Raw genomic sequence first — 47,099 nt, 5'->3', positions numbered from 1 at the left:
GGCTCGGCTCGGCTCGGCTCGGCTCGGCTCGGCTCGGCTCGGCTCGGCTCGGCTCGGCTCGGCTCGGCTCGGCTCGGACCAACCCCTACCCCCTCCAGCACCTTCCACAGACGCGGAACGGGTGAATGGGACTCGGCCTTTCCGCCGTTGTGGAAGTCGCCGCGCTGACCTCTCCGCGAACGCGGTTCGCCCATGCCGCCGTTGTGGGAAGGGCTCGGTTTGGGGGTCGCGAATTCGATTCGCCCTTTCCGCCGTTGTGGAAAGGGCTCGATTTTTGTTTTTGGGGGGCGCGAGTTCGGTTCGGTCGTTCCGCGGTTGTGGAATGGGGCGCGGGAGATGAATGGCGAATTCGGTTCGGGCGTTCCGCGTCTGTGGAAGGCGCTGGAGGGGGCATGGGTATGCCGCGGAGGGGGCGGTCACAAGTTGTGGGCGCGACCGGTGCGGTGGGCGCGACCGGTTCGCGCAACCGGTGCGGCGGGCGTATCCGGTTGTCGCGACGGGTGCGGTGGGCGCGACCGGTTCGCGCGACCGGTGCGGCGGGCGCGACCGGTTCGCGCGACGGGTGCGGCTTCGCGAGGGGGTGCGGCGTGCGGGGTCGCACCCGCTCGGCTCCTCCACGGCCCGCTACCGACGCCTTTTGTCCCACTCGAGTCCGGCTCGACGCGGTCACCCACGAATTTGGGCGCACGATAAGCGCATGACGGGGCTCCCCAAAGATTCGCACGGCTGGAATCCGCGGATGGCCGGCGGGTTCGATGGATTCGATGAGTTCATGAGATCGCGCGGAGGGATCGTGCGGCGCTCCGACTTCCTCCGGGCAGGGTGGACCGCCGACGAGCTCAGAATCGCCTACGGCTTCTACGGTCGGCCGGAACGACTGCGCCGCGGGTGGTACTGCGTTCCCGAACTGCCCGCCGACATCCGACACGGATGGCAAGCGGGCGGACCGCTCGCCTGTGTCAGCGCCATCCAATGGCACACCACGCGTCGACTCGACGGCCGTCTTCACCTTTCGATGCGCCGACAGACACATCGACGGGCCGACGAACGGCATCCCCGCGGCGAGCGCCAGCCCGTCATCCACTGGGACGACCTCCCGCCCGATAGCGACAATGCGTGGGCCGTGCCACTCGACCTCGCCCGCGAACAGGCGCGGCACTGCCTGTACCTCAGTCGCGGCTAATGCGCACCATCTCGTCGCGCGGCACGACCTTGATGCGCTCGCGACCGCGGGCCTCACCCAGCTCGCGCTCGTGCGCGTCCAGGCGGTGCCAACCCTCCAGGTCGGTGAAGAGCACGCCACGCGACTGCAGCAGGTCGAGCACCGCCTGCTCGTCCGGCTCGGCCGGCTGCCACCACGAGCCCTGGTCCTTGACCAGATGCTTGATCGTCTCCATCGCGTCCGACTTCGTGTGACCGATGAGCCCGACCGGTCCGCGCTTGATCCAGCCGGTGGCGTAGACGCCGGGCATGAGCGCGTTGTCGTCGGCCAGCACCTGGCCCTCGTGGTTCGGAATCACGCCGTGACGCTCGTCGTACGGAATACCGTCGAGCGGCGAACCGAAGTAGCCCACCGCGCGGTACACCGCCTGCACGGGAACCTCGCGGAACTCCCCCGTGCCGACCACGCCGCCCGCACCGTCCGGACGGGTGCGCTCATACCGGAACGCCGACACGCGACCGTCCGAGCCGAGCACCTCCACCGGCTTCGCGTAGAAGTGCAGGTGCAGTCGACGCGACGCCGAGCCGGTCTCGCGCGCCCGCCACTGCGAAAAGACCTTGTCGATCACGAACAGCTGCTTGTTCGACTGGATCGCGGCCTTGGAGGCATCGTCGTAGTCGAAGTCCTCGTCGTACACGATCATGTCGACGTCGTTCAGCTCGCCGAGCTCGCGCAGCTCGAGCGGCGTGAACTTCACCTGCATGGGGCCGCGGCGACCGAAGACGTGCACATCGGTCACGGGCGAGGCCTCAAGCCCCGCGTGCACGTTGTCGGGAATCTCGGTCGGCACCAGGTCCTGCGGATGCTTGGCGAGGATCCGCGCCACGTCCAACGCCACGTTCCCGTTACCGATGACGGCCACCGACTGGGCGTCAAGCGGCCACTCGCGCGGAACATCCGGGTGCCCGTCGTACCAGCTGACGAAGTCGGCGGCGCCGTACGAGCCATCCAGGTCGATCCCCGGAATGGTGAGATCAGCATCCTTGATGGCGCCCGTCGCGAAGATCACCGCGTTGTAGTGGCGCTTCAGGTCGTCGAGCGTGATGTCGGTGCCGTAGTTGACGTTGCCGAACACGCGAATGTCGCCCGAGTCGAGCACCTCGCGCAGCGCGTTGATGATGCCCTTGATGCGGGGGTGGTCGGGGGCGACGCCGTAGCGCACGAGGCCGTACGGCGCAGGCAGACGGTCGAACAGATCGATCGAGACGTCGAACGAGCGCTCGTGCTTCAGCAGGATGTCGGCGGCGTAGATGCCGGCGGGCCCGGCTCCGACGATGGCGAGGCGCAGCTTGCTCATGCTCGTGGGGGTTCCTTCAACTGATCGGTGGGCAAATCACGAAAACGGCGGGCGGGATGCTCGGGGCCGGTCACCGACGCACGCGCCGGTCCGGCTGCGGTCACGCTACCGGCTACGGTCGACGACGGCCTCGGCGAACTTCGTCAGGGCCTTCTTGACCGGGCCAGCGGGCAAGGTCTCGAGCGCCGCCACGGCGTCGGCGGCCCAACGGCGGGCCTCGTCGTAGGTGCGCTCGGTGACGGGGTGTGCACGCAACTCGGCGACGGCGGCGGCGAACTCGGCCTCGTCTCCGGTGGTCTCGTCGACACTGCGCTCGATGCGGGCGAGCAGGGCCTCGGCATCGCGGTCGTGCAGGGCCTCGCGGCGCAGGTACAGCAACGGCAGGGTGGCGACGCCCGAGCGCAGGTCGGTGCCCTGCGGCTTACCGGTGTCGGCGTCGGGCTCGGAGAGGTCGATGACGTCGTCAACGAGCTGGAAGGCGACACCGATCTTCTCGCCGAACGCGACCACCGGGTCGGCGTACTCATCGCACGCGTTCGAGAAGATGATGCCCATTTGCGCGGCAGCCGCGATCAGGGAGCCGGTCTTGTCAGCAAGCACCTGCAGGTAGTGCTCGACGGCGTCGTCGTCGGGCCGCGGGCCGAGGGTCTCGTGCAGCTGGCCGAGGCACAGCCGCTCGAAGGTGTCGGCCTGCAGCTTGATGGCGCGCTCGCCGAGGCTCGCGACGAGCTTGGACGCGCGGGCAAACAGCAGGTCTCCGGTGAGGATTGCGACCGAGTTGCCCCACACGCTCTGCGCGCTCGGCACCCCCCGACGCATCTCGGCCTCGTCCATGACGTCGTCGTGATACAGCGAGGCAAGGTGGGTGATCTCGATGGCCTGGGCGGCGGTGATGACGTCGTCAGTCGCGCCGTCGCCGAGCTGCGCGGTGAGCAGGGTCAGCACGGGGCGGATGCGCTTGCCGCCGGCCTCCAGCAGGTAGCGCGACGTGACGTCGGCCATGTCGTCGGCGAAGCTGACCTCGCGCAGGAGGGCCGCCTCAACCTTTTCAAGGCCCTGCTCGATCGCGTCGGCGAACCGGCGCTCCTCGCTGGAGGCGAACAGCTTTTCGCCGAGGCCCAGCGACGCCGAAAGGGTCTTGCTGCGGCGTGCGAGCGGAGTACTCGGGGTCACGGTGGGCCGATCGTCGAAAGTGGTCGTGGTCACTCGGCCGCAGCCGAGGAGGTGGAGGCGGAGCGCGCGCGACGACGCTTCGCAACGGATGCACGGATCGCCGCGTCGAGCGGCTTCCGGCCCCGATGCATGGCGACGACGCCGGCCGTGAGATTGCGGTAGGCGACGCGCGTGAAGCCCGCGGCACGCAGCCACTGGCACAGCGTCGCCTGGTCGGGCCACTCGGCGATCGACTCGAACAGGTACTCGTACGCGTCGGCGTTCGAGCTCGCCACCTTGGCGATGTGCGGCATGACGTGCTTCAGGTAGGCGTGGTAGCCGGCGCGGAGCACGCCGACCGGCGGCCGCGAGAACTCGGTGATGACAACCCGGCCGCCGGGCTTCAGCACTCGATACATCTCGGCGAGCGCCTTCTGCGGCTGCTGCACGTTACGCAGGCCGAAGCTGATCGTGACGGCGTCGAACTCGTCGTCACCGAACGGCAGCTGCTCGGCGTCGCCGACGACGAACTCCAGTTGGGGGTGACGTCGGCGGCCCTCGGCGACCATCCCCTCCGAGAAGTCGACGCCCACGACGGTAGCCCCGGTCTTCGCGAAGGCGGCCGAGCTGGTGCCGGTTCCGGCGGCGATGTCGAGGATGCGCTCGCCGGGCTGCGGGTCAACGGCGCGCACGGTGGCGATGCGCCACAGGGCCGAGTTACCCACCGAGAGCACGGCGTTCGTGCGGTCGTACCGCGGCGCCACATCGTCGAACATGGCGGCGACGGCGCTCGGCTGCTTGCTCAGATCGGCCTTCGTCACAGCCCGAGTCTAGTGAGTGCTCACCCGAGGTTCGCCGTGAGCGGCCTGGGGAGGCCCGGTAAGCCGAGTAGCCTCGGAGTGTGACGTCGAGCCCCCCTTCCGCGGTGCGCCTGCGGGCCGTGACGACGGTGGTCACCCTCGACGGGCCGCTGATCGGCTTCGCCGACTCCGCGCATCCGCTGGTTGCGCTGCGACGCGGCGACGGAATCGTCGGAGTCGGCGAGGTGTGGCGCGGCGAGTTTCGCGGTGCGAGCCGATTCGCGGATGCTGCGCGCACCTGGCGCGCAATCGCTGACGTTGCCGAGGTGGCTGATCCGGTGCACCGCGCAGGGTCCGGTCTTGTGGCGTTCGGCAGCTTCGCCTTCGCCGACGAGTCGGCAGCAACGAGTGTGCTCGTGGTGCCCGAGACGATCGTCGGACGGCGTGACGGGGTGGCGTGGGTGACACGCATCTCGGTGGCCGGCACGGGCGAGCAATCGGCCGACGCCGAGCGCGAGCCCGGCGCCGACCACGTTCCGGCCGACCACCTTCCGGCCGAGACGCCGATCGGCGAGCGCCCGCGGGCGACCCTCGCCGCGGCGACCCTCAGCCGCGACGACTTCGTGGCGACGGTCGGCCGCGCGGTCGAGCGCATTCGGGCGGGCGACGTCGAGAAGGTAGTGATCGCGCGGGACGCGACCGCGAGCATCCCGGCGAACGCCGACCGCCGCGCCATCGTGCGCGAGCTGGCCGACGCCTACCCCGACACGCTCGCCTTCGCCGTCGACGGGCTGATCGGCGCGAGCCCCGAGACGCTCGTGAGCGTGCACGCCCGGGAGGCGAGCGCGCGCGTGCTGGCGGGTTCGACGGCGCGCGGCGCCGACGCCGCCGAGGACGCGGCGGCCGCCACCCAGCTCGCGACGAGTCAGAAAGACCTCGATGAGCACGAGTTCGCCGTGCAGAGCGTGCTGAAGGCGCTGCGCCCGCACGTGACGGCGGTGACCGCGAGCGAGGCTCCCTTCACGCTGAAGCTGCCGAACCTGTGGCACCTCGCGACCGACGTCGAGCTGGAGCTCGCCGAAGACTCGAGCGGGCTCGACCTCGTCGCGGCCCTGCACCCGACGGCCGCCGTCGCGGGCTCCCCTACCGATGCGGCTCTCGCCCTGATCGCCGAACTCGAGCCGTTCGACCGCGGCCGCTACGCCGGCCCCGTCGGCTGGATCGACCAGGACGGCGACGGCGAGTGGGTCATCGCGCTGCGCTGCGCGCGCATCGATGACGACGGGATGCTCGTGGCGCACGCCGGCGCCGGCATCGTCATCGACTCCGACCCGGTCGCCGAACTCGCCGAGACGCGGATGAAGTTCCGGCCGATCGCCGACGCGCTGCGGTAGCGCGGGACTCAGGTGGCGGCGAGCCGCTTCTTCTCAGCCTCGACGTCGTACCCAGCGGCCGGCCACTGCGGGTCGATGCGTTCAAGCGCATCGGTGAGCAGCGCCTGCACGGCGAGGCGGGCGTACCACTTGCGGTTGCCGGGAACCACGTACCAGGGCGCCTCATCCGTCGACGTGCGCTGGATCGCGAGCTCGTAGGCGCGCTGGTAGTCGTCCCACAGCATCCGTTCGGCGATGTCGTTGGTCGTGTACTTCCAGTGCTTGTCGGGGCGCTCGAGGCGCTCGGTGAGCCGCGCCTTCTGCTCGTCGGGCGAGATGTGCAGCATGACCTTCACGACGCTGATGCCGGTGCGCGCGACGCGACGCTCGAACTCGACGATGTCGTCGTAACGCTGCTCGATCTCGGCGGCCGGGGCGAGCTCGCGCACCCGGCCGATGAGCACGTCTTCGTAGTGCGAGCGATCGAAGACGCCGATGCGCCCCACCGGAGGCAGTTGGCGCTCGATGCGCCAGAGGAAGTGGTGGCTGAGCTCCTTCTCTGTCGGCTTCTTGAAGGTGGCGAGGTGCACGCCCTGCGGGTCAACCGAGCCGACGACGTGCCGCACGATGCCGCCCTTGCCGGCGGAGTCCATGCCCTGGAGCACGAGAAGTACCCGGCGACGCTCGCCCGCGGTGCTCGCGGCGAACAGCCGCTCCTGCAGGTTGCTGAGGTGGTCGACGCCGGCCGCGAGCGCCGCTTGACCGGCCGCTTTGTCGCCGTCGAAGCCCGGGGTCGCGTTCGGGTCGCGGTCGGCAAGGCGGGTGGTGGCGTCGGCGCGCAGCAGCTCGATCATGCGTGCGACGCTACGCGGCCTCGCCGGCCGAGTCGAGTGTGTCGAGGGGCACCTCGACGACGAGCAGGGGCTCGGGGGCGGTCAGGGCGTCGTCGAGGTCGGCGCGGGTGGCGGCCTTGCGGTAGGCCCAACCACCGGCTCGTGCGAGGGCCCCGATGTCGACCGCGTGCGGGGTGCGCATGACGCGCTCGTAGTCCCCGGCGTGGGCTGTGGCCGCGACCTCGAGCTGGTCGAAGATCGTGCCGCCGCGGTCGTTGCCAACGAACAGGTGCACGCGTACGCCCTCGGGGAGGGGCGCGAGCAGGGCGCCCGCGTCGTGGATCAGCGCGAGGTCGCCCAGCAGCACACGGGTCGTGCCGGTCTGGGGCGCGGCGTCGCGAGCGGCGAGGGCGATGCCCGTCGCCGTCGCGATCGTGCCGTCGATGCCGGCAAGGCCGCGATTCGCGTGCACGCGAATGTTTTTGCCCGGCACCAGCCGGTCGGCCTCGCGAATCAGCCGCGACGCCGCGATGACGAGGCGGTCATGCGGCCAGGTGGATGCCCACACGGCTTTCACGAGCATCCGCCGGTCGACGGGTTGGCGCAGAATCGCGGCCTCCGCCTTGGCGAAGGCGAGGCGCACGCTCATGTCGGTGGAGGCGGACTGCTCGAGATCGGGCGCCGGATCGTCGGGCGCCGTCGACTCGAGCACGGCGCGACTCATCGACACCCACCCCCCGACCCAGCGGCGCACTGCCTGCGGGTCAGGCTTTCCGATCACCCGCACGTCGTCGACGACGCGGGCGCGGTGGCCGGGGTTGTAAGCGTCGGCTCCGGGCGCACGCACGACGACCACCTCGACGTCGTCGCGTTCGAGCAACTGCGGAACCTCGCGGCTCAGCGTCGGGTGTCCGAGCACGACGGCGCGTCCGACCGCCTCGCCGCGCGGGCCGCGCAGCACCTCGCGATAGGCGACGACGGCGTGCCGGCCGAAGCGGGCGCCGCTCGACACCTCGGCGATGAGCGGGGCGCCGAGCGCGACGGCGAGCTCCTCGGCGCGGGCGCCGGCGCCGTGGCCGGCGACGACGACGGTGGCGTCGTCCGGTTCGAGGTCGACCACCTCGGGCCCGAGGGTGCGCTGCCAGAGCGGGCGAGCATCCCCGTCAACGTCGACGTCGTCATCACCGGCCGATGTGGCGTTCGGGATGCTCGGCTCGCCTCCGCTCAGCGGCTCGCGGTACGCGAGGTTCAGGTGCACGGGGCCGTCGGCGGCCGCCCGCAGGGCCAGCTCGGCGAGGTCGCGCACCTCGTCGAGCTCGCCGGGGGCGCCGGTCGGGGCGGGAACATCCCAGTCGGCGGCGACCATGTCGCCGAAGATGCCGACCTGATCGGTCGTCTGGTTGGCGCCGATGCCGCGCAGCTCGGCCGGCCGGTCGGCCGTCAGCAGGATGAGGGGCACGCCCGAATGGTGCGCCTCCAGGACGGCGGGGTGCAGGTTCGCGACCGCCGTGCCCGAGGTGCAGATCACGGCGACCGGCCGTCCGGTCTCGACGGCGAGGCCGAGCGCGGTGAAGCCTGCCACGCGCTCGTCGATGCGCACGTGCAACGTGATGAGCCCGGCGCGATCCAGCGCCGCCGCGGCGAGCGCGAGCGCCTGCGAACGCGACCCGGGGCTCACGACCACGTGCTCGAGGCCGAGGGCGTGCATCCCGTGAAGGAGCGCCATGGCCGCCTCGGCGGCCGGGCTGGCGGGGGCGTTAACCGGCGGTTCCGGCGCGGGGGGTGTCGTCGTCATCGTCGTCCTCCGCCTCCAGGTCGGCCAGCTCTTGCTCGAGTCGGCGCAGACGCTCTTCCTGCTCGGCGCGGCGACGCAGTTCCTCCTGGCTGAGCGAGCTGAGGAAGTTCGGGTCGTCGTCGGGCGCGATCGGCGGGCTCATGCGGCGTGGGCCGCGCTTCGCCTTGCCGATCGTGAGCCACAGCACGCCGCCGATCACCGGAAGCAACACGGTGATCAGGGCCCAGGCCGGCTTCGCCACTCCGCGCACGCGCGACCGCTCCGTCATCAGCACATCGACGAGCGCGTAGATGGTGAACGCGACCGCGACCACACCGCCGATGATGATGAACCTGACCATGCTCTGAAGTGTACGCATGAGCGCTGGACGCGCCGTGAGTGCCTCCTCGGCGCCCGGTGGATGCTCGGATGCGCTTCCGTAGACTGGTCGCGTGCGCCCCTGGATCGTCTACAGCCTGCTCCGTTTCGGCATCTTCGCGGCCCTGTTCGCGCTGCTGGCGGTCTTCCTGCGCCTGCCCCTGCAGTCGATGGGCATCGCCGGGTTCGCGCACTACATGATCGCGGCCCTCGCGGCGGCCATCATCTCGCTCGCCATCTCGTACATCTTCTTCGCGAAGCTGCGCGCGGCGGTCGCCACCGACCTGGCCGAGCGCCGCGCACGCGCCGCCCGCGGGGAGGTCGACGACGACACGGCCGAGGAGGACGCGCTGCTCGACGGCGACGCGTCGGGCGACGCATCGGCTGAGTCGCCGCGGGCGTAGCCCGCTAGAAGGCGATCGCCGCGCCCAGAGCGATGGCGAACACGAGCGCCGCGAGGCTCGTCAACTGCAGGGCGAGGATCAACTCCCGCGGCGTCCGCGCCGTCACCACGATGAGGCTCACCGGCAGCGTGATGAGCAGCGTGAAGAACGCCAGCGGGGCCGCCGGGAACAGGATGAGGAACCAGGCCAGCCCGGCGAACGGCACCAGCAGCAGCACGACAAACACGATGCGGGACGCGCGCGATCCGAGACGCACCGCCAGCGTGCGCTTGCCGACCTGAGCATCCTGGTCGATGTCGCGGATGTTGTTGACGAGCAAGATCGCGGCGGAGAACAGGCCGAGCTGCACGCCGGCGATCCACGACTCGAACGGGGCGGTACCGGTCTGGATAAACGTGGTGCCGACAACCGCGACCGGCCCGAAGAACACGAACGCGACCAGCTCGCCGAGGCCCGCGTAGCCGTACGGGCGCTTCCCGCCCGTGTAGAACCACGCGGCGACGATCGCGACGGCACCCACGGCGATCAGCCACCACAGCTGCGTGAGCACCACGATCGCGAGGCCGGCGAGGGCCGCAAGGGCGAAAAACACGATCGCGACGGTCAGTACCGCGCGCGGCTTCGCCGCGCCGGATCCGGTGAGCCGGCTCGGGCCGACGCGCACCGCGTCGGTGCCGCGCACCCCGTCGCTGTAGTCGTTGGCGTAGTTCACGCCGACCTGCAGGAAGACGGCGACGGCGAGCGCCAGACCCGCCAGCAGCGGATCGAACGCCGAGAACCAGTGTGCGATCGCCGATCCCAGGATGACCGGGGCAAGCGCCAGGGTCAGCGTGCGCGGGCGCGCACCGCCCACCCAGTCACGCGCGGTCGCCGGGCGCACCGCCGCGGGGTTGCCGCTGCGTTTCGGCGCACGCTGTGCCGGAGAAGCCTTCTTTTTCGCCACGGGCCGATTCTAGGAGCCGGTTGCTGCGGCGCCGGCGGCCGCGACGAGGCGGGCCACGGCTAGCCGGTCGGGCTTGCCGCTCGGCAATAGCGGCAGCGCGCCGACGGTGACGATGCGGTCGGGGCGGGCCTCGGGACCGAGAGCTGCGCCGACAAGGCGCCGCAGCGCATCCCGATCGGGGCGGGCTGTCGTGACGACCACGGGCACCTCGCCCCACTCGGGGTGGTGCCCGGCGACCACGACCGCGTCGGCGAGTCCCGGCTGCTCGCGCACGACACGCTCGACCGCCGCGAGGCGCACCTTCACGCCCCCCGACACGATGACGTCGTCGATGCGACCGGTGATGCGCAGCACGCCGTCGGCGAACTCGCCCGCGTCGTCGGTGCGATACCAGCGCTGCTGGTCGTGTTCGACGAAAGCGTCGGCGGTGCGCTCGGGGTCGCCGAGGTAGTACTCGGCGAGGGTGGGGCCGCCGAGCTCGACTCGGCCATCGGCGATGCGCACCTCGGTCTGGCCGATCGGCACGCCGTCGTAGACCACGCCGCCGCAGGTCTCGCTCGAGCCGTACGTGCGCGTGATGGCCCAGCCGTGCGCGCGGGCGCGGTCGACGAGTGTCGCGGGGGTGGCCTGGCCGCCGACCAAGATGCGGTCGAAGCCGGCGAGCGCCGACGCCAACTCGGCGTTCTCATCGGCCTCGTCGAGCAGCCGACTCAGTTGAGCGGGAACGAGCGCCGTGTAGCGGTGTTTCTCGGTGAACCGGCCGATGGCGGCGAGCACGTCGGCCGCGCCCATACGTCCCGGCGCGACCGTCACGGGGTCGACCCCGGAGGCGAGCGAGCGGGCGAGCACGTTGCTCCCGGCGATGTAGTGAACGGGGAGGGCGAGCATCCACTGACCGGGATCGCCGAGCGCGCCGGTCGAGGCCGCGGCGCTCGCGAGCACGGCGTCGGCGCTGAGGGCGACGCGCTTCGGGCGGCCCGTCGTGCCGCTCGTCTCGACGACGAGAGCGATGCGCTTCTCAACCTCCAGCGGAGCCGTGTGCACGGGGTTTACGCCCCCGCCCCGGAACAGCACCGCCGGACCGTCGCCCGCGAGCGCATCACGCAGAGCGGCAAGGCAAGCGAGGGGGTCGGCCGAGTCGACGACGGCGAGCGGGCGGGTCACAGGGTCACGCTAGCGCGCGCCGCTGGTCGGTCGCTCGGGATGCCCGTCAGTACTGCCAGGGGAACGGCGACCAGTCGGGCGCGCGCTTCTCGAGGAACGAGTCGCGCCCCTCGACCGCCTCGTCGGTGCCGTACGCCAGCCGCGTCGCCTCCCCCGCGAACAGCTGCTGACCGACGAGCCCGTCGTCGGTGAGGTTCATCGCGTACTTCAGCATGCGGATCGCCGTCGGCGACTTGGTGAGGATCGTCTCTGCCCACTCGAGCCCGACGGCTTCGAGCTCGGCGTGCGGCACCACGGCATTGACGGTGCCCATCTCGTACGCCCGCTCGGCGTCGTACTCGCGGGCGAGGAAGAAGATCTCGCGTGCGACCTTCTGACCGACCTGCTTGGCCAGATAGGCGCTGCCATAACCGGCGTCGAACGAGCCCACGTCGGCGTCGGTCTGCTTGAAGCGCGCGTGCTCGCGGCTCGCGATCGTCATGTCGCACACGACGTGCAGCGAGTGTCCGCCGCCGGCGGCCCAGCCGGGGACGAGCGCGATGACGACCTTCGGCATGAACCGGATCAGCCGCTGCACCTCGAGGATGTGCAGCCTGCTCGCGCGCGCGGTGTCGACCGTGTCGGCCGTCTCACCCTCGGCGTACTGATAGCCGGCCCGCCCGCGGATGCGCTGGTCGCCTCCCGAGCAGAACGCCCAGCCGCCATCCTTCGGGCTCGGGCCGTTGCCGGTCAGGAGCACGACGCCGATACGGGGGTTCTGCCGCGCATCGTCGAGCGCGCGGTACAGCTCGTCGACCGTGTGCGGCCGGAAGGCGTTGCGCACCTCGGGCCGGTCGAACGCAATGCGGGCGATACGCCCGGAGGTGTCGTGGTGGTAGGTCAGGTCGGTCAGCTCGTCGAAACCGGGTGCGACCACCCAGCGTGACGCGTCGAACGTCTCAGAAACCTGCGCAGCGTCGGCCATGCCGCAAGCCTACGACCGCCACCCGAGTGCCAGACTGAGCAGATGGACGCACCGACGCGGGATGACAGGCACGAACTCCCGACGATCGACGCCCTCCTCGCCGACTCCCACGTCGTGCGCATCCCGCTCGCGACGCGTTTCCGCGGGCTTGAGCACCGCGAGGCGGTTCTGCTCCGCGGCCCGCACGGCTGGGCCGAGTTCAGCCCGTTCATCGAGTACGACGATGCGGAGGCGGCCACCTGGCTCGCGTCGGCGATCGCCGCAGGCTGGTCGACACCAGCCACCCCGGCCCTGCGGGATCGGATCCCCGTGAACGCGACCCTGCCCGCCGTGCCGCTCGACCGCATACCGGCCGTGCTGGGACGCTTCGGCGAGTGCCGCACCGTGAAGATCAAGGTGGCCGAGCGCGGGCAGACGCTCGCCGACGACGTCGATCGGGTGCGCGAGACGCGGCGACTGCTCGGCCCCGTCGGGCGGATCCGGCTCGATGCAAACGGAGCCTGGAATGTCGACGAGGCCGAGCACGCGATCCGCGAACTCGAGCGGTTCGACCTCGAGTACGTCGAACAACCCTGCGCAAGCGTGGCCGAACTCGCCGAACTGCGGCACCGCATTCGACGCATCGACGTGCCCATCGCCGCCGACGAGAGCGTTCGCAAGGCGAGCGACCCGGTCGCCGTGGCTCGCGCCGAGGCCGTCGACCTCGTCGTGATCAAGGCGGCTCCGCTCGGCGGCGTCGACCGTGCCCTCGCAATCGTCGCCGAGGCCGGGCTGCCCGCCGTCGTCTCTAGCGCGCTCGACACGAGCGTGGGTCTCGCGATGGGCGCCGCGCTCGCCGCCCGCCTACCGGACCTGCCGTACGACTGCGGTCTCGGCACGGCCGCGCTCTTGCTCAGCGATGTCACGCTCACACCGCTCGTTCCCGTTGACGGCGCCATTCCGGTCGCGCCGGTCGACATCGACGAGGATGCTCTGGCCCGCCTCGCTGCGCCCGACGAGCGCGCCGGCTGGTGGCGCGCCCGCGTCGCCCGCTGCCGCGACCTGCTGGCCGCGGCAGCGGACTCCGCCTAAGCCCGGAGCACTCCGCGGCGTCGCGCCACGACCAGTCCGGCGCCGAGGCCGAGGATGAGCGCTGACACGAGCACCAGCGCACCGATGTCGGCACCGGTGAAGGCGAGGGCGCTAATGCGCAGCGGCGTCGCGACCTCGACCCCCGAGGTCAGCCCCACGAGCCGGATGGTGTGGTCGCCATGCTCGACGTCGCTCGGGATCGTCACCGTCACCGCCACGGCGCCGGATTCGTCGGCCGTGGTCGCCATCAGGAGGCGTGGCGTCGAGTTGAGCCAGACCTGAACGAGCTCGCCCGGGATGAAGCCCGCCCCGGTGACGCGCACCTGCTCGCCGGGAGCAACGCTCGCCGAGTTGACGGAGGCAAAGCGCGGCTTGCCCTCGTTGCCGACGCCCTTGCCGTTGCCGACACCGCCGTTGCCCTGGCCCTGGCCGTTGCCGTTGTTGCCGTTGCCGCTATTGCCGTTCCCGTTGCCGTTGCCCGGCCCGTTCCCGTTACCCGGCCCGCCATTGCCGGGTCCGCCGTCACCGGGGCCGTCGCTCTGGACGTCGACGAGGACGACCACCGTGCGGCCGGGGATGCTCACCGCACCCGTCGAGGAATCCCACGTCGTCTGCGTAGCCACCGGGTCGGCCCCCGACGCTTGCACCTCGGTGAGGGCGAAGTCGCGCCCGGCGAGACCGTCGATCTCCTCCACGATGGTGTCGGGGGAGGCGTTGAACACGACGAGCGCCGCGTGCAGCTCGGGGTCGACGTCGTCGCCGACGGTGTCGTCGATGAGCATCGCGACAAGCCCCGGGGTCGCCTCGGGCCCGCTGTTCGGGAACGTCACCTTCTCGCCGATCAACTCTGCGGAACCGAGTCGGAGAAGGTCGACGCTCGAGCGCAGCCTCAGGAGGTCGAGCGCCCGCGCCTCGGCCGCGGCGATGTCGGCCGCGCTCGGCTTCAGCGCGGGGTCCGCGAGCAACGGTGCCATGATCGACCACTTGCCCTCGTTGTCGGCGGCGGGCGGCAGGCCCGAGCCGAATGTCGACTCCTGACCCGTCCAGTCGATGCGGTTGAACCAGTCGCCCGAGTTGTAGCTGTTGCGGTCGAGCGATTTCGAGCGCAGCAACTCCGTGCCGGCGTGCCAGAACGACGGCGCTTGCGACAGCGTCACCGTGCCGAGCATAAGCGTGTTCATGCGCACCCGGTCCTCCATGGAGGTCTCCCGCGGCAGCTTCAGCACCGCGAGGTCGTAGAGTGTTTCGTTGTCGTGGGCATCCACGTAGTTGATGACCTCGTCCGGCTCGTCGGCGTATCCGGCAGGCGAGCCGCCGTAGTCGAGCGCACTGCCCGGAACGACGGCACCCGACGCGGACTCGAGGGTGTAGTCGCGCAGGTTGCCGACCAGGCCAATGCGCACCAGGTCGGACTGTGCGCGCAGGTTCGCGATCGCTTGCTCAGGCGAGCCGTTGATCGCATCCCCGTTGGGGTCGGTGCCGAGACCCGTACCGAAGCCCTGCTGGAAGGTCGACGCGCTGTTGACGGGGCTGCCCCCGTGCACCGCATCACGCAGGCGATCGTTGAAGGTGGCGATTCCGGTACCACCGAGCTGGCCCTGGGTCGCCTGCTCGAAGCGCGCATTGTTCGCGACCTCGCCGAAGTTCCAGCCTTCGCCGTAGAGGAAGATCGACGACCCGTCGACGCCGTGCTCCTCCATCGTCAGAGCGTCGAGCGCGCCGCGCACGGCGAGCATGTTCTCTTTCGAGTGGTGCCCCATGAGGTCGAAGCGGAACCCGTCGACGCGATACTCGGTGGCCCACATGACGACCGAGTCGACCATGAGCTTCTCGGCGAGACGGTGCTCGGTGGCGACGTTCTCGCAGCAGGTCGAGGTCTCGACCGCTCCCACGGCGTTCAGTCGGTGGTAATACCCGGGAACGATGCGGTCGAGCACCGACTTCTCGGCCTGCCCCGACTGGGCCGTGTGGTTGTACACCTTGTCGAGCACGACCTCGAGCCCGGTGGCGTGGAGGGCGCCGACCATCTCGCGGAACTCCGCGACGCGGGCTCCCCCGTGCGGGTCGACAGCGTACGAGCCTTCGGGCGTCGAGAAGTGGTACGGGTCGTAGCCCCAGTTGAACCCGTCGAGATCGCGCACCTCGGCGATGCACGCCTGCTGCTCCGCCGAGTCGGGGGCGAACGACGCCAGGTCGCAGTTCGGTTCCTGCTGCGCGGCCCGGCGCTCCTCGATCGTGGCGATGTCGAAGGTCGGCAGCAGGTGGACGGTCGTGATGCCAGCCGCCGCGAGCTCGCGCAACTGCGCCGTTCCGGCCGAATCCCGCGTGAACGCGCGGTAGGTGCCGCGCTCCTGCTCGGGCACGGTCGTGTCGCCGATCGAGAAGTCGCGCACGTGCAGTTCGTAGATGGCGCGATCGACGCTGCGCTCGACACGGGGCGCGGGGGTGTCCTCCCACAGTTGCGGGCGCAGCGCGGGGTCGGCGAGGTCGACGACCACCGAACGGGTCGAGTTCACCGTCAGGCCGAGCGAGTAGGGGTCGGTGACCGAGTTGGTTTCGACCTGGCCGGTGCGCGGCACGTAGACCTCGACACGCCAGCGGTACTCCGCTCCGACGGGAATGGCCTCGTCGGCCGTCCACGCACCACTCACGTCGTCGAACGACGCCGACACGATGGCCGGGTCGCCGGTCGCCCCCGGCTGCCACACCTGCAGGTCGACACCGCGAGCGGTCGGAGCCCACAGGCGTGGCGCGGCCGCACCGTCAACGACCCGAGCGCCGAACGCAACGTTCGCGGCGGCCGTGGCGTAGAGATCATCGAGCACGCCGGGCAATTGCACCCCGGTAAGCGCGGTGAGTTCGTCGCCGACGTACTGTGCGACGAGCACCTCGCCCCGTACCAGTTCCGCGATCAGCCCGCGGCTGAGCCCCTCGGGCACGAGAGCGAGATGGTCGGCGAGGTGCCGGAAGGTGCCGCGCACCGACGACGGAAGTCCGTCGGGCGCGCGCGTGAGCTCGTACTCGGCGTCGACGCCGGTGAGGGCGCCGTCGACAACCTCGATCGTTCCCTCGGTGGAGGTGACGAGCATCCATCGAGCGTCACCGGCGTTCGCGCCGCCGAGCAGGGCCGGGGGCCACGCGATCGCATTTCTGGCGAGCCAGTGCGCCTGCTGGGTGCCGACTCCCGCGAGCGGCGGGTTCGCCACCTCGATCTCGAGCACGTTCGTGGCGAGCGTGTAGCGGAACTCGATCAGTTCGCCCTCGAGCACGCTGAACGAGTAGTTCGCACCGTTGCGCGCTCCGCCGACGCCGTAGTTCTCGTCCCACGACAAGCCATGGGTGACCTTCGCTTCGTAGCTGCCGGTCGGCAGACGGTCGGTCGAGAACTCGTACACCCCGTCCTTGTTGCCGTCGATGGCGATGGTGGCGAGGCAGTCGGGCTGCCAGTCACCCGGGCAGCCAAGCTCGGACTGCATGCTGCCGGGGATCGTGATGATCGGCCCCTCGGCGGTCGAGGTGACGAGGTTGGTGCGCGGGTCGAAGTAGAAGGTGATGGGGCCGCCGCCGTGCGTGTAGGCGATGTTTGCCCCGTCGCGCACGCCGTTGGCGCCGAAGTTCAGCGACCAGCTGCCGTCGATCGCGACCTTGTACTCGTAGCGTCCTTCCGGCACGGTGAACGTGCCCGCCCAGATGCCGTCGCCGCGCAGAGTGAGGCGCGCCTGCTCACAGTCGGGCTGCCAGTCGCCCGCGCAGCCCATCTCGGAGTTGTGGTTTCCGGGCACCGTCACCATGGCGTACGGCGAAGTATCGCCCCCGCCGTCACTCACGGCGCCGTTGACCGCGTTGCCGATCGAGGCGTAGGTGGAGGCCGCGGCACGGTTGCCGGCGGCGTCGACCGTCACGGCGCGGTACTCGACGAGCGTGCCGGCCGCGAGCCCCCGCGTGTCATGGAAGACGCGCGGCGCGGTCGACTCGGCGGTGCCGAGCGCGGTCCACTCGTCGGCGCCGGCGATGCGCCAGGCGAGGCTCGTCTCGACCCACGTCGCGTCGTCGACGTCGGCCGCGACCGCGGCGAGGCCCGACAGGCCCGCCCCCGCCGCCGGTGCCGTGAGGCTCAGCGCGTTCCCGTCGTTGGGGGCGCTCACGGGACGGTCGGCGACCCACACCGCCGCGCTGAGCGCGGGAACCGTGATCGACACCTCGCCGTTGGCGCCCGAGCTAACCGCGTCGACAGCGCCGTGCAGCACGGCGAACGCGGCGTCGGCAGTCAGGGTCGGCACCGTCACGGTGCGCGGTTCGGTCGCGTTGTTGACCGCGACGAGGTGCTCAATCTTCTCGTCACGGTGCACGCGGCTGAAGGCGTAGACGCCCGCTCCCTCCGAGGCAAAGCGCTCGATCTGGGCGCCCGACACGAGGGCGGGGGTCGAGGCGCGCAGCGCGGCGAGCTCGGCGATCGCGGTGTAGAGCGGAGCATTCGTGTCGAACCGGTCGACGCTTCCCGCCGTCTCACCGGTGACGAGCGGCTGGTTGGCGTACTCCGCGGTCTGGGTGGCGAACAGTGTCTGGCGAGCGTCCTTGTCTCCGCCGGTGCCAGCAAAGCCCTGCTCGTCGCCGTAGTACACGACCGGCTGACCGCGGGTCAGGTACATGAGCTCGTGCGCGAGCACGGTGCGCTCGAGCGGCTGGGCCGTCGAGGCGAGGAAATAGGCGGCGCGGCCCATGTCGTGGTTGCCGAGGAAGGTCGGCAGCGCGGTCGATGACGAGTACGGCGTTGTGTAGTAGTCGTCGCCGGCGAACAGCTGGCGCAGGCCGATGGCCGAGTTGCCGGCGGCGAACGAGATGGCGCGCTGCTGGAAGGTGAAGTCGAGCACCGAGTTCATTGCGGTGTCGCGCACGTAGGGCGCGAGCTTCACCGGGTCGGCGTCGTACACCTCGCCGAACATGAAGAAGTCCGGCTTACCCGCGACGTTCTGCGCGTAGTCGAGCACCTCGGCGCTCCACTCTTCCCAGAACTCGAAGTTGACGTGCTTCGCGGTGTCGATGCGGAAGCCGTCGATGCCGAGGTCGATCCAGTCCTGGTAGACCTCGATGAAGCCCTGCACCACGGTCGGGTGCTCGGTCATGAGGTCGTCAAGACCGACGAAGTCGCCGAAGGTGACCGACTCGCCCGTCCACGTCGAGTCTCCGCGGTTGTGGTAGAGCGTCGGGTCGTTCAGCCACGCCGGAACCTTGATGTTCTCGTCGCCCTCGGCGATCACTGGCGTGTAGGGGAAGCTCGTTGCGGCGTCGAGCTCGGGGAAGGTGCCGGTGCCCGCGTAGTCACCCGGGTCGAAGGCGTTGCCATTGACGTCGGTGTACGGCCGGGTCGCCATGTCGATGTAGTCGTACTGGCCTTCGGCGTAGCTGATGATGTCGGCCGTGTGGTTCGTGATGATGTCGAAGTAGATCTTGATGCCGCGCGCGTGGGCCTCGTCGATGAGCGCCTCCAGCTCGGCGTTCGTACCGAGGTGCGGGTCGATCTGCGTGAAGTCGGTGATCCAGTAGCCGTGGTAACCCGCCGAGACGTCGTCACCCTCACCCTGAACGGGCCGGTTCATGAAGCTCGGGGTAAACCAGATCGCGGTGGTACCGAGCCCGGCGATGTAGTCGAGGTTCGCGCGAATGCCCGCGATGTCCCCTCCGTGGTAGAACCCCTTGTCGGTCGGGTCGAACCCGGTCACGAGGCGGTCGCCCTCGAGACCACCCGTGTCGTTCGACGGGTCGCCGTTGGCGAATCGGTCGGTCATGACGAAGTAGAAGGCTTCTTCGCTGCCGGGCTGGCGCACGGGAGGCGCCACGATCGCGTCGTCGGCCGCGCTGTAGTCACCGTCGAGACCGAGGAGCTCGAGACCGATTCGCTGCGCATTCGCATCGAACGAGAATCGGATGCTCGCATCGCCCGCGAGCGTCAACGGCACGTTCGCATCGCCCCCATTTAGCCCCCACGCGGAGTCCCACCCGCCGTCGGCAGCAACCTTGTACTGCCAGGTGCCGGCCGGAACGGTGAAGTCGGCCGCGTAGACGCCGTCGACGCCGGTGGGCTGCAGCTGGGTGGCGGCGCAGTCGGGCTGCCAGTCAGCCTCGCAACCGAGTTCGGACTGGAGGTCTCCGACGAGCGCGAAGGTCGCCTCGTCGTCGGCGAGGGCCGCGGGAAGTACCCCCGCTCCGAGGGTGGTGACGGCGAGGGCCGCGGTGGTGATGGTGGCGAATAGGGCGCGGGCACGCCGTCGGTGCGTCATCGTCGACTCTGACTTTCTGGCACGGCATCGTGCCCCCCGGTGATCAACGAGGGCTGACGCTAGCCCGCTTTCCGCGTTGCTGCAAGCGTTTGCACACAGCCCCGCGAAAGTCAGCGCTCATGTTCCAGGCACCCGGCAGAATTCCAGGTCTGTCCCACAAACGGGGGGCGAGATTCCAGGCCCACTCAGTGGTGCGCCCGGGGCCAATCAGAGGCCGCTGTAGCTGTGCAGACCCTCGAAGTAGAGGTTCACGATCGTGTAGTTGAAGATCACCGAACTGAACCCAATGATGGCGAGCCACGCCGAGCGGTTGCCGCGCCAACCGCGCGTTGCGCGGGCGTGAATGTAGCCGGCGAACAGCACCCAGATGATGAAGGTCCAGACTTCCTTCGTGTCCCAGCCCCAGTAGCGACCCCACGCGCGCTCGGCCCAGATCGCCCCGGCAACGAGGGTGAAGGTCCAGAACACGAAACCGACCACGTTGATGCGGTACGCGAGCGACTCCAGCGTGGATGCGGCGGGCACGGTGTCAAGGAAGCGCAGCCCCGCGGTCTTGCGCACCGCACGCTGATGACGCAGCAGCTGCATGACCGAGAGCCCCGCACCGATCGCGAAGAACGCGGTGGCGAGCACGGCCACGACGACGTGAATGACGAGCCAGGCCGACTGGAGAGCCGGAGGCAGCGGCACAACGTCGACGTAGAAGTTGACGGTCACGATGCCGAGCGAGAGCAGCGTGAATCCCGTGATGTAGGCGCCGAGGTAGCGCACGTCTTTCCAGAGCTGCACGGCGAGGAACGTGCCCATGCCGACAGCGGTCGCCGTGAGGCCGAACTCGAACATGTTCGCCCACGGCACGCGATCGGCCGCGACGCCGCGCGTGATGGTCGCGCCCATGTGCAGCACCCAGCCGAGGATCGCCAGCGCGAAGGCGACCCGCTGGTACACGGTGGCGCCGCCGCGCGAGCCGTCCTTGTTCTCGGGGAGCAGCGCCTCCTCGCCACGCGGTTCCTCGATCGCCGCGCCACCGGCCGCGACCGCGACCCGGTCGCGCGCCGCCGCCTGCGGAGCGGGCATCGCCGCGGAGCGCTTCGCGAGATCGAGCGTGAAGGCGATGAAGGCGAGGGTGTAGACGCCCATGGCCGAGTACACGGCGACGAGCGAAAGGCTGGCGAGGTTCTCCATCACGGCTCCATGGTAGTTCGGGGTTACTGAGACGATGCCGGGGCTGCGGCGGGCGCATCGTCGGGGGCGCGCGTGCCACCGACGGCCTCAAGGTGCTCTGCGACGAGCCGCTCGACGGCGTCGTCGAGGTTCGGGTCGTCGCCCCGCGCGAGGCCCGCGTACTGCAGTCGGACGCCGGCACCGTCGGCCGCCTCGTCGACGGCGATCCACACGCGGCGGCGGGGCACAAACAGGCTGACGAGCAGTCCCGCGATGGCGAGCACGCTGGAGACGAGTACGCCGAGCTGCGTCGGGTCGTGATGGAAGTCGATCGACACGAAGCGCGGCAGGGCCGTGAACTCAACCGTGCCGTAGCCATTCGGCAGTTCAGCGCTCTGGCCGAGGCCGAGAATGATCGAGTCGACTCCCGTTTCGCCGCCGGTGATCTGCTCGAGTTCGTCAACGTCGAGCGCGTAGGCGTTGCGGGGCACTCCGTCGTCGAGGCCGAGGTCTCCCACAAACACGTTGAGCGTCAGCACCGGGTTATCGGGCTGCGGGTAGATGCTCGTCAGGGCTCCGCTCGCGAGCTGAATCGCGGACGGATAGAAAAAGCCGATCATGCCGACCTGCTCGGGCAGCCCGTCGGGCACCTTGATGATGCCGAGGCTCGTGAGGTTGCCGTCCTGCGGCAGGAAGGCGACCGACTCGTCGAACACGACCTGGCCGTCGGCATTGCGGATCGTAATGACCGGGGCGAAGCCGTTGCCGAGCAGGTAGGCACGGACGCCCGCAATGTCGATCGGAGCATTGACCTTGATGTCGCGCTGCACGCTCTCGCCGTTCTCGGTGATCGTCACGGTGGCCGTGTAGTCGAGCGGCTGGGGCGCGAGCGTCGTCTCGTCGACGCCGAACACGGCGTCGAACTCGTCGAGGCGCATCGAGAACGGGTCGAGACGCGCGTCGCTGAAGAAGCGGCTCGCCGAGAACGAGTCGTACGTGGTCAGCTGATTGACGAAGGTCTGACCCTCGACGATGACCTTCTGGCCGTTGTAGCCGAAGCCTCCGGCGAGCCCGACCGTGCCCAGCACGCCAATCAGCGCGACGTGGAACACGAGGTTGCCCGTCTCGCGCAGGTAGCCTCGCTCGGCCGACAGCGAGTTTCCGTAGCGCTCGACGCGATAGCGCTGGCGACGCAGCACCGCCTCGCCGGCCGTGAGGGCGTCGGCGACGGTCGTGGGAGCATCCGCCTCGCGATAGCCGACCAGACGGTTCAGGCGTGCGGGCGTCTTCGGCGGGCGCGAGCGCAGCGCCTTCCAGTGGTGCGCGGTGCGCGGGATGATGCAGCCGATCAGCGACACGAACAGCAGCAGGTAGATCGCGCTGAACCACACGGAGGTGAACGTGTCGAACAACTGCAGGGTGTCGAGAATCTCAAACAGCTCAGGGTCGTCGCGACGGAACTGCACGACGCCGTTCGGGTTCGACGAGCGCTGTGGCACGAGCGAGCCCGGAATGGCGGCGACGGCGAGCAGCAGCAGGAGCACGAGGGCGGTGCGCATGCTCGTGAGCTGCCGCCACAGGAACCGCGCCCAGCCCACGACGCCCAGTCGCGGCTGCGTCGGACCATCGCCGCTCGCGCGGTCGGGCCGTTCGGCCGTGCGCTCGGGCGCGCTGCCGTCGTCGTAGTCAGAGGGGCGTAACGGTTCCACCGATCACCGATCCCAGGCTCGAGACGAAGAGGGACCACAGGCCCGTCACCATGGCGACGCCGATGGCGATGAGCAAGCCTCCCCCGATGAGGTTGATGGTGCGCACATTGCGCTTCAGCCAGTCGGCCGCGCCGGTCGCCCAACGGAACCCGAAGGCGAGCAGCAGGAACGGCACACCCAGGCCGAGGCAGTACAGCAGGCCGATGAGGGCAGCGCGGCCGATGTCGCCCTCGTTGATGACGAGCGCGTTCACGGCGATGAGGGTTGGTCCGATGCAGGGCACCCAACCGAGGCCGAAGACGATCCCGAGCACGGGGGCCCCGCCGAGCCCCGCGGCCGCCGTGAGTTTCGGCCGCACCGTGCGTTGTAAGAACGACACCTGCCCGATGAAGACGAGACCCATCAGGATCACGATCACGCCGGCGATGCGCGTGATGAGGTCGAGGCGCGACTGCAGCAGGAGGCCCGCGGTCGCGAACACGATCGAGAACGCCACGAAGACGACACTGAAGCCGAGGATGAACAGGCTCACGCCCAGCAGCAGCCGACTGCGTTCTCGCCTGTTTTCGACGGGGCGGGTGAAACCCCCGACATAGGCGAGGTAGCCCGGCACGAGCGGCAGGACACACGGGGAGGCGAAGGCGAGGAAACCGGCGGCCAGCGCGATCGGCATGGCGAGCAGCAGGTTGCCGCTCAGCACAATTTCGCCGACGGGATTCACCACGGCGGAGTCCTAGCTCTCGGCTTCGGCGAGGGTGTCGCGAATCATGGCCCGCAGCGTGGAGGGCTCGGTGAGCAGCCCCGAGATGCGCGCGGCCACCCGGCCCTGTTGGTCGACGACGAGGGTCGTCGGCACGGCGTTCGGGGCGACCTGGCCGGCGAAGGCGAGGCGCACGGCGGCGTCGTCTCGGTCGAGGATCGACGGGTAGGTAATGCCGAACTCTTCGGCGAAGGTGATGGCGGTGCCGAGTCCGTCGCGGATATTCACGCCCACGAACTGCACCCCCTGCGGCTCGAACTCTTGCCAGATGGCCTCGAGGTCGGGTGCCTCGACGCGGCACGGCGGGCACGCCGCGTACCAAAAGTTGACGACGACGACCTGGCCGAGCAGATCGTCGCTCGAGATTGTGTCGCCCGACTCGACGACGCCCGCGAAGGTGACGGGCTCGGCACGGTCGGCTTCGGCGATGACGGTGTAGGCGCCGTCGCCCGAGATGTAGCCCTGGCCGGTTCCCTCGCGGAACTGGGTCGCCAAGCGGTCGCCGTCTTCGGTCGTGCAGCCGGACAGCGCGACGAGAGCGCCGAGTGCGGCCACGGCGGCAACGGTGCGGATCGGGCGTCGGCGTCGGGGGGTGCGGAGAATGGTGGTCACACGGCTCCGAGGTCGATGGGTGTTTCCCCCAATTCTGCCCCGGGATCCTGATAGCCGATCTCAGTAAAGGCGCCGTCGCGCCAGGCAAAGCTGGTGATGCTCGACAGGGCGCAGCGCCGCGCCCGGGGATCGTGCGCGAGGCGCTTGCCCGCCACCGCCCGGTGCACCATCCAAATGGGCAGCTGGTGACTGACCATGACGACTTCGCCGCCCTCGGTGCGCTCGTGCGCCTCGGTCATGGCCGCGAGCATCCGGGCGGCGATGGAGGCGAACGCCTCGCCCCAGCTGGGGCGGGCGGGGTTCACCATCCACGGCCAGTGTCGGGGGTTCATGAGGGTGGCGCGGTCCATACGCTTGCCCTCGAAGCGGTTGGCCGGCTCGATGAGTCGCTCGTCGATGTGCGGCTCGAGACCGAACGCCTCGCTCCACGGCGCGGCAGATTCGCGCGTGCGTTGCAGGGGCGAGCTGTAGAGCGCGGTGATGGGATGACCGCCCAGCGACCGGGCGGACGCTTCGGCCATCCGGTGGCCGAGCTCGCTGAGCCCGTAGCCCTCGAGGCGGCCGTAGAGGACTCGCCGGGGGTTGTCGACTTCGCCGTGGCGCACCAGATGGATGACGTCGGCGGGCATGCAGCCAGTCTAGGCGGCGCGGATTGCGGCGTTTTCGCGCCGATAGACTCGGGGGTTATGACCCGCACGCTGATCGCGCACCTGTCCCCACTTCCTGACGGCCCCGTGGAGGTCGCCGGCTGGGTCGAGACGGTGCGCGATCAGAAGAAGGTGCAGTTCGTGATTCTGCGCGACGAGTCCGGGGCCGTGCAGCTGGTGAACCCCGCGACGCGCGAATTGGGCGACGACGCGAGCGACGCCGAGCGCGCGGCAGCGACCCTGACCGAGACGATCGGGGGGCTCGCCCACGGCACGATGGTGCGCGTTTCGGGCGAGCTGAAGCACGACGAGCGCGTGAAGCTCGGCGGCCTCGAGGTGAAGGTCGGCACGCTCGAGGTGGCGAGTGAGGCACTGCCCGAGACGCCGATCGCGGAGGACTCGAGCCTCGACAAGCGCCTCGACTGGCGCTTCCTCGACCTGCGGCGCCCGGAGGCGAACCTGATTTTCCGCGTGCAGACGACGTTCGAGCACGCGCTGCGCAGCTACTGGGTCGAGAACGACTACATCGAGATCCACACCCCGAAGCTGATGGCGAGTGCGTCAGAGAGTCGCGCCGAACTGTTCGAGCTCGGCTACTTCGAGGGCACCGCGTACCTCGCGCAGAGCCCGCAGTTCTTCAAGCAGATGGCGCAGCCGGCCGGCTTCGGCAAGGTGTTCGAGATCGCTCCGGCGTTCCGCGCCGACCCGTCGTTCACGTCGCGTCACGCGACCGAGTTCACGTCGATCGACGCCGAGATCAGCTGGATCGAGTCGCACGAGGACGTCATGCGCATGCACGAGGAGGCGCTTGCTGCCGCCTTCGGTGCCGTGGTGTCGAAGCACGGCGCCGCGATCGAGGCGGCGTTCGGGGTGTCGCTGACGGTTCCGTCGCTGCCGTTCCCGCGCATCCCGCTCGCCGAGGCGCGCCGCATCGTCGCCGAGGGCGGGTACGAGATTCCGCGCGCCGACGGCGACCTGGACCCGGAGGCGGAGCGCCGCCTGTCGGCGTGGGTGAAGGCGAACCACGGGAGCGACTTCGTGTTCGTGACCGACTACGACTCGACGATTCGGCCGTTCTACCACCGCCGCCACGACGACGACGCCTCGCTCACGAACAGCTACGACCTGCTGTTCAATGGTGTCGAGATCTCGACGGGCGCGCAGCGCGAGCACCGCGTCGAGAAGCTGATTGAGCAGGCGAAGGAGAAGGGCCTCGAGCCGGAGGAGCTCGACTTCTACCTCGACTTCTTCCGCTACGGCGTGCCCCCGCACGGAGGCTTCGGCATGGGCCTCGCGCGCGTGCTGATGCTGATGCTCGGGTTGTCGTCGATCCGCGAGACGACGTACCTGTTCCGCGGGCCGACGCGCCTCACGCCGTAAGTGTTGGTGCGGCTGGCTCGGTTCTTCTGAGCCGAGCGAGCCGTCTCGTCTGGATTCGGTTCGGTTCGGTTGACCGTGAGCCGGGCTATCGCGTCTGCACTCGGGTTGGCTGGCGTGAGCCGAGCCGGTGCGTCTGCACTCGAGTTGGTTGGCCGTGAGCCGAGCCGTCTCGTCTGCGCTCGGCACCACACCTACCCCTGCGAACTCCTTCCACAGACGCGGAACGGCCAAAGAAGTTTCACCTTCGGATGGCGTCGGTCGTCAGGCGCCGCGGGTGGGGGCACTTCGTCGTGACGGGCCGACGCCACGCGGCCGCGGAGTCGTGCGGGTGTACGGGCGAGCGGTCGTTCGCTCCTGGGGTCGTGTGGAGGCGTGGGCGTGCGGTCGAGCGGTCGAGCGCTCGTGGGGCCGTGAGTCGTGGGGCAGTGCGACCACGCGGACGCACGGGCGTGGGGTCGTGCGGTGAGCATTCAGGGACACGACGGTCCATAGTGTGCGCATGATGAAGGCGGCTCACCCGTTCCGCGTCTATGGAAGTCGCTGAGGAGAGGGCATGCCCAGCCACGATGAGTGCCGTGGGAAACCCCTCCGTCGAGACGGCAGGCGCGTGCGCCGAGACAGCGGGCGCGGCCGTCGAGACGGCAGGCGCGCAGGTGCGCGGGCGGGGCACGGTTGCCGGAGACACGTCATGAGCGCCGGGGCGCGATGCCGCGCGACGAGGCCGAGCGTGACTGGAGCCCGAGGACCTACAGGGCGAAGTCGGGGCGGATCGTCCAACCCGTGTACTCCTCGAGCCGCGCCATGAGCGTCAGCGCCTGCAGCGCGGCGTGGTCGTGACTGACCGACGAGTAGACGTCGATCGCGAGCGGCGGCGGCTCGCCGAACTTCGGAATCTCGATCTCGACCCACGCACCCTCGGCCAGCGGCACGTACGGGCGCATGGTGCGCTGGTTTTCGACGGCAGCGTCCACGGCGAGCGCCACAATCGACAGGGCGTCAAGCTTCGTGACGGGCGACTGCACGACGATCGTGGCGCAGTACTCGACCGGCTCGCGCCGCCGACGCAGCGCGCCGAACAGGTCGCGAGCGGGCTGATTCACACCGGAACGCTAAGCGTTCAGCCTGAATGGATGCCCGGCCGCGGCTGTGCAGACGACCCAACGCGTGATGGAATGAACGCACCCACCCCGCGCGCGATGCAGCCGCGCCCGCACCCAAGGACGCCAATGACGACGTTGCCGCCCGCACGACCGACGCCTGCGGGCATCCTGGTCGCGATCATCCGTTTCGCGCTGGCCGGCCTGACCGTCGCCGCCGTCATCGCCACCTATCTCGACGCCGCTGAGCGCGGCCCCGTCAACCCGCTCAACTTCTTCGGGTTCTTCACGATTCAGTCGAACATCCTCATCAGCGTCGTGTGGCTGTGGGCGGCCGTACGGGTACTGCAGGGGCGCCGCCCGTCAGCCGGACGCACCCTCCTGCGGGCCATCACCACAACCTTCATCGTCATCGTCGGCATCATGTTCGTCACCCTGCTTGCCCCGCTCGGCGCCGAAGGCGGCGTGCCCGTCGGCTGGGCGAACACGGTCATGCACTACGTCACCCCGATCGCCGGTGCTCTCGACTGGCTCCTCGCCTCCGACCGCGTACGCCTCGCGCTGCGACGCCTCGGCTGGGTTCTCGTCTATCCCACGGTGTGGGTGACCGTGGTGCTCGTGCGCGGCGCCACCGACGGCTGGGTTCCCTACCCCTTCCTCAACCCCAGCACCGGCTACGACAGCGTGTTCTTCTTCGTCGGCATGATCGTGCTGGCGTTCATCACCACCGGCGCGGCCATCTTCCTGCTGTCGCGAGTGCCCGCCGTGCTGCGCGTCGTCGCGGAGGCGCCCCGAGCATCCTGAAACGACGCCGGGAATATCCCCGCGGTTTATGCGTTTGCATCGATATCATGCAGTTCGCATCGAGCGTGAGGAGCGCACCATGACCGCGACCACCGAAGGTCTGCACCACGTCACGGCCATCGCCGGCGACCCCCAGAAGAACATCGACTTCTACATCACCGGGCTCGGCCTGCGGCTCGTGAAGAAGACCGTCAACTTCGACGACCCCGGCACCTACCACCTCTACTACGGCGACGAGGCGGGGCGACCCGGGACGCTCATGACCTTCTTCCCGTGGCGCGGCGTGCCCGGCGGGCGCATCGGCGCCGGCCAGTCGACCTCGACCGCGTTCAGCGTGCCCGCCGGCAGTCTCGGCTGGTGGACCGAACACTTCGCGCAGATCGGCGTCGAGGGTCGCATCACGTCGACCTCCTCCGACGAGGAGCGCCTGCTCGTCACCGACCCTGACGGCCTGCAGATCGAACTCGTCGCGACGAACGTTGACGACCCGCGCGACCCGTGGGACTCGGCGAGCGTTCCCGCCGAGTACGCGATCCGCGGCCAGCACTCGAGCGTGCTGACGGTGCGCGACAGCGCGAAGACGATCGAACTGATGGTGAACGACCTCGGGATGCGCGTCGTCGACGAGCAGGGAAACCGCACGCGACTGGCAGCCGGCTCCGGTGCCCCCGGCACCCTCGTCGACGTCGTCGCCTCGGGGCTCGCCGCTCAGGGACTCACCGCCGGTGGCACCGTGCACCACATCGCGTTCCGCGTTCCCGACCAGGAGACGCAGGAGGCGTGGCGTCAAGAGCTCGTCTCGCGCGGGCACCAGGTGACCCAGATCATGGACCGCCAGTACTTCACGTCGATCTACTTCCGCGAGCCGGGCGGAGTGCTGTTCGAGATCGCGACCGACACCCCCGGATTCGACATCGACGAGCCGCTGCTTGAACTCGGCCGTTCGCTGAAGCTGCCGCCGTGGCTGGAGCCCTCGCGCGAGGCAATCGAGAACGCGGTCGCGCCGATCCGCATCCCCGACGAGAACAACCCCGGGGTGGCCGCATGAGCGCGTCGTTGAGCGACTGGCCGCACCTGGTGCGGGAGCCGAAAGACGGCGCCCGGCACTACTTCCTGACCCTGCACGGCACGGGCGGCAACGAGACCGAGGTGGCGACCCTCGCGCAGCACCTCGACCCGACGGCGGGCGTCATCTCGCCCCGCGGTCGGGTGAGCGAGCACGGCATGACCCGGTGGTTCGCGCGGGTCGCCGAGGGCGTGTTCGACGTTGACGACGTGATCGCGCGTGCGCACGAACTGGCCGCGTTCATCCAGGCAGCGCGCGAGCAGTACGACCTCCAGGATGCACCGATCACCGCCGTCGGGTTCTCGAACGGCGCGAACATCGGCACCGCGACCGCCCTGCTGCACCCGGGCACGCTGCAGCGGGTGGTCGCGTTCAGCGGCATGTACCCGTTCGGCGACCGCGACCCGATCGCCGATGCGTCGGGAGTTCAGCTCATGCTGCTCAACGGCGCGGCCGACCCCATGGCGCCGGCGGCGAGCGTCGAGCACCTCGTGCGTGTGGCTGAGTCGCACGGTGCCAGCGTGACACGGCACATTCGTGCCGGCGGACACGGCATTGACATGAGTGACGTCGCCGCCGCGCGGGAGTGGCTCGCGGCCCGGTAGACGCGGAACGGGGCCGCGAACTGCGTCGCGGCCCCGTTCGCCCGTGTGTTCGCGTGCGAATCAGCCTGTCGTGGTGTCCCGCACGTCGTCGGCAGCCTGCTCGGCGTCGCCCTTTACGGCCTGAACCGACTCGTCAACGGACTCCTGCACGGTGTGAACAGCGTCCTGCGCGGGCTCCTTCAGGTGCTCGGCCGACTCTTTGGCGATGTCGCCCAGCTCGTGTGCGAGGGGCTCGGCCGCCTCCTTCGCTGCATCGAGGAGCTGCTGCTCGTGGCGTGACGCCGGCACGAGCGACGCTGCCAACCACCCGACGCCGAGAGCGATGAGACCCACGGCGAGGGGGTTACCGGATGCCTTGTCTTTCGCGCGACCGGCGGCGTGCGCGACCCCGTCGGCGCCGGCGACGGCCCCGTCGTGCACGTGCTCGGCCGCGCCCATCACGCGATCCTTGACGCCGCCGACGGCGGACTTCAGCTTGTCAGTCTGACGGCCAACCACCTTTGATGGCGTGACCTTGTCGGCCACGGCGTCGACGTCGGCTCCGAGTGTGACCCGGGTGCGCTCGATATCGGCGCGAATGATGTCTGCATCTCTACTCATCGGTTTTCCTCGTTTCGTTTCACTGCATCCGGAATCTTCTTGAGCGACTCGATCGTCTGAGGCGCGCCCTTCACCTCGCGCAGTCGTGCGCGGCCCACGGCAAACAGCGCGCCGCCGATGACACCCCACAGTGCGGCGACAATGACGGCCGACCAGCCGAGGCTGTCGAGGGCGTCACCGAGAGCCCACCAGAGGGCGATCGACAGAAACAGCAGGGTCATCGATGCCGCGTAGGCCGCACCGCTGACGAGGCCAGCCCCGGCTCCGGCCTTCTTGGCCGAGTCGGCGAGTTCGACCTTGGCCAACTCGACCTCCTGCCGCATCAGAATCGAGATGTCGCGACTCACATCGCTCAGCAACTCGCCGAGAGAGTTCCGCGCGGCCTTCTCCTCCGAGGGCGTGTGTTCGCCACTCGGGGTCGTCTCGAACGGCGCGGTCACGGCCTGCTCGTCTCCCACGCCGCGTCGGCAATGGGCGTGTCGGTCGGCGCAACGCCGCGGGCGGCGCGCGGCGTGGACGCGGTGCCCGGCGCGGCCGGGGGCACGGGCGGAGTGGTCGCGCCCGGCGTGGTCGAGACAGGCGGCGCAGTCGAGACAGGCGGCGCGGTCGACTCGGTGGAGACTGATTCTGTGTCGACGGCGGCACGCGTGGCGCGTCCCAGCGCGACTCCGGCTGCGGCGGCGATCGCGATGAAGGCGCCCGGTCGTCGGCGAGCGAATCGCGACACCTCGGTCACCAGGCTTCCCGCATCACGCGCGTCGAGCCACGACGCGACCGACTCGGTGCGCCCCGAGGCCTCGCGCACGAGTTCGGCGGCGATCCCACTACTCGGGGCCGCTGCGGCCATGTCGGATAGCTCGCTGCTGACGGTGTGCAGCCCGTCCGCGACCCGCTCGTGCTGTCGCTGGGCCTGCTCGCGCAGTTCCTCCTTCGCGGTGCGATACAGCTCCTTGGCCTCGGACGCCGCCACGGATGCCACCTTCTCGCCCTCGTGCTTCACGGAACCGCCCAGGTCTCTGGCCGCGTCCTTCGTGCTCTCGGTGGCGTTTCGTGCTTCAGCCATCGTGTTCCCCTTCCGTCCCTGAGGCCCGGTCGGTGGTGCGATGACCGGGTCCGGCCGCGATCGACCGGACACCTAGTAGGCCAGTCGCAACGAGATTCGCGCAGGGACTGGAATGCGGAGGTAGTTGGTGTTACCGTGCGCGCGCGTCGCGTTAGCGCAGGGCCATGTCGGCGTCGATCGCCGCCGTGGCTCGCAGCAGGACCGGCACGATCCGATCGGCAGCGAGCTGCGGATCACCGCGCCGTGCCGTGGACACATTGACCGCGGCGACGACGAGCCCCCGCGCATCCCGCACGGGGGCGGCGATCGACCGCACGCCTTCGTCGAGTTCGCCGTCGACGAGGGCCCAACCAGCGCTTGCCACGCGGTCGAGTTCGGCCTCGAGGGCGGCCCGCTCGGTGACGGTGTCGGGGGTGAGCGGTCGCCGATCGACTGCGTCAAGCAGCGCTCCCCGGTCATCCGCAGGAAGCGCCGCGAGCAGGACCCGACCCAGCGAGGTCGCCCAGGCGGGGAAGCGGGTTCCGATCGTGATGGTCACGCTCATGATGCGCCGGGTCGGTACGCGGGCGATGTAGACGATGTCAGCGTCGTCGAGAATCGCCAGCGACGACGACTCGTCGAGCTCACGCGACAACGCCTCGAGGTGAGGTTGCGCGATCGCGGGCAGCGTCAGCCCCGAGAGGTAGCTGTAGCCGAGCTCCAGAACGCGAGGCGTGAGCGCGAATCGTCGCTCATGCGCACGGACATATCCGAGCGTCTCAAGCGTGTGCAGCAGCCGACCAGCGGCCGCCCGGGAGATGCCGGCGCGCTGCGCCACGTCACTCAGGGTCAGCTCGGAATGCTCGGCGTCGAAGGCGCGAATGACCGCGATACCTCGAGCGAATGACTGCACAACGTCGGCAGACTCGGCGGGCATACGGCTATCTTTCCAGCACCAACGCAAGCCCCTGGCCGACACCGATGCAGAGCGCGACGACCGCGACACCCGTTCCGCGTCGCACCAGTTCGTGCGCGGCGTGGCCGACGATTCGGCCGCCGGAGGCGCCCAGCGGGTGCCCGATCGCAATCGCGCCGCCGTGAATGTTCACGAGCTCGGGGTCAAGGTCACTCCAGAGGCGGATGCACGCGAGCGACTGTGACGAGAATGCCTCGTTCAGCTCGACGAACGACACATCGGACCACCGTCGACCCGCCCTCGCGAGGGCCCGGTTGGCTGCCTCGACGGGTGCGACCCCGAACACATCGGGGTCGTTGCCGAATGCAGCGCGGCCGGCAATGCGCGCCAGTGGCTCGGCGTCGAGGGCACCCTCGGCGCCGAGCAGCACGGCCGAGGCACCGTCGTTGATCGATGACGAGTTGCCCGCCGTGACGCTGCCGTCGGTCGCGAAGAGGGCCGGGAGCGTGCCGAGCTTGTCGAGGGTCGTCTCGTCACGGATGCCCTCGTCACGCGGCAGGGCGTGGCCAGCCACCTGCACGATTTCCCCGTCATAGACGCCGCCCGCCCACGCGGCTGCGGCTCGTTGGTGACTGCGCAGAGCAAAGGAGTCTTGGTCATCGCGCGAGATGTCGTAGATGGTGGCGAGCTTCTCGGCCGACTCTCCGTTCGAGATCGTCCACTCCTTCGGCAGGGCGCGGTTCACCATGCGCCAGCCGATCGCCGTGTTCCACAGGGTCGGGTTGCCGATCGCCGGGTACGGTTTTGCCGACTTCTCGAGCACGTAGGGGGCGCGACTCATCGACTCCACGCCGCCGGTCAGAATGACGTCGGCGTCGCCCGACTCGATCGCCCGCGATCCCTGGATGACGGCGTCGAGCGACGACCCGCACAGCCGGTTCACCGTCGTGCCGGTCACCGTCGTCGGGAATCCGGCGAGCAGAGCACCGAAGCGGGCCACATTGCGGTTGTCTTCGCCCGCCTGATTGGCGTCGCCGAACACGACGTCGTCGATGCGCGCCGGGTCGAGCCCGGTGCGCTCGACGCTGGCTCGCATCACGGTCGCGGCCAGATCGTCGGGGCGCACGTCGGCCAGCGCCCCGCCGGCCCGGCCGAACGGGGTGCGCACGGCGTCGTAGACGAAGCTGGCGGTCATCGGCTGTCCTCTCGTTGCGCTGAGCTCGCCGGCGCGTCATCGAGCATGGTCAGCTCCAGGCCGGTCAGGGAGCGCAGTTCGTCCAGTGTGGTCGTTCCGAACAGCTCTCGCACGCGAAAGCGGCCGTCGACCACGTCGAAAATGGCGCGATCGGTGTAGACGCGCGTGACGCATCCCACGCCCGTGAGCGGGTAGGTGCACGTGGCGACCAGTTTCGATGCGCCCGACTTGGTGAGCAGGTCGGTCATGACGTACACGTCTTTGGCACCGATCGCGAGATCCATGGCGCCGCCGACGGCCGGAATCGCGTCGGGTGCCCCCGTCGACCAGTTGGCCAGGTCGCCCGATTCGGACACCTGGAAGGCGCCCAAGATGCACAGGTCGAGGTGGCCACCGCGCATCATCGCGAACGAGTCGGCGTGGTGGAAGTACGCGGCGCCCGGCAGCTCAGTAACCGGCTCTTTGCCGGCGTTGATCAGATCGGGGTCGACCTCGCCCTCGGCGGGGGCGGGACCCATCCCCAGCATGCCGTTTTCGGTGTGCAGAATCACCTCGGACTCGGGCGGCAGGTGGTCAGCGACCATCGTGGGCGCGCCGATGCCGAGGTTCACGTACGCGCCATTCGGAATGTCAGCCGCGACGCGGCGGGCAAGGGCGGTGCGGTCGAGACGGTCACTCATGCGACACCACCGACCAGCGGAGCGCCCGTACGATCGACGCCGCCGACAAACGCACCGTCGCGCAGCCAGGGCCGCTCGCCGACCGCGACCACGCGGTTGACGAAGATTCCCGGTGTCACCACGGCTTCCGGATCGAGCATCCCCACCTCCACGAGTTCATCGACCTGCACGACGGTCGTTCGCGCGGCGGTTGCCATGATCGGCCCGAAGTTGCGGGAGGTTCGCCGGTAGACAACGTTGCCCAGACGGTCGGCGCGGAGCCCACTGATGAGTGCGACGTCCGCGTGAATCGGGTATTCCAGCAGGTAGGTGCGGCCGTCGATCACGCGCTGCTCGCGACCCTCCGCAAGCGGGGTTCCGACGGCGGTCGGCGAGTAGAAGGCACCGATTCCGGCGCCCGCCGCCCGGATGCGCTCGGCGAGGTTGCCCTGCGGCACGAGTTCAAGTTCGAGCCGTCCCTCCCGGTAGGCGGCGTCGAAGTGCCACGAGTCGCTCTGACGGGGAAAGGAGCACACGACCTTGCGCACGCGCCTCTCGGCGATGAGGCGGGCGAGGCCGACCTCACCGCCGCCGGCGTTGTTGCTCACGATGGTGAGGTCGCGAACCCCCGCGTCGATGAGCGCGTCGATCAGCTCGACGGGCTGCCCGGCGCGGCCGAAACCGCCCACCATGACGGTGGCGCCGTCGCGAATCCCGTCAACGGCCGCGCTCACATCGGGAACGGTCTTGTCGATCATGGTGCCCTCTTGTTCGCTCTGCGAACGACTGTTCGCTCAACGGACATTCTATGCCATGGGTACCCGCGACGGAAGGCCGCGCTGCCCCGCAGGGCCTCAGCGGCGGCGGTGCACCGACTGCGGAGTGAGATAGGCCTCGAGCCCCTCGACTCCGTACTCCACGCCCATCCCCGAATCGTGCCGACCCCCGAAGGGCGCCGAGTGGTTCGAGGCAAAGAAGTTGATGCCGATCGAGCCGGTGTCGACGCGACGGGCAACCTCGTACGCCGCCGCCTCGTCACGCCCGAACACGATGCCGCCCAGCCCGAACGGGGTGTTGTTGGCCACCTCGATCGCGTGCTCGACATCGCGCACCGGGATGATCGTGATCACGGGGCCGAAGATCTCTTCCCGCGCGATTGTCATCTCGGGGGCAACGTCAGCGAACACGGTCGGCGTCGTGAATGTTCCGATGCCGAAGGGGTTCGGCAGGTCGCCGCCGGCGACGACCCGCGCCCCCTCGGTGACACCCGCACGCAGGTACCCGCGCACCGTCGCCTCCTGGGATGCGGTGGCCACCGGCCCGAAGACCGTCGCGTCGTCGAGCGGGTCGCCGAGCGTCGAGCCCGCGATCGTCTCGGCCACCAGCTGAACAACGGCGTCGTAGTTCGCGGGCGTCGCCAGGATGCGCGTGGAGATGTAGCAGGTCTGTCCCGTATTGCGCAGGCAGCTGCGCACGAGCACCGAGCCGAGGTGGTCGAGGTCGGCGTCGGGCAGCACGATCGCCGACGACTTGCCGCCGAGTTCGAGCGTCACCGGGCGCAGGAGCTCGCCGCAGGCCGCGGCGATGCGCCGGCCGACGGGGGTGGAGCCGGTGAAGGCGACCTTATCGATTCCCTCGTGCCGCACCAGAGCATCCCCGATCTCGCCGTTGCCGGTGATGAGGTTGACGACGCCCGCCGGAATTCCGGCGGCGTGTGCGGCGTCGACCAGGTACCGAATCGACAGCGGCGTCGGCGACGCCGGCTTGATGACCACCGTGCATCCGGCCAGAAGTGCCGGCGCCAGCTTGATGACGACGAGATTGATGGGGAAGTTCCACGGCGCGATGAGCGCGCAGACGCCGACGGGGTCGCGGTTGACGACCGTCTCGTTCAGCCCGTCCGGGAAGGGTCGCACGTCGGCGCGCTCGAGATGGTCGGCGAGGCCGGCGAAGTGACGCAGGATCGACGCCGCGTTGGCCGCCGCGCGCGAGGTTTCGGCGACTGGGGACCCGTTTTCGAGCGTGTTCGTGACGCCGAGATCGTGAGCGCGCGCCTCCACCTCATCGGCCATGCGCGTCAGCAGCACGGCGCGGGCTGAGGGTGAGAGGGCGCGCCATTCGGTGAACGCCGCCCGAGCGGCCGCGACCGCCTCGTCGACGTCGGCACGGTCGGCGATCGGCACGCTTCCCCACTGCTCGCCGGTGGCCGGGTCGACGACGGGAATCGTCCCGCTGCCACGGGAGGGTCGCCGTTCGCCGCCGATGATGTGGTCGCTCACGTGGGTGTACGGCAGCGCGGCCGCGGCGGCGCGGTGCCGTTCGAGCATGGCCTCGACGTCGAGCGTCGGGGTAAGTCCCACTGCGGCGGTCACGACAGCAGCTCCGTCTTGAGCAGCGCTTCGGCGCGGGCGAGCTCGGCTTCGGCCATCTGCACCGCCGCGTCCGTCAGCAGCTCGGGGATGATCTCGCTGCGCAGGCGCCTGGCGTACTCGGCGGGCGAGAGTCCGAACCAGCCGGATGCGAGCGCGATGCCGGTCGCCGTGAAGCGCCACAGCCGGTCGGCGTCACGCACGAGGCTGTCCTCCAGCGAGTGCGAGACCTGCCGGGTGTCGTGCCCGTCGATGATCGCGGTCACCCGCTCGATGAAGGCGTCGTCGTACCCGAGGCCCGGCAAGACCTCGCGGGCGATATCGCAGCCGTGGCGCTCGTGCTCAAAGCGAATGTCGGCCTTGCGCCAGTCGCCGCCGAACCCCTCCGAAATGATCTTCGTCTCGTCGACCCGCGCCCAACCGGTGTCGTGCAGCAGGGTCGTCACCCGCACGAGCAGCGCGTCAGCCTCGGGGTACGCGTCGCACAGCCGCTCGGCGTACGCGACCGAGATCGGCAGGTGGATGTCGTTGGAGCGGGTACGCGATTCGGCGACGATCGCGCGCCACACGGGGTCAAGGTCGTCGATCGCCGGGTTTCCCTGAATGGGCGAGGTGTCGACGGCGACGGCGGTGGGAAGGGGCATGGTCGGGCTCCTGACTCAGACGAGCGACGGCTCGGCCGGCTCGACGACGGACTTCTTCAGCGGCACCGACGTGTCGGCGGCCGCAGACTTCGGGATATCGGCGCCACGGCTGAGCGCCGCGCGCACCGCCATGAAGTCGAGGGGGTGGTTGATGCAGTCCGCGGCGATCAGCTTGTCGTCGCGGTAGTACAAGACGCTGAACTTCTCGCTCGCGGGGTCGCCGCGCAGAACGGTGTCGTCGTACCCGGTCGACAGCCCCGCAATCTGTAGCTTGAGGTCGGCCTGGTCAGACCAGAACCACGGCGTGGTTGCGTATTCGGCGCTGTGACCGACGAGCGTCGCGGCGGCCACCTTCGCCTGCTCGAGGGCGTTGTGCACGCTCTCGAGGCGCACGCGCGGCATGCTGCCGCGGGCATACGGGTTCGGCATGACGGCGCAGTCGCCACACGCCACGATCGTCGGGTCGGAGGTGCGGCAGGCGGCGTCGACGACGATGCCACCGTCGACCTCGAGGCCGAGCTGTTCGGCGAGCTCGGTGCGCGGCACGACTCCGACGCCGATGAGAACGACGTCGGCGGGCACCACGCGGCCATCATCCAGCCGCACGCCGGTGACGGCACCCTCGGCGGATCCCTCGAGGGCGGTGATGCGTGCATCCAGCACGACATCGATTCCGCGGCGGCGGTGGGCGTCCAGGTAGAAGGCGCTCGTCTGCTCAGACACCACGCGGCCAACGAGCCGGGGGGCGGCCTCGAGCACCGTGACGTTGAGGCCGCGGGCGCGCGACGCCGCCGCGACCTCGAGGCCAATGAAGCCCCCGCCGATGACGACGAGAGACGACGCGCGCGACAGACCATCGGCGATCGCGGCGGCATCATCGGCGGTGCGCAGGTAGTGCACGCCGGACAGCTCACTGCCGGGAAGGTCAAGTCGGCGCGGCGCGGCGCCGGTCGCGAGCGCGAGGCGCGCGAACGGGATGCGGCGGCCGCTCGCGGTCACCGCGACGCCCCCGGCCTCGCCCTGCGTGCGCTCGATCTCGACCACGCACTCACCCGCGACGACGTCGATGTCGTGGTCGGAGTACCAGGCGTCGGTGCGAAAGACCAGGTCGTCGCTCGTGATCGTGCCGGCGAGGTACGCCTTCGACAGCGGCGGACGCTGGTACGGCGCGTGCGGCTCGTCGCCGACGAGCACGATCGGGCGCTCGTCGCCCAGCTCGCGCAGGCTCGCGGCGAGCTGCACGCCGGCCTGAGAGGCGCCGACGATCAGTGTCGCGTCGGTGAACGGTGTCGCGGCCATCTCACACCTGCTCGCTCGGCGTCGTGACGCAGTACGTCTCGCCGTCGATCAGCTTGATCTGGCAGGACAGGCGGGAGTTCTCTTCGCGGTCGACGGCGGTACCGTCGAGCATCTCGTCTTCGATTTCGCTCATCTCACCAGCGATCGCCGCGGTTTCGGGCGAGACAAAGACGTGGCAGGTGGCGCACGACATGCTGCCGCCGCACTCGCCGACGATCCCGGGCACGCCGTTGCGCAACGCCGTCTCCATGACGGATGCGCCGGGCACGCCCTCGACGGTGGTCTCGGTGCCGTCGTGGGCAATGTAGGTGACGGTGGTCACGGTGTCCTCCTGGTCGGGGTGGGGCGGTGTCAGAGGTATTGACGGCCGCCGTCGACGACGACGGTCTGGCCGGTCACCGACCGGCTCGCGTCGTCGGCGAGGAACAAGACGGTGCCGACGATGTCGTCGGGCTGGATGGGGCGACGCAGAGCGCTGCGGTCAACCCCGTAGGTTTCGGCGCCCTCAATGAGGCCGTGGCTGGCCTCGGTGAGGGTGAAGCCGGGAGCGACCGCGTTGACGGTGATGCCGCGCGGCCCCAGCTCGGTCGCCATGACGCGGGTGAGGCCGATGACGGCGGCCTTACTCGCGACGTAGTGCGCCCACTGCGCCGAGCCGCTCATCACGGTCGCCGACGAGATGTTGATGATGCGCGCTCCCTCGCCCAGGTGGGGCGAGCAGGCGCGCACCACCTGCCAGGGTCCCTTGACGTTGACGGCCATGACGCGATCCCATTCGGGTTCGGCGATGGCCTCGAGCGGTGATCGGGTGAGGGTGGCGTAGATGGCGGCGTTGTTGACGACGACGTCAATCGTGCCGTCGCCGACCTCGGCCGCGGTGGCCGCCAGGGCATCCGTCGATGCGGTGTCCCTGACGTCCACCTCCACCGCGACCGCGCCGTCGAGCTCGGCGGCGACCTGGTGGGCCGCCGCCGAGTCGATGTCAGCGACCACCACGCGATCGCCGCGCGCGGCGAAGGCGTGCGCGAAGGCTCGGCCGAGGCCGGCTCCGGCGCCCGTGATGATCACGGTGCGCGGCGACTGCGTGCTGGTCATGGGTGTTCTCCGGATTCTCGGTCGACTAGTCGAGGATCGTGACGGTGCCGGTGTTGCCGTCGACGCGCAAGAGCTGACCCGTGCGAATCGTGGTCGAGCCGGTTCCGGTGCCGGTCACGGCGGGCATCCCGTACTCGCGGCAGACGATGGCAGCGTGGCTCATCATTCCGCCGATGTCGGTCACGGTTGCCCGAATCTTTCCGAACACGGGTACCCAGCTCGGCGCGGTCACGGAGGCGACGAGAATCTCGCCCTCCTGCACCTCGCTGAGCTGGCTCGCGCTTGAGATGACGCGAGCCGGCCCCTCGGCGACGCCCGGGGAGGCCGCCATGCCCTTGAGCGTGCCCTCTGGCACGTCTCCCTCGCCGAGCCAGTTCTGAATCTGCTCGGTCGTGATGCCCCAGAGCATGAGGGTGAAGGGCTCGGTGATGACCTCCGGCGGGGTGTTCAGAGCCGGCTGCGGCCGCTCGGTCTCGAGCGCAGCGACGATCGCGCGGCGACGCTCGACCTCGGCCGGCCAGTAGTCCGGCCCGATCGCGGGCGCTCCGACCATCCAGCCGTTGACGTAGTCGAAGAGCACCTCACGCACCTCGTCGCGACGCAGGTAGAACATGTCGTTCCGCTCGGGCCAGAAGCCGGCGTCGTGCAGCACGGCCGACAGCTGACGAGCCTTGCGCCAGAACACGCCCATGGTCCAGTGCTCGATGTAGAAGTTGTGGTTCTCGACGTACGGGTACACGGTGCGCGCGAGGCCCAGCTTTCCGCGGAAGGTCTCGAGCTGCTCGCCGTCCAGCAGTTCGGCGTACTCCTCCGTGATGCGGTCGCGCTCGACGACCAGGTGGTCGATGTCGCGGTCGATGTCCTGGCCCGACAGCAGGCGGTCGATGTAGCCCTTGATGAACGCCAGCGGCGTCGAGGGCACGTCACGCCAGTACTCGTCGTGGGCGTAGAAGCCGTTACCCGTGGTGAAGTTGAACCACGGGTCCTGAGACTCGGTCCACTGGGCGAGCCATTCGGCGCCGCCCGGGCGATCCGCGATCGCCACGAGCACAGCATCCGCGTCGGAGGTGTCGGCGAAGAGGTCGGTCAGGTCGTTGTTCACCGCGAGCTTGGCGAGCTTCTTCAGCTCGTCGTCGGGGCGGAACAGCTCCATGTCGACGCCCTGCACCATGGTCGCGATCGCCTGGTCGGAGATGCGCGGGAACACCGTCTTGCAGAACATGAACAGGTCGAGGTAGGCGACGTAGCCGAGGTTCAGGAACTCGAAGTGGTACTGCCACGCCCGGTAGGCGAGCGCGATGAGGCGGTCGTAGTCGCCGAGCAGTTCCGTGGCGGGTCCGGTGCCCTTGCCCGACAGAACGTCGGCCAGGTCGATCTTCTCGGGAAGCGCGGTGAAGTCGATCGACTCCATCTCGTCGATCGTGGCCCGCAGCTTCACGTGCCAGTTCTCGAGCAGGCTCTGCCAGTTCTGGAAGTAGTGCCCGGCGCGCTCCATGAACTGCGGAACGCGCGCCTCGATCTGCTCGGGGGCCACCGCCACCGGAGACATGTAGAGGTAGCCGTTGTGGATGCGGTACTCGATGCCGTTCGCCGTCGGAATCAGCAGCTGGCGCGAGTTGTACTGACCGAGGCAGCCCACGGCGAACTCGAAACCGATCGTCTCGAAGGGCTTCGTGACGGTCGGCCAGTGCTGGCTGTCGCAGAACCAGAACTTGCCTTCCTCGACCGCACGACGGTTCTCCTGGAAGACGAGGTTGTAGGCGTAGAGGTCTTTCCAGCCCTCAGCACCGCGCGGCGGCGCCTGGTCGTAGGGGCTCGGGAAGGAGCGTCGAGGGGCAGGTGCCCCCTCGACGACGGGGGCAGCAGTCGTCGTTGACATGCGAGTCCTTTCAGGGGTGTGCAGGGAAGGGTGATCGAGGGATGATCGGGGCCGGTCGCTCAGGCGCGACCGATTTGGGTGAGCAGCGATTGGGTAATGCTCTCGATGCCGAAGCCCGACGTTGTGGTCGGCGGCTCGACGTCTTTCTTGGCGGACCACACGGTCTCGGGGCGGGACTGCAGCAGCAGCAGGTTCTCGCCCTCGGGAAGTCCCCGGTCGATGGCCCATTCGATGTCTTGCGGGCACCCGAAGTGCTTCTCGGCGCGCTTGGCGATGCGGGCGATCGCGGCCACATCGGCGTCGCTCAGGCAGCGCACCGACCGGCGCTCGGGCTCAACCTCACGCTCGACGACCGTGCGGGCATCGCGGTCGGGCACGAGCTCGGCGTGCTTGTCGCCGATGTGCTCCTCCGAGACGGTCAGCATGACCTTGTCGACGCGGAGGTTGTCGGGGGTGACGGTGCCCGAGACGACAAGCTCGCCCAGACCCCAGGCCGCGTCGATAACGATCGTCGACCGGTCGCCGTTTGACGGGTCGACGGTCATCGCGACGCCCGCGGTGCGCGCGTCGACCATCTTCTGCACCGCGACGGCCATCGACAGCCCCTCGTCGGGGATACCGTTTTTCAGGCGATAGACGATGGCGCGCGAGGTGTAGAGCGAGGCCCAGCACTTGCGCACGTGCGCGGCGACCTCGTCGCGGCCGCTCAGCCACAGGTAGGTGTCCTGCTGACCGGCGAAGCTCGCGTCGGGCAGGTCTTCCGCCGTCGCCGACGAGCGCACGGCGACCGGTGCCGGCTCGGCGAACCGTGCCTGCAGCGCCTCGTACGCCTCCGTGAAGGCATCGTGGATCTCGACCGGAACCGGCAAGGTGATCAGCTCGGTTCGGATGCGCTCGGAGGCGGCGTCGATCGAGTCGGTGTCGTCCGGGTCGATCTCCGCGAGCATCCGCTGAATGTCGTCGGCGATGCCGGCGTCGTGAATGAAACGGTCAAACGCGACCGTCGTCACGGCGAAGCCGGGCGGCACGGGAAGTCCCGCCTCGGTGAGGGCGACGAGCGAGGCGCACTTACCGCCGAGCAGGTCGTGGTTCGCCGGCTCGCCGGCGTCAAAGAACTGGATGTACGGGCTCGTGCCCATGTCAGGCCTCCCAGGTGACGGGGACGGAGGTGGGGACGCGGAAGGAGAGGTTCTCGCCGAAGCGGATCTCGGCCCCGTCGACGAGACGCAGGTGCGGGGCCCGGGCGATCGTCTCTTCGAGCACGATGCGGGCCTGCAACTTCGCCAGTTGGTTGCCGAGGCAGTAGTGGATGCCGAAACCGAACGACAGGTGGTTGCGAGCGTCGGTGCGGGTGATGTCGAAGGCGTCGGGGTCGGTGAACACCTCGGCATCGCGGTTGGCCGAACCCATGACCAGCAGCAGCTCGCTGCCCTTCGGGATCGCCACCCCGCCCACCTCGGCGTCGGCGAGCGCCTTGCGACGCCAGGCAACAATCGAGCCGCTGTAGCGCAGCACCTCGTCGACGGCGCCGGGGATGAGGCTGGGGTCGTCGACGAGCTTCTGCCACTGATCGCGGTGGCTGAGCAGCACGCGAATCGAGTTGGCGATCAGGGTCGTGGTCGTCTCGTGGCCGGCAAACAGCAGGCTGTAGCAGAGCGACGCGATCTCGTGGTCGCTGATCTCGGCGCCGCCCTCCTGCGCCGACACCAGGTCGGCGACCAGGCTGTCGCCGCCGTCGCGGTGCGCGTCGACGACGAGGCGCAGGCAGTCCTGCCAGTACTCGACGAGGTTCTTGGCGTGGGGGATCTGCTCCTCGTCGCTGAGGTCGCCCCACGTCATCGCGGCGCGCGAGTCCGACCACCGCTTGTAGGTGGGCACGAGAGACGGGTCGACGCCGAGCAGGGTCAGGATCGTGATGGTCGGGATGTCGTAGGCGACGGCGGCAAGGAAATCGCCGGTTCCCGACGGGTCGGCCAGCATCGCCTCGATCGAGCGCTGCGTGTTCTCGCGAATCGTCGGCTCGAGCACCTTGAAGCGGCGCGGGGTGAAGGCGCGCTGCGCGATGGCGCGGATGCGCGTGTGCTCCGGGGGAACGCGGGCCGACAGGCCCGAGTAGGCCGTGAAGCCGCCCTCGGCCATGATGCGCCTGGCCTCGGGGCCGCGCTCGCGCACGGGGGCCTGCGCATTTTCGCTCGAGAAGGTCTCCCAGTCGGCGAAGACCGCCTTGACGTCGGCGTAGCGCGTCACGACCCAGTAGCCGATGCGCTCGTCGAAGTAGACGGGCGCGTTCTCGCGCAGCTTCGCGTACGCGGGGAACGGGTCGGTCATGTCGAACGGCTCGTAGCCGTGGTACCCAGCGGCGGCGAGCGCGCTGTGGTCGACGGGGCAGCCGCCGGTGCCGCCGGGGGCGGCGGTGACGGTGCTCTGTGGCGAGGTGGCCATGACGACTCCTTCGTAGTCCGGCATCCGCATCGGTGCGGATGAGTTATTGAACGCCCGGCGGCGCGTGCACAGCACCAGGGTTTCCACTGAGTGGAAACGACATCACGACCGCACTCCGGGCCGGCGCGCTCCCATGCTCTGCAACGGGAATTGGCCGACACTCGCCTCGATGCGGCGCGAGATGCCCCGCATGGCCGGCAGGTGGCGCTCAAGCGTGCTCGCCTCGTCGGCGGCAGACACCAGACCGAGCGCGGCTCCGATTCCGCCGCCCCGCTGGAAAATCGGAACAGCGATCGACGCAGAGCCGAGCCGTACCTCTTCGACCGTGAGCGCGTATCCCCGCTCGCGAATGACCGCGAGCTCGATGCGCAGGGCATCCGGGTCGACGCTCGTCTTCGGAGTGCGCCCCTCGAGCGGCTGGGCCAGCACGGCCTCCCGCAACCACGATTCTTCGAAGGCGAGCAGCACCTTTCCGACCGCCGTCGCGTGCAGGGGCAGGCGCCCCCCGACCCGCGACGCCTGGGGCACCCGGCGGGTGTCGTAGATTCGGTCGATGTAGAGCACCTCGGTCTTCTCGCGAATCGCGATGTGCACCGTGCGCTGCGTGAGGCTGTACAGGTCTTGCAGGAGGGGCCTGGCGATTTCGCGCACCTGGCGACCGGCGTGCTGCCCCAGTTCCCACAGCCGGAGACCGATTTGGTATCGGCCGTTGGTGTCTCGTTGCAGGGCGCCCCAGCCCTCCAGCTCAGTCACCAGTCGGTGCGCCGTACTGAGGGCGAGCCCCGTCTCGGACGCGATGTCGGTGAGGCTGCGCGGTGCCAGCGACTTCTCGAACACCGCAAGGATCGACAGCACGCGACCGGTCACGCTGGATGGCGGCGTGGGCGCCTCCGCGCGTTCGGCGGGTGCAGACGTCTCGACAGACACGACGACCTCCTTGTCGCGGCGCCCACCTCTCCGCACGGCGCCTTCCGGTGAGCGGAAGCATAGTTGTCTGGCGCATGGGCCGGTGCCATGGTGCAGGAATGGACTCGCCGACGAGTACCCGCTACCACCGTGACGTGCGGGCCTTTATTCCGGCTGCCGCCGAGGTTCCCGGGTACCTGACGATGCCGGCGGCACACGCCGCGATCTGGGAGCTGGCGAAGGCCCACCTGGCCGTTCGCAACAACGACTCGCACACCCTGTACGCCTATGGGCTGGCCCGTGCGCTGGTCGAGCGAGTCGAGGGCGCCGATACCGACGTCGTTCTGCCCGCGATTTTGCTGCACGACACCGGCTGGTCGACGGTGCCCGACGACCAGATTCTCGACGCGATCGCCCCCGGCGGCGGTCGGCCCGACCTCGTGCGCCATCACGAACTGGAGGGCGCGCGGATCGCAACGCAGATTCTGACGACCCTCGGGCATCCGAAACCGGTGATCGACGAGGTCGTCGCGATCATCGACGGTCACGACTCGCGTCGCGAGGCGATCTCGCTGAACGACGCCTGCGTGAAAGACGCCGACAAGCTGTGGCGGGTGACCCCCCACGGACTCACCATCGTGCAGCAGTGGTTCGGCCTCGATCACGATGAGGCGCTGCGCATCTGCTCGGCACGAGTGCAGCCCTACCTGCTGACCGACGCCGGGCGAGCGATGGGGCTCGCCCTTGCGGCGGTCGCGTCCATCGACCAGGTGCCGCAGCGCGCAGGCCTCGTCTAACCCGCGGCGTCCTCGAGCACCTCGCGTGCGATACGGAACGCCGTGTTGGCCGCCGGAACGCCCGAGTAGATCGCGCTTTGCAGAATCACCTCGACGATCTGCTCACGGGTGAGCCCATTGCGCAGGGCAGCGCGCAGGTGCATGGCGAGCTCGTCGTGGTGCCCATGGGCGATGAGCGACGTGATCACGGCGACCGAGCGCATCCGTTTATCGAGCCCCGGGCGGGACCAGATCTCCCCCCACGCGTAGCGCGTGATCAGGTCTTGGAAGTCGGCGGTGAGCGGCGTCGTCGCCGCGATCGCCCCGTCGACGTGCGCGTCCGACAGCACCTGGCGGCGGACCACCATGCCCTGCTCGTAGCGCGCGCCGTCGGTGAGACCGTCACCGTGGGGTCGTGGGGGCGACGTGGTCATGTCAGTGCCTTTCGCGCTGGTCGGTGAAGAACTCGATGAGGGCGGCGGCCGTGGCCGCCGGATCCTCCGCCGGCGGCAAGTGCGCCACGCCCGCGAGCCGCTGGGCCCGCCCGATGCGCACACCCGAGGCGATCTCGACGGCCTTCTGCTCGGGCGCCACCTGGTCGTGTTCGCCCCACAGCGCGAGCACGGGAACGCTGATCTCCGCGAGGCGGTCACGCACGTCGTAGGCGGCGAGCGCCTCACAGCACAGCGCGTAGCTGTGGTCATCAGCGTCTTGCAGCGCGTGGAGCAAGCGGCCGGCAATCACGGGTTCTCGCTCGACCGAGCCGGGGGCGAACCAGCGCCCGGCCGAAGCGCTCACGAGCACCGACGTCGACTGGGCGCGAACGACCGCGGCGCGTTCATGCCACGCGGCGGGGTCGCCGAGCTGCGCTCCCGACGCGACGATCGCGGCCGCCGCAACGCGGTCGGGGTGCCGAAGGAGGAGCTCGAGGCCGGTCGCTCCGCCCAGCGAGACCCCGGCGTACAGGATGCGCGTCGCACCGAGCGCGCTCGCCGCGTCGGCGACGGCGTCGGCGAGATCGGCCACGGTGAACGCGTCGCTGGCCGCGGGCGAGGCGCCGTGACCGGGGAGGTCCCACGCCGTCACCCGGAACCGCGGCGTGAGCAGCGGGGTAACCGTCTCCCACAGCACGGTCGAGGTGCCGAGCGACGGGCCGAGGACGACAAGCGGAGCGCCGTCGGGGCCCACGGGAGCGGTCAATCGGATGCTCGGCACGCTCACCGCTCCCCTCCCGCCTCATCGAGCGCGCGGTCGACGAGGGCGTCGGCGGCTCCCTGGTAGTGGCTGGGGTCGAGGTCGTGCGCCTCGGGGCTGTCGGCGCCGACCACCGCGCGTCGCTCGGCGAGGACGTCGGCCGCGCTGGCCGCGAGATGACGGGCGGCGGCTGCGGTGTCGACGATGAGCCCGTCCGTGAGGCGCGCCAGCGCCGCCGCCGTGCCGAGGGCGAGGCGGGTGAGGTCGCGCAGGGTCGGCCACTCGGCATGCCAGGCGCCGTCGGGGCGCTGGTCGACGGCCTGCGCGGCCGCCGCGTGCAGGGTGGCGGCGAGGAAGGGCGCGCGAAGAGCTGCGCCCCGGATGAGCACCGCGTCGACCGGGTTGCGTTTGTGGGGCATCGCCGATGATCCTCCGGGGGTCCCCTCCGACAGCTCGCCGATCTCGCTGCGGCTGAGCAGGGCGACGTCGGCGGCGAGAGCTCCGGCGGCGTCGATGAGGCGGGTCAGTGCGTCGCCGACCTCGGTGACGGGCCAGCGGGTCACGTGCCAGGGCAGCTCGGGTGCCG

General features: G+C 69.7%; 44 protein-coding genes (1 of these 44 only partly in view). 9 read left to right on the top strand and 35 right to left on the bottom strand.

The window, feature by feature from the left end; all coding sequences use genetic code 11:
* Positions 1 to 697: 697 nt before the first annotated feature.
* A complete protein-coding gene (locus tag ACK4SC_RS04255; RefSeq protein ID WP_409615110.1) occupies positions 698 to 1,183 on the top strand; it encodes a hypothetical protein in 486 nt (161 codons plus the stop codon).
* On the opposite strand, the gene ACK4SC_RS04250 is transcribed toward ACK4SC_RS04255, so the two are convergent.
* The 3 genes from ACK4SC_RS04250 to ubiE all read right to left on the bottom strand — a co-directional run bounded on the left by ACK4SC_RS04250 (position 1,170) and on the right by ubiE (position 4,492).
* The gene (locus tag ACK4SC_RS04250) at positions 1,170 to 2,519 is read right to left on the bottom strand and encodes an FAD-dependent oxidoreductase (RefSeq protein WP_409615108.1); all 1,350 of its coding nucleotides are present in this window, start codon (positions 2,517 to 2,519) and stop codon (positions 1,170 to 1,172) included. The genes ACK4SC_RS04255 and ACK4SC_RS04250 overlap by 14 nt on opposite strands.
* A 105-nt stretch (positions 2,520 to 2,624) precedes the next feature.
* Positions 2,625 to 3,692, bottom strand: coding sequence for a polyprenyl synthetase family protein (locus ACK4SC_RS04245; RefSeq protein WP_409615371.1), 1,068 nt, complete (start codon positions 3,690 to 3,692; stop codon positions 2,625 to 2,627).
* Between the two features lie 29 nt (positions 3,693 to 3,721).
* On the bottom strand, positions 3,722 to 4,492 hold the full coding sequence (ubiE, locus tag ACK4SC_RS04240) for a bifunctional demethylmenaquinone methyltransferase/2-methoxy-6-polyprenyl-1,4-benzoquinol methylase UbiE (RefSeq protein WP_409615106.1): 771 nt from the start codon (positions 4,490 to 4,492) through the stop codon (positions 3,722 to 3,724).
* A gap of 80 nt (positions 4,493 to 4,572) precedes the next feature.
* On the opposite strand from ubiE, the gene ACK4SC_RS04235 reads away from it, so the two are divergent.
* A complete protein-coding gene (locus ACK4SC_RS04235) occupies positions 4,573 to 5,865 on the top strand; it encodes an isochorismate synthase MenF (RefSeq protein ID WP_409615104.1) in 1,293 nt (430 codons plus the stop codon).
* 8 nt (positions 5,866 to 5,873) lie between these two features.
* Here ACK4SC_RS04235 and ACK4SC_RS04230 read toward each other — a convergent pair whose 3' ends face one another.
* Genes ACK4SC_RS04230 through ACK4SC_RS04220 form a run of 3 tightly spaced genes read right to left on the bottom strand, consistent with a single transcriptional unit; the run spans position 5,874 to position 8,812 of the window.
* Positions 5,874 to 6,698, bottom strand: coding sequence for a PPK2 family polyphosphate kinase (locus ACK4SC_RS04230; protein ID WP_409615101.1), 825 nt, complete (start codon positions 6,696 to 6,698; stop codon positions 5,874 to 5,876).
* A gap of 10 nt (positions 6,699 to 6,708) precedes the next feature.
* Positions 6,709 to 8,472, bottom strand: coding sequence for a 2-succinyl-5-enolpyruvyl-6-hydroxy-3-cyclohexene-1-carboxylic-acid synthase (menD, locus tag ACK4SC_RS04225; protein WP_409615099.1), 1,764 nt, complete (start codon positions 8,470 to 8,472; stop codon positions 6,709 to 6,711).
* Positions 8,435 to 8,812, bottom strand: coding sequence for a PLD nuclease N-terminal domain-containing protein (locus ACK4SC_RS04220; protein ID WP_409615098.1), 378 nt, complete (start codon positions 8,810 to 8,812; stop codon positions 8,435 to 8,437). Before ACK4SC_RS04220 ends, menD begins: the two co-directional genes overlap by 38 nt.
* Positions 8,813 to 8,903: 91 nt before the next feature.
* Between ACK4SC_RS04220 and ACK4SC_RS04215 the strand changes: the two genes are divergently transcribed.
* Complete coding sequence (locus tag ACK4SC_RS04215; protein WP_409615097.1) at positions 8,904 to 9,233, top strand: DUF4229 domain-containing protein; 330 nt, start codon at positions 8,904 to 8,906, stop codon at positions 9,231 to 9,233.
* Positions 9,234 to 9,237: 4 nt separating this feature from the next.
* Here the strand turns inward: ACK4SC_RS04215 and ACK4SC_RS04210 are convergent, their stop codons facing one another.
* From ACK4SC_RS04210 to ACK4SC_RS04200, 3 genes are read right to left on the bottom strand one after another with little or no spacing between them, the layout of a single operon-like run.
* Entirely contained in the window at positions 9,238 to 10,176 is a 939-nt protein-coding gene (locus tag ACK4SC_RS04210; protein ID WP_409615096.1) for a 1,4-dihydroxy-2-naphthoate polyprenyltransferase, read from the bottom strand.
* A gap of 9 nt (positions 10,177 to 10,185) precedes the next feature.
* Positions 10,186 to 11,340, bottom strand: a complete 1,155-nt coding sequence (locus ACK4SC_RS04205; protein WP_409615095.1) for an AMP-binding protein — start codon at positions 11,338 to 11,340, stop codon at positions 10,186 to 10,188.
* Positions 11,341 to 11,386: 46 nt separating this feature from the next.
* Complete coding sequence (locus ACK4SC_RS04200; protein ID WP_409615094.1) at positions 11,387 to 12,304, bottom strand: 1,4-dihydroxy-2-naphthoyl-CoA synthase; 918 nt, start codon at positions 12,302 to 12,304, stop codon at positions 11,387 to 11,389.
* Between the two features lie 42 nt (positions 12,305 to 12,346).
* Between ACK4SC_RS04200 and ACK4SC_RS04195 the strand changes: the two genes are divergently transcribed.
* Positions 12,347 to 13,375, top strand: coding sequence for an o-succinylbenzoate synthase (locus ACK4SC_RS04195; RefSeq protein ID WP_409615093.1), 1,029 nt, complete (start codon positions 12,347 to 12,349; stop codon positions 13,373 to 13,375).
* Here the strand turns inward: ACK4SC_RS04195 and pulA are convergent.
* The 6 genes from pulA to ACK4SC_RS04165 form a co-directional block, all read right to left on the bottom strand.
* Positions 13,372 to 19,653 carry a pullulanase-type alpha-1,6-glucosidase gene (gene pulA, locus ACK4SC_RS04190; protein ID WP_409615091.1) on the bottom strand — a complete coding sequence of 2,094 codons (6,282 nt, stop codon included), beginning with the start codon at positions 19,651 to 19,653 and terminating at the stop codon, positions 13,372 to 13,374. The two genes, ACK4SC_RS04195 and pulA, sit on opposite strands and share 4 nt — an antisense overlap.
* A gap of 207 nt (positions 19,654 to 19,860) precedes the next feature.
* A complete protein-coding gene (gene ccsB, locus ACK4SC_RS04185) occupies positions 19,861 to 20,838 on the bottom strand; it encodes a c-type cytochrome biogenesis protein CcsB (RefSeq protein WP_409615368.1) in 978 nt (325 codons plus the stop codon).
* Positions 20,839 to 20,861: 23 nt separating this feature from the next.
* Positions 20,862 to 22,526 carry a cytochrome c biogenesis protein ResB gene (locus ACK4SC_RS04180; RefSeq protein WP_409615090.1) on the bottom strand — a complete coding sequence of 555 codons (1,665 nt, stop codon included), beginning with the start codon at positions 22,524 to 22,526 and terminating at the stop codon, positions 20,862 to 20,864.
* Complete coding sequence (locus tag ACK4SC_RS04175) at positions 22,504 to 23,247, bottom strand: cytochrome c biogenesis CcdA family protein (protein WP_409615365.1); 744 nt, start codon at positions 23,245 to 23,247, stop codon at positions 22,504 to 22,506. Before ACK4SC_RS04175 ends, ACK4SC_RS04180 begins: the two co-directional genes overlap by 23 nt.
* A 12-nt stretch (positions 23,248 to 23,259) precedes the next feature.
* Complete coding sequence (locus ACK4SC_RS04170) at positions 23,260 to 23,898, bottom strand: TlpA family protein disulfide reductase (protein ID WP_409615089.1); 639 nt, start codon at positions 23,896 to 23,898, stop codon at positions 23,260 to 23,262.
* Positions 23,895 to 24,527: a histidine phosphatase family protein gene (locus tag ACK4SC_RS04165; RefSeq protein ID WP_409615088.1), complete on the bottom strand. Its 633-nt coding sequence runs from the start codon at positions 24,525 to 24,527 to the stop codon at positions 23,895 to 23,897. The genes ACK4SC_RS04170 and ACK4SC_RS04165 overlap by 4 nt, the downstream gene beginning before the upstream one ends.
* Before the next feature lie 57 nt (positions 24,528 to 24,584).
* Between ACK4SC_RS04165 and aspS the strand changes: the two genes are divergently transcribed.
* Positions 24,585 to 25,925 (top strand): aspartate--tRNA(Asn) ligase, encoded by a 1,341-nt coding sequence (gene aspS, locus ACK4SC_RS04160; RefSeq protein WP_409615086.1) that lies wholly within the window; start codon positions 24,585 to 24,587, stop codon positions 25,923 to 25,925.
* A 746-nt stretch (positions 25,926 to 26,671) separates the two neighbouring features.
* Here the strand turns inward: aspS and ACK4SC_RS04155 are convergent.
* Positions 26,672 to 27,025, bottom strand: a complete 354-nt coding sequence (locus ACK4SC_RS04155; protein ID WP_409615084.1) for a hypothetical protein — start codon at positions 27,023 to 27,025, stop codon at positions 26,672 to 26,674.
* A gap of 126 nt (positions 27,026 to 27,151) precedes the next feature.
* On the opposite strand from ACK4SC_RS04155, the gene ACK4SC_RS04150 reads away from it, so the two are divergent.
* From ACK4SC_RS04150 to ACK4SC_RS04140, 3 genes are all read left to right on the top strand, one after another.
* Complete coding sequence (locus ACK4SC_RS04150) at positions 27,152 to 27,826, top strand: Pr6Pr family membrane protein (RefSeq protein WP_409615083.1); 675 nt, start codon at positions 27,152 to 27,154, stop codon at positions 27,824 to 27,826.
* Positions 27,827 to 27,905: 79 nt separating this feature from the next.
* Positions 27,906 to 28,874 carry a ring-cleaving dioxygenase gene (locus ACK4SC_RS04145; protein WP_409615081.1) on the top strand — a complete coding sequence of 323 codons (969 nt, stop codon included), beginning with the start codon at positions 27,906 to 27,908 and terminating at the stop codon, positions 28,872 to 28,874.
* On the top strand, positions 28,871 to 29,497 hold the full coding sequence (locus ACK4SC_RS04140; protein ID WP_409615079.1) for an alpha/beta hydrolase: 627 nt from the start codon (positions 28,871 to 28,873) through the stop codon (positions 29,495 to 29,497). The genes ACK4SC_RS04145 and ACK4SC_RS04140 overlap by 4 nt, the downstream gene beginning before the upstream one ends.
* Before the next feature lie 60 nt (positions 29,498 to 29,557).
* Here ACK4SC_RS04140 and ACK4SC_RS04135 read toward each other — a convergent pair whose 3' ends face one another.
* The 16 genes from ACK4SC_RS04135 to ACK4SC_RS04060 all read right to left on the bottom strand — a co-directional run bounded on the left by ACK4SC_RS04135 (position 29,558) and on the right by ACK4SC_RS04060 (position 44,564).
* Positions 29,558 to 30,097 carry a DUF3618 domain-containing protein gene (locus ACK4SC_RS04135; protein WP_409615078.1) on the bottom strand — a complete coding sequence of 180 codons (540 nt, stop codon included), beginning with the start codon at positions 30,095 to 30,097 and terminating at the stop codon, positions 29,558 to 29,560.
* A complete protein-coding gene (locus ACK4SC_RS04130) occupies positions 30,094 to 30,537 on the bottom strand; it encodes a phage holin family protein (protein WP_409615076.1) in 444 nt (147 codons plus the stop codon). The genes ACK4SC_RS04135 and ACK4SC_RS04130 overlap by 4 nt, the downstream gene beginning before the upstream one ends.
* Positions 30,534 to 31,160 (bottom strand): hypothetical protein, encoded by a 627-nt coding sequence (locus tag ACK4SC_RS04125; RefSeq protein WP_409615074.1) that lies wholly within the window; start codon positions 31,158 to 31,160, stop codon positions 30,534 to 30,536. The genes ACK4SC_RS04130 and ACK4SC_RS04125 overlap by 4 nt, the downstream gene beginning before the upstream one ends.
* A gap of 151 nt (positions 31,161 to 31,311) precedes the next feature.
* Positions 31,312 to 32,076 carry an IclR family transcriptional regulator C-terminal domain-containing protein gene (locus ACK4SC_RS04120; RefSeq protein WP_409615072.1) on the bottom strand — a complete coding sequence of 255 codons (765 nt, stop codon included), beginning with the start codon at positions 32,074 to 32,076 and terminating at the stop codon, positions 31,312 to 31,314.
* Positions 32,077 to 32,080: 4 nt separating this feature from the next.
* Positions 32,081 to 33,250, bottom strand: coding sequence for a thiolase family protein (locus ACK4SC_RS04115; protein ID WP_409615070.1), 1,170 nt, complete (start codon positions 33,248 to 33,250; stop codon positions 32,081 to 32,083).
* The gene (locus ACK4SC_RS04110; protein ID WP_409615068.1) at positions 33,247 to 33,930 is read right to left on the bottom strand and encodes a 3-oxoacid CoA-transferase subunit B; all 684 of its coding nucleotides are present in this window, start codon (positions 33,928 to 33,930) and stop codon (positions 33,247 to 33,249) included. Before ACK4SC_RS04110 ends, ACK4SC_RS04115 begins: the two co-directional genes overlap by 4 nt.
* On the bottom strand, positions 33,927 to 34,667 hold the full coding sequence (locus ACK4SC_RS04105; RefSeq protein WP_409615066.1) for a 3-oxoacid CoA-transferase subunit A: 741 nt from the start codon (positions 34,665 to 34,667) through the stop codon (positions 33,927 to 33,929). Before ACK4SC_RS04105 ends, ACK4SC_RS04110 begins: the two co-directional genes overlap by 4 nt.
* Before the next feature lie 96 nt (positions 34,668 to 34,763).
* Complete coding sequence (locus tag ACK4SC_RS04100; protein WP_409615065.1) at positions 34,764 to 36,281, bottom strand: aldehyde dehydrogenase family protein; 1,518 nt, start codon at positions 36,279 to 36,281, stop codon at positions 34,764 to 34,766.
* Positions 36,278 to 36,922, bottom strand: coding sequence for an HD domain-containing protein (locus ACK4SC_RS04095; protein WP_409615063.1), 645 nt, complete (start codon positions 36,920 to 36,922; stop codon positions 36,278 to 36,280). Before ACK4SC_RS04095 ends, ACK4SC_RS04100 begins: the two co-directional genes overlap by 4 nt.
* Before the next feature lie 15 nt (positions 36,923 to 36,937).
* Positions 36,938 to 38,221: an NAD(P)/FAD-dependent oxidoreductase gene (locus ACK4SC_RS04090; protein ID WP_409615061.1), complete on the bottom strand. Its 1,284-nt coding sequence runs from the start codon at positions 38,219 to 38,221 to the stop codon at positions 36,938 to 36,940.
* A 1-nt stretch (position 38,222) separates the two neighbouring features.
* The gene (locus tag ACK4SC_RS04085; protein WP_409615059.1) at positions 38,223 to 38,543 is read right to left on the bottom strand and encodes a 2Fe-2S iron-sulfur cluster-binding protein; all 321 of its coding nucleotides are present in this window, start codon (positions 38,541 to 38,543) and stop codon (positions 38,223 to 38,225) included.
* Between the two features lie 29 nt (positions 38,544 to 38,572).
* Positions 38,573 to 39,316: an SDR family NAD(P)-dependent oxidoreductase gene (locus tag ACK4SC_RS04080; RefSeq protein ID WP_409615057.1), complete on the bottom strand. Its 744-nt coding sequence runs from the start codon at positions 39,314 to 39,316 to the stop codon at positions 38,573 to 38,575.
* 25 nt (positions 39,317 to 39,341) lie between these two features.
* Positions 39,342 to 41,195 carry a PEP-utilizing enzyme gene (locus ACK4SC_RS04075; RefSeq protein WP_409615055.1) on the bottom strand — a complete coding sequence of 618 codons (1,854 nt, stop codon included), beginning with the start codon at positions 41,193 to 41,195 and terminating at the stop codon, positions 39,342 to 39,344.
* A gap of 59 nt (positions 41,196 to 41,254) precedes the next feature.
* Positions 41,255 to 42,334, bottom strand: coding sequence for a PEP/pyruvate-binding domain-containing protein (locus tag ACK4SC_RS04070; protein WP_409615053.1), 1,080 nt, complete (start codon positions 42,332 to 42,334; stop codon positions 41,255 to 41,257).
* 1 nt (position 42,335) lies between these two features.
* Positions 42,336 to 43,637: a cytochrome P450 gene (locus ACK4SC_RS04065; RefSeq protein ID WP_409615051.1), complete on the bottom strand. Its 1,302-nt coding sequence runs from the start codon at positions 43,635 to 43,637 to the stop codon at positions 42,336 to 42,338.
* Between the two features lie 102 nt (positions 43,638 to 43,739).
* Positions 43,740 to 44,564, bottom strand: a complete 825-nt coding sequence (locus ACK4SC_RS04060; protein WP_409615049.1) for an IclR family transcriptional regulator — start codon at positions 44,562 to 44,564, stop codon at positions 43,740 to 43,742.
* Positions 44,565 to 44,662: 98 nt separating this feature from the next.
* Here ACK4SC_RS04060 and ACK4SC_RS04055 point away from each other — a divergent pair, with 98 nt between their 5' ends.
* Positions 44,663 to 45,340, top strand: a complete 678-nt coding sequence (locus ACK4SC_RS04055; protein ID WP_409615047.1) for an HD domain-containing protein — start codon at positions 44,663 to 44,665, stop codon at positions 45,338 to 45,340.
* On the opposite strand, the gene pcaC is transcribed toward ACK4SC_RS04055, so the two are convergent.
* The 3 genes in view from pcaC to ACK4SC_RS04040 are tightly spaced (at most 1 nt apart) and all read right to left on the bottom strand, a layout consistent with a single transcriptional unit that may run on beyond the window.
* Entirely contained in the window at positions 45,337 to 45,753 is a 417-nt protein-coding gene (gene pcaC / locus ACK4SC_RS04050; RefSeq protein WP_409615045.1) for a 4-carboxymuconolactone decarboxylase, read from the bottom strand. The genes ACK4SC_RS04055 and pcaC overlap by 4 nt on opposite strands.
* 1 nt (position 45,754) lies before the next feature.
* Complete coding sequence (locus tag ACK4SC_RS04045; protein WP_409615043.1) at positions 45,755 to 46,540, bottom strand: alpha/beta fold hydrolase; 786 nt, start codon at positions 46,538 to 46,540, stop codon at positions 45,755 to 45,757.
* Positions 46,537 to 47,099 carry the end of a lyase family protein gene (locus tag ACK4SC_RS04040; RefSeq protein ID WP_409615041.1) on the bottom strand. Its footprint extends 718 nt past the window's final position, so only the last 563 of its 1,281 coding nucleotides appear in the window; its start codon lies beyond the right edge, outside the window; the stop codon is at positions 46,537 to 46,539. The genes ACK4SC_RS04045 and ACK4SC_RS04040 overlap by 4 nt, the downstream gene beginning before the upstream one ends.

It is taken from the genome of Microcella sp., from assembly GCF_046293215.1.
GTDB lineage: Bacteria > Actinomycetota > Actinomycetes > Actinomycetales > Microbacteriaceae > Microcella.
This window is presented reverse-complemented; position numbering and strand designations above follow the sequence as displayed.

What these genes read in the sequence shown, in the direction of transcription:
- ACK4SC_RS04120 (WP_409615072.1), bottom strand. Translation starts at nt 32,076, where the DNA reads ATGCCCGCCGAGTCTGCCGACGTTGTGCAGTCATTCGCTCGAGGTATC.
- menD (WP_409615099.1), bottom strand. Translation starts at nt 8,472, where the DNA reads ATGACGACGACACCCCCCGCGCCGGAACCGCCGGTTAACGCCCCCGCC.
- ACK4SC_RS04105 (WP_409615066.1), bottom strand. Translation starts at nt 34,667, where the DNA reads ATGATCGACAAGACCGTTCCCGATGTGAGCGCGGCCGTTGACGGGATT.
- ACK4SC_RS04095 (WP_409615063.1), bottom strand. Translation starts at nt 36,922, where the DNA reads ATGCCCCTTCCCACCGCCGTCGCCGTCGACACCTCGCCCATTCAGGGA.
- ACK4SC_RS04250 (WP_409615108.1), bottom strand. Translation starts at nt 2,519, where the DNA reads ATGAGCAAGCTGCGCCTCGCCATCGTCGGAGCCGGGCCCGCCGGCATC.
- ACK4SC_RS04200 (WP_409615094.1), bottom strand. Translation starts at nt 12,304, where the DNA reads ATGGCCGACGCTGCGCAGGTTTCTGAGACGTTCGACGCGTCACGCTGG.
- ACK4SC_RS04075 (WP_409615055.1), bottom strand. Translation starts at nt 41,195, where the DNA reads ATGTCAACGACGACTGCTGCCCCCGTCGTCGAGGGGGCACCTGCCCCT.
- ACK4SC_RS04090 (WP_409615061.1), bottom strand. Translation starts at nt 38,221, where the DNA reads ATGGCCGCGACACCGTTCACCGACGCGACACTGATCGTCGGCGCCTCT.
- ACK4SC_RS04080 (WP_409615057.1), bottom strand. Translation starts at nt 39,316, where the DNA reads ATGACCAGCACGCAGTCGCCGCGCACCGTGATCATCACGGGCGCCGGA.
- ACK4SC_RS04065 (WP_409615051.1), bottom strand. Translation starts at nt 43,637, where the DNA reads ATGGCCACCTCGCCACAGAGCACCGTCACCGCCGCCCCCGGCGGCACC.
- ACK4SC_RS04220 (WP_409615098.1), bottom strand. Translation starts at nt 8,812, where the DNA reads ATGGTCAGGTTCATCATCATCGGCGGTGTGGTCGCGGTCGCGTTCACC.
- ACK4SC_RS04055 (WP_409615047.1), top strand. Translation starts at nt 44,663, where the DNA reads ATGGACTCGCCGACGAGTACCCGCTACCACCGTGACGTGCGGGCCTTT.
- ACK4SC_RS04140 (WP_409615079.1), top strand. Translation starts at nt 28,871, where the DNA reads ATGAGCGCGTCGTTGAGCGACTGGCCGCACCTGGTGCGGGAGCCGAAA.
- ACK4SC_RS04125 (WP_409615074.1), bottom strand. Translation starts at nt 31,160, where the DNA reads ATGGCTGAAGCACGAAACGCCACCGAGAGCACGAAGGACGCGGCCAGA.
- ACK4SC_RS04255 (WP_409615110.1), top strand. Translation starts at nt 698, where the DNA reads ATGACGGGGCTCCCCAAAGATTCGCACGGCTGGAATCCGCGGATGGCC.
- ACK4SC_RS04165 (WP_409615088.1), bottom strand. Translation starts at nt 24,527, where the DNA reads ATGCCCGCCGACGTCATCCATCTGGTGCGCCACGGCGAAGTCGACAAC.
- ACK4SC_RS04230 (WP_409615101.1), bottom strand. Translation starts at nt 6,698, where the DNA reads ATGATCGAGCTGCTGCGCGCCGACGCCACCACCCGCCTTGCCGACCGC.
- pulA (WP_409615091.1), bottom strand. Translation starts at nt 19,653, where the DNA reads ATGACGCACCGACGGCGTGCCCGCGCCCTATTCGCCACCATCACCACC.
- ccsB (WP_409615368.1), bottom strand. Translation starts at nt 20,838, where the DNA reads ATGGAGAACCTCGCCAGCCTTTCGCTCGTCGCCGTGTACTCGGCCATG.
- ACK4SC_RS04115 (WP_409615070.1), bottom strand. Translation starts at nt 33,250, where the DNA reads ATGACCGCCAGCTTCGTCTACGACGCCGTGCGCACCCCGTTCGGCCGG.
- pcaC (WP_409615045.1), bottom strand. Translation starts at nt 45,753, where the DNA reads ATGACCACGTCGCCCCCACGACCCCACGGTGACGGTCTCACCGACGGC.
- ACK4SC_RS04145 (WP_409615081.1), top strand. Translation starts at nt 27,906, where the DNA reads ATGACCGCGACCACCGAAGGTCTGCACCACGTCACGGCCATCGCCGGC.
- ACK4SC_RS04070 (WP_409615053.1), bottom strand. Translation starts at nt 42,334, where the DNA reads ATGGGCACGAGCCCGTACATCCAGTTCTTTGACGCCGGCGAGCCGGCG.
- ACK4SC_RS04135 (WP_409615078.1), bottom strand. Translation starts at nt 30,097, where the DNA reads ATGAGTAGAGATGCAGACATCATTCGCGCCGATATCGAGCGCACCCGG.
- aspS (WP_409615086.1), top strand. Translation starts at nt 24,585, where the DNA reads ATGACCCGCACGCTGATCGCGCACCTGTCCCCACTTCCTGACGGCCCC.
- ACK4SC_RS04110 (WP_409615068.1), bottom strand. Translation starts at nt 33,930, where the DNA reads ATGAGTGACCGTCTCGACCGCACCGCCCTTGCCCGCCGCGTCGCGGCT.
- ACK4SC_RS04150 (WP_409615083.1), top strand. Translation starts at nt 27,152, where the DNA reads ATGACGACGTTGCCGCCCGCACGACCGACGCCTGCGGGCATCCTGGTC.
- ACK4SC_RS04195 (WP_409615093.1), top strand. Translation starts at nt 12,347, where the DNA reads ATGGACGCACCGACGCGGGATGACAGGCACGAACTCCCGACGATCGAC.